At 71.6% G+C, this 56,853-nt stretch carries 51 protein-coding genes (2 of these 51 only partly in view); 22 read left to right on the top strand and 29 right to left on the bottom strand.

The window, feature by feature from the left end; genetic code table 11:
- Window positions 1–410: the 3' portion of an SDR family oxidoreductase gene (locus ACTMTF_RS35215; protein WP_441114558.1), read on the top strand. Its footprint begins 274 nt before the window's first position; 410 of the gene's 684 nt are visible here — the last part of the coding sequence; the start codon falls outside the window, past its left edge; it ends in the stop codon at window positions 408–410.
- On the opposite strand, the gene ACTMTF_RS35210 is transcribed toward ACTMTF_RS35215, so the two are convergent.
- Window positions 411–980: a dihydrofolate reductase family protein gene (locus tag ACTMTF_RS35210; RefSeq protein WP_441114557.1), complete on the bottom strand. Its 570-nt coding sequence runs from the start codon at window positions 978–980 to the stop codon at window positions 411–413.
- Between the two features lie 74 nt (window positions 981–1,054).
- Between ACTMTF_RS35210 and ACTMTF_RS35205 the strand changes: the two genes are divergently transcribed.
- The 3 genes from ACTMTF_RS35205 to ACTMTF_RS35195 are packed head-to-tail and all read left to right on the top strand — an operon-like array spanning window position 1,055 to window position 2,856.
- Entirely contained in the window at window positions 1,055–1,624 is a 570-nt protein-coding gene (locus tag ACTMTF_RS35205; RefSeq protein WP_441114556.1) for a TetR/AcrR family transcriptional regulator, read from the top strand.
- Between the two features lie 9 nt (window positions 1,625–1,633).
- On the top strand, window positions 1,634–2,413 hold the full coding sequence (locus tag ACTMTF_RS35200) for a phosphotransferase family protein (RefSeq protein ID WP_441114555.1): 780 nt from the start codon (window positions 1,634–1,636) through the stop codon (window positions 2,411–2,413).
- Complete coding sequence (locus ACTMTF_RS35195) at window positions 2,410–2,856, top strand: GNAT family N-acetyltransferase (RefSeq protein WP_441114554.1); 447 nt, start codon at window positions 2,410–2,412, stop codon at window positions 2,854–2,856. The genes ACTMTF_RS35200 and ACTMTF_RS35195 overlap by 4 nt, the downstream gene beginning before the upstream one ends.
- Here the strand turns inward: ACTMTF_RS35195 and ACTMTF_RS35190 are convergent.
- The 3 genes from ACTMTF_RS35190 to nagA are packed head-to-tail and all read right to left on the bottom strand — an operon-like array spanning window position 2,846 to window position 5,734.
- Window positions 2,846–3,670 (bottom strand): class II fructose-bisphosphate aldolase, encoded by an 825-nt coding sequence (locus tag ACTMTF_RS35190; RefSeq protein ID WP_441114553.1) that lies wholly within the window; start codon window positions 3,668–3,670, stop codon window positions 2,846–2,848. The two genes, ACTMTF_RS35195 and ACTMTF_RS35190, sit on opposite strands and share 11 nt — an antisense overlap.
- Before the next feature lie 10 nt (window positions 3,671–3,680).
- The gene (locus ACTMTF_RS35185) at window positions 3,681–4,601 is read right to left on the bottom strand and encodes a 1-phosphofructokinase family hexose kinase (protein ID WP_441114552.1); all 921 of its coding nucleotides are present in this window, start codon (window positions 4,599–4,601) and stop codon (window positions 3,681–3,683) included.
- The gene (nagA, locus tag ACTMTF_RS35180) at window positions 4,598–5,734 is read right to left on the bottom strand and encodes an N-acetylglucosamine-6-phosphate deacetylase (protein ID WP_441114551.1); all 1,137 of its coding nucleotides are present in this window, start codon (window positions 5,732–5,734) and stop codon (window positions 4,598–4,600) included. Before nagA ends, ACTMTF_RS35185 begins: the two co-directional genes overlap by 4 nt.
- Window positions 5,735–5,910: 176 nt before the next feature.
- Here nagA and ACTMTF_RS35175 point away from each other — a divergent pair, with 176 nt between their 5' ends.
- A complete protein-coding gene (locus tag ACTMTF_RS35175) occupies window positions 5,911–6,681 on the top strand; it encodes a DeoR/GlpR family DNA-binding transcription regulator (protein WP_397007974.1) in 771 nt (256 codons plus the stop codon).
- Window positions 6,682–6,790: 109 nt separating this feature from the next.
- Window positions 6,791–8,521: a glycerol-3-phosphate dehydrogenase/oxidase gene (locus ACTMTF_RS35170; protein ID WP_441114550.1), complete on the top strand. Its 1,731-nt coding sequence runs from the start codon at window positions 6,791–6,793 to the stop codon at window positions 8,519–8,521.
- Here the strand turns inward: ACTMTF_RS35170 and ACTMTF_RS35165 are convergent.
- Complete coding sequence (locus ACTMTF_RS35165; RefSeq protein WP_441114549.1) at window positions 8,516–10,459, bottom strand: beta-propeller domain-containing protein; 1,944 nt, start codon at window positions 10,457–10,459, stop codon at window positions 8,516–8,518. The genes ACTMTF_RS35170 and ACTMTF_RS35165 overlap by 6 nt on opposite strands.
- Before the next feature lie 32 nt (window positions 10,460–10,491).
- Complete coding sequence (locus ACTMTF_RS35160; RefSeq protein ID WP_441114548.1) at window positions 10,492–12,501, bottom strand: protein kinase domain-containing protein; 2,010 nt, start codon at window positions 12,499–12,501, stop codon at window positions 10,492–10,494.
- Between the two features lie 146 nt (window positions 12,502–12,647).
- On the opposite strand from ACTMTF_RS35160, the gene ACTMTF_RS35155 reads away from it, so the two are divergent.
- Together ACTMTF_RS35155 and ACTMTF_RS35150 are read left to right on the top strand one after the other, a co-directional pair.
- Window positions 12,648–13,124, top strand: coding sequence for a hypothetical protein (locus tag ACTMTF_RS35155; RefSeq protein WP_441114547.1), 477 nt, complete (start codon window positions 12,648–12,650; stop codon window positions 13,122–13,124).
- 129 nt (window positions 13,125–13,253) lie between these two features.
- A complete protein-coding gene (locus tag ACTMTF_RS35150) occupies window positions 13,254–13,997 on the top strand; it encodes an N-acetyltransferase (RefSeq protein ID WP_441114546.1) in 744 nt (247 codons plus the stop codon).
- Here the strand turns inward: ACTMTF_RS35150 and ACTMTF_RS35145 are convergent.
- The gene (locus ACTMTF_RS35145; protein ID WP_441114545.1) at window positions 13,978–15,063 is read right to left on the bottom strand and encodes a PLP-dependent cysteine synthase family protein; all 1,086 of its coding nucleotides are present in this window, start codon (window positions 15,061–15,063) and stop codon (window positions 13,978–13,980) included. The two genes, ACTMTF_RS35150 and ACTMTF_RS35145, sit on opposite strands and share 20 nt — an antisense overlap.
- Before the next feature lie 80 nt (window positions 15,064–15,143).
- Between ACTMTF_RS35145 and ACTMTF_RS35140 the strand changes: the two genes are divergently transcribed.
- The 3 genes from ACTMTF_RS35140 (at window position 15,144) to ACTMTF_RS35130 (ending at window position 18,806) form a co-directional block, all read left to right on the top strand.
- Window positions 15,144–16,637: a DUF885 family protein gene (locus ACTMTF_RS35140; protein ID WP_441114544.1), complete on the top strand. Its 1,494-nt coding sequence runs from the start codon at window positions 15,144–15,146 to the stop codon at window positions 16,635–16,637.
- A gap of 54 nt (window positions 16,638–16,691) precedes the next feature.
- Window positions 16,692–18,239: a glutamine-hydrolyzing GMP synthase gene (gene guaA, locus ACTMTF_RS35135; protein WP_441114543.1), complete on the top strand. Its 1,548-nt coding sequence runs from the start codon at window positions 16,692–16,694 to the stop codon at window positions 18,237–18,239.
- 66 nt (window positions 18,240–18,305) lie between these two features.
- On the top strand, window positions 18,306–18,806 hold the full coding sequence (locus tag ACTMTF_RS35130; RefSeq protein ID WP_441114542.1) for an alpha/beta fold hydrolase: 501 nt from the start codon (window positions 18,306–18,308) through the stop codon (window positions 18,804–18,806).
- Window positions 18,807–18,818: 12 nt separating this feature from the next.
- Here the strand turns inward: ACTMTF_RS35130 and ACTMTF_RS35125 are convergent, their stop codons facing one another.
- Window positions 18,819–19,823 (bottom strand): zinc-binding dehydrogenase, encoded by a 1,005-nt coding sequence (locus ACTMTF_RS35125; RefSeq protein ID WP_441114541.1) that lies wholly within the window; start codon window positions 19,821–19,823, stop codon window positions 18,819–18,821.
- Window positions 19,824–19,956: 133 nt separating this feature from the next.
- Between ACTMTF_RS35125 and ACTMTF_RS35120 the strand changes: the two genes are divergently transcribed.
- Entirely contained in the window at window positions 19,957–20,844 is an 888-nt protein-coding gene (locus tag ACTMTF_RS35120; protein WP_441114540.1) for a helix-turn-helix domain-containing protein, read from the top strand.
- Between the two features lie 102 nt (window positions 20,845–20,946).
- The gene (locus ACTMTF_RS35115) at window positions 20,947–21,921 is read left to right on the top strand and encodes a hypothetical protein (RefSeq protein ID WP_441114539.1); all 975 of its coding nucleotides are present in this window, start codon (window positions 20,947–20,949) and stop codon (window positions 21,919–21,921) included.
- Between the two features lie 57 nt (window positions 21,922–21,978).
- Here the strand turns inward: ACTMTF_RS35115 and ACTMTF_RS35110 are convergent, their stop codons facing one another.
- The 9 genes from ACTMTF_RS35110 to ACTMTF_RS35070 all read right to left on the bottom strand — a co-directional run bounded on the left by ACTMTF_RS35110 (window position 21,979) and on the right by ACTMTF_RS35070 (window position 32,177).
- Window positions 21,979–22,656 (bottom strand): polysaccharide deacetylase family protein, encoded by a 678-nt coding sequence (locus tag ACTMTF_RS35110; protein ID WP_441114538.1) that lies wholly within the window; start codon window positions 22,654–22,656, stop codon window positions 21,979–21,981.
- Window positions 22,650–23,378, bottom strand: coding sequence for a methyltransferase domain-containing protein (locus tag ACTMTF_RS35105; protein ID WP_441114537.1), 729 nt, complete (start codon window positions 23,376–23,378; stop codon window positions 22,650–22,652). The genes ACTMTF_RS35110 and ACTMTF_RS35105 overlap by 7 nt, the downstream gene beginning before the upstream one ends.
- A gap of 7 nt (window positions 23,379–23,385) precedes the next feature.
- A complete protein-coding gene (locus ACTMTF_RS35100; RefSeq protein WP_441114536.1) occupies window positions 23,386–24,615 on the bottom strand; it encodes a glycosyltransferase in 1,230 nt (409 codons plus the stop codon).
- A gap of 140 nt (window positions 24,616–24,755) precedes the next feature.
- Entirely contained in the window at window positions 24,756–26,918 is a 2,163-nt protein-coding gene (locus ACTMTF_RS35095; protein ID WP_441114535.1) for a hypothetical protein, read from the bottom strand.
- Window positions 26,919–27,588: 670 nt separating this feature from the next.
- The gene (locus ACTMTF_RS35090; RefSeq protein WP_441114534.1) at window positions 27,589–28,800 is read right to left on the bottom strand and encodes an acyl-CoA reductase; all 1,212 of its coding nucleotides are present in this window, start codon (window positions 28,798–28,800) and stop codon (window positions 27,589–27,591) included.
- Window positions 28,800–29,831 (bottom strand): LuxE/PaaK family acyltransferase, encoded by a 1,032-nt coding sequence (locus ACTMTF_RS35085; RefSeq protein WP_441114533.1) that lies wholly within the window; start codon window positions 29,829–29,831, stop codon window positions 28,800–28,802. The genes ACTMTF_RS35090 and ACTMTF_RS35085 overlap by 1 nt, the downstream gene beginning before the upstream one ends.
- Complete coding sequence (locus ACTMTF_RS35080) at window positions 29,828–31,192, bottom strand: AMP-binding protein (RefSeq protein WP_441114532.1); 1,365 nt, start codon at window positions 31,190–31,192, stop codon at window positions 29,828–29,830. Before ACTMTF_RS35080 ends, ACTMTF_RS35085 begins: the two co-directional genes overlap by 4 nt.
- Window positions 31,193–31,195: 3 nt before the next feature.
- Window positions 31,196–31,954 carry an SDR family NAD(P)-dependent oxidoreductase gene (locus ACTMTF_RS35075; protein WP_441114531.1) on the bottom strand — a complete coding sequence of 253 codons (759 nt, stop codon included), beginning with the start codon at window positions 31,952–31,954 and terminating at the stop codon, window positions 31,196–31,198.
- Entirely contained in the window at window positions 31,929–32,177 is a 249-nt protein-coding gene (locus tag ACTMTF_RS35070) for an acyl carrier protein (protein WP_397008016.1), read from the bottom strand. Before ACTMTF_RS35070 ends, ACTMTF_RS35075 begins: the two co-directional genes overlap by 26 nt.
- 164 nt (window positions 32,178–32,341) lie before the next feature.
- Here ACTMTF_RS35070 and ACTMTF_RS35065 point away from each other — a divergent pair, with 164 nt between their 5' ends.
- From ACTMTF_RS35065 to ACTMTF_RS35055, 3 genes are read left to right on the top strand one after another with little or no spacing between them, the layout of a single operon-like run.
- Window positions 32,342–33,175 carry a hypothetical protein gene (locus ACTMTF_RS35065; protein WP_397008018.1) on the top strand — a complete coding sequence of 278 codons (834 nt, stop codon included), beginning with the start codon at window positions 32,342–32,344 and terminating at the stop codon, window positions 33,173–33,175.
- Complete coding sequence (locus ACTMTF_RS35060) at window positions 33,172–34,839, top strand: hypothetical protein (protein ID WP_441114530.1); 1,668 nt, start codon at window positions 33,172–33,174, stop codon at window positions 34,837–34,839. The genes ACTMTF_RS35065 and ACTMTF_RS35060 overlap by 4 nt, the downstream gene beginning before the upstream one ends.
- Window positions 34,840–34,892: 53 nt before the next feature.
- Window positions 34,893–36,779 carry a glycosyltransferase family 2 protein gene (locus ACTMTF_RS35055; RefSeq protein WP_441114529.1) on the top strand — a complete coding sequence of 629 codons (1,887 nt, stop codon included), beginning with the start codon at window positions 34,893–34,895 and terminating at the stop codon, window positions 36,777–36,779.
- 1 nt (window position 36,780) lies between these two features.
- On the opposite strand, the gene ACTMTF_RS35050 is transcribed toward ACTMTF_RS35055, so the two are convergent.
- Window positions 36,781–37,905, bottom strand: a complete 1,125-nt coding sequence (locus ACTMTF_RS35050; protein ID WP_441114528.1) for a DegT/DnrJ/EryC1/StrS family aminotransferase — start codon at window positions 37,903–37,905, stop codon at window positions 36,781–36,783.
- A complete protein-coding gene (gene pseB, locus ACTMTF_RS35045) occupies window positions 37,905–38,888 on the bottom strand; it encodes a UDP-N-acetylglucosamine 4,6-dehydratase (inverting) (protein ID WP_441114527.1) in 984 nt (327 codons plus the stop codon). Before pseB ends, ACTMTF_RS35050 begins: the two co-directional genes overlap by 1 nt.
- A gap of 97 nt (window positions 38,889–38,985) precedes the next feature.
- Here pseB and ACTMTF_RS35040 point away from each other — a divergent pair, with 97 nt between their 5' ends.
- Window positions 38,986–39,714, top strand: coding sequence for a cytidylyltransferase domain-containing protein (locus ACTMTF_RS35040; RefSeq protein ID WP_441114526.1), 729 nt, complete (start codon window positions 38,986–38,988; stop codon window positions 39,712–39,714).
- Window positions 39,711–40,784, top strand: a complete 1,074-nt coding sequence (locus ACTMTF_RS35035) for a PseG/SpsG family protein (RefSeq protein ID WP_441114525.1) — start codon at window positions 39,711–39,713, stop codon at window positions 40,782–40,784. Before ACTMTF_RS35040 ends, ACTMTF_RS35035 begins: the two co-directional genes overlap by 4 nt.
- Here the strand turns inward: ACTMTF_RS35035 and pseI are convergent.
- Entirely contained in the window at window positions 40,765–41,808 is a 1,044-nt protein-coding gene (gene pseI / locus ACTMTF_RS35030) for a pseudaminic acid synthase (protein WP_441114524.1), read from the bottom strand. The two genes, ACTMTF_RS35035 and pseI, sit on opposite strands and share 20 nt — an antisense overlap.
- The gene (locus tag ACTMTF_RS35025; RefSeq protein ID WP_441114523.1) at window positions 41,805–42,305 is read right to left on the bottom strand and encodes a GNAT family N-acetyltransferase; all 501 of its coding nucleotides are present in this window, start codon (window positions 42,303–42,305) and stop codon (window positions 41,805–41,807) included. Before ACTMTF_RS35025 ends, pseI begins: the two co-directional genes overlap by 4 nt.
- Window positions 42,306–42,425: 120 nt before the next feature.
- On the opposite strand from ACTMTF_RS35025, the gene ACTMTF_RS35020 reads away from it, so the two are divergent.
- The 3 genes from ACTMTF_RS35020 to ACTMTF_RS35010 are packed head-to-tail and all read left to right on the top strand — an operon-like array spanning window position 42,426 to window position 45,785.
- Entirely contained in the window at window positions 42,426–43,868 is a 1,443-nt protein-coding gene (locus tag ACTMTF_RS35020; RefSeq protein ID WP_441114522.1) for a glycosyltransferase family 2 protein, read from the top strand.
- A 48-nt stretch (window positions 43,869–43,916) separates the two neighbouring features.
- Complete coding sequence (locus ACTMTF_RS35015) at window positions 43,917–44,717, top strand: CDP-alcohol phosphatidyltransferase family protein (protein WP_441114521.1); 801 nt, start codon at window positions 43,917–43,919, stop codon at window positions 44,715–44,717.
- A gap of 18 nt (window positions 44,718–44,735) precedes the next feature.
- Window positions 44,736–45,785, top strand: a complete 1,050-nt coding sequence (locus tag ACTMTF_RS35010; RefSeq protein ID WP_441114520.1) for a sulfotransferase family protein — start codon at window positions 44,736–44,738, stop codon at window positions 45,783–45,785.
- Between the two features lies 1 nt (window position 45,786).
- Here the strand turns inward: ACTMTF_RS35010 and ACTMTF_RS35005 are convergent, their stop codons facing one another.
- From ACTMTF_RS35005 to ACTMTF_RS34970, 8 genes are all read right to left on the bottom strand, one after another.
- Window positions 45,787–46,851 carry a glycosyltransferase gene (locus tag ACTMTF_RS35005; RefSeq protein WP_441114519.1) on the bottom strand — a complete coding sequence of 355 codons (1,065 nt, stop codon included), beginning with the start codon at window positions 46,849–46,851 and terminating at the stop codon, window positions 45,787–45,789.
- Entirely contained in the window at window positions 46,848–49,481 is a 2,634-nt protein-coding gene (locus tag ACTMTF_RS35000) for a bifunctional glycosyltransferase/CDP-glycerol:glycerophosphate glycerophosphotransferase (RefSeq protein WP_441114518.1), read from the bottom strand. Before ACTMTF_RS35000 ends, ACTMTF_RS35005 begins: the two co-directional genes overlap by 4 nt.
- 81 nt (window positions 49,482–49,562) lie before the next feature.
- Complete coding sequence (locus ACTMTF_RS34995; RefSeq protein ID WP_441114517.1) at window positions 49,563–50,276, bottom strand: SRPBCC family protein; 714 nt, start codon at window positions 50,274–50,276, stop codon at window positions 49,563–49,565.
- 80 nt (window positions 50,277–50,356) lie between these two features.
- Window positions 50,357–51,238, bottom strand: coding sequence for an FAD binding domain-containing protein (locus ACTMTF_RS34990; protein WP_441114516.1), 882 nt, complete (start codon window positions 51,236–51,238; stop codon window positions 50,357–50,359).
- Window positions 51,235–53,562: a xanthine dehydrogenase family protein molybdopterin-binding subunit gene (locus ACTMTF_RS34985; protein WP_441114515.1), complete on the bottom strand. Its 2,328-nt coding sequence runs from the start codon at window positions 53,560–53,562 to the stop codon at window positions 51,235–51,237. The genes ACTMTF_RS34990 and ACTMTF_RS34985 overlap by 4 nt, the downstream gene beginning before the upstream one ends.
- Window positions 53,559–54,041, bottom strand: coding sequence for a (2Fe-2S)-binding protein (locus ACTMTF_RS34980; RefSeq protein WP_397008052.1), 483 nt, complete (start codon window positions 54,039–54,041; stop codon window positions 53,559–53,561). The genes ACTMTF_RS34985 and ACTMTF_RS34980 overlap by 4 nt, the downstream gene beginning before the upstream one ends.
- Before the next feature lie 70 nt (window positions 54,042–54,111).
- The gene (locus tag ACTMTF_RS34975; RefSeq protein ID WP_441114514.1) at window positions 54,112–54,315 is read right to left on the bottom strand and encodes a hypothetical protein; all 204 of its coding nucleotides are present in this window, start codon (window positions 54,313–54,315) and stop codon (window positions 54,112–54,114) included.
- Window positions 54,305–55,993: a PspC domain-containing protein gene (locus tag ACTMTF_RS34970; RefSeq protein ID WP_441114513.1), complete on the bottom strand. Its 1,689-nt coding sequence runs from the start codon at window positions 55,991–55,993 to the stop codon at window positions 54,305–54,307. Before ACTMTF_RS34970 ends, ACTMTF_RS34975 begins: the two co-directional genes overlap by 11 nt.
- 113 nt (window positions 55,994–56,106) lie before the next feature.
- On the opposite strand from ACTMTF_RS34970, the gene ACTMTF_RS34965 reads away from it, so the two are divergent.
- Window positions 56,107–56,853, top strand: partial view of an ATP-binding protein gene (locus ACTMTF_RS34965; RefSeq protein ID WP_441114512.1) — the 5' portion only. Its footprint extends 462 nt past the window's final position; 747 of the gene's 1,209 nt are visible here — the first part of the coding sequence; its start codon is at window positions 56,107–56,109; the stop codon falls past the right edge of the window.

Raw genomic sequence — 56,853 nt, 5'->3', positions numbered from 1 at the left:
GGGCCGAGAGCGCGGATCTGGACGTGGTCCGGGAGGCGCTGGAGACCAACCTGCTGGGAGCCTGGCGGGTGACGCTGGCGCTGCTCCCGCTGCTGCGCGAGAGCGGCCACGGCCGGGTGGTGAACGTCTCCAGCGAGCTGGGATCCCTGGCGGGCATGGGCGGCGGGACCCCGGCCTACGCGGTCTCCAAGACGTCCCTGAACGCGCTGACCAGGATGCTGGCCGCCGAGCTGCGCCCGGATGGCGTCCTGGTCAACGCCGTCTGCCCCGGGTGGGTGGCCACGGACATGGGCGGGCCGGGTGGCCGGCCGGTGGCCGAGGGGGCGCGGAGCGTGCTGTGGGCGGTCGAGCTGCCGGACGGCGGTCCCACGGGCGGGTTCTTCCGTGATGGGAGGGCGCTGCCGTGGTGATCAGCCGCGGACGTACTCCAGGAGGACCGTGCCGTTGCTGAAGGTGCGGGTCCCGGTGATGGCGAAGGACGTGGGGCGGAAGTCGCCGTCGAAGACGGGAATGCCCGAGCCCGCCACCACCGGGTAGCTCTTGACGATCAGCTCGTCGATCTCCGGCAGGAGGGAGTTGGCCAGCTTGCCGCCGCCGCAGAGCCAGATGTCCATGCCGTCCTCCTTCTTCAGGCGCTGGACCAGGCCGATCGGGTCGCCGGGGACGAGCTCGACCGCCGGATCGGTGGCCTCGGGCATGGTGCTGGAGATCACGTACTGGCGCAGGTGGGCGTACGGGCTGGTGACTCCGATGTCGTGGGCGGGCTGGTAGGTGCCGCGGCCCATGAGGACGGTGTCGAAGCGCTTGTTGGGCACGTCCAGGCCGATCTGGGCCCGCATGTGGGTGGGGATGGTCTCGGGGTGCCGGTCGTTCAGGTAGGCGGCCAGGTCGTCGGCCACCGGGTAGAAGTCGAACTCGCCGCCGGGGCCGGCGATGTAACCGTCGATGGAGACGGCGACATAGTAGACAAGCTTTCGCAACCTGATCACTCCTCATAAAGTACTATAGCTGAAGTGGTTAGAACGTAGTACTACATCTGGAGTGGTGTCAAGTGGTGCGACAGAACGTGGCCAGGCGGGCGGCACTGATCGACGCCGCCATCGAGGTGCTGGCCGAGCAGGGGGCGCGCGGGCTGACGTTCAGGGCCGTGGACGCGGCGGCGAAGGTGCCCGTCGGCACCGCCACCAACTACTTCGCCAACCGTGACGAGCTTTTCACCCAGGTGGGAAGCAGAATCTACGAGCGGCTACAACCCGACGCGCGCACGTTCGCGCTGAGCATGGAGGGGCCGCGCGACCGGGACCGGTTGCTGGCGCTCATGCGGGAGATCGTCGACCGGGTCTCCGCCTTCCGCTCCGGCTATCTGGCCCTGCTGGAGCTGCGGCTGGAGGCGACCAGACGGCCGGAGCTGCGGGCCGTGCTCACCCAGCGGATCCGCGCGGACCTCGACGCGAACGTCAGCCACCACCTGGAGTCGGGCCTGCCCGGCGACACCACGACCGTCCTGCTGCTCTACGCGGCGCTCAACTGGCTGATCGTCGAGCGCCTCACCCTGCCCGACATCTTCACGGAGGAGGAGATCCACGGCCTGGTCGCGAGCGCCGTGGACCGCCTGCTCGCCTAACATGCGGAGGTGGCCGATCTGCAAGGGACGCACACGATCGAGGTGCTTGGTGACGTCGTCACCAAGCACTACAGAGCGGACAGGCCCCACGCGGCCGAGCGCGAGTGGCGCGCGCTGACGCTGCTGGCCCGCTACGCTCCGGGGCTCGCGCCGAAACCGATCTCCTTCCACGGCTGCGTGATCATGTCCCGGATCGAGGGCCGGCCGGTGCGCGGCCTGCCCGAGCCCGCGGCGTACACCCGCCAGATGGCCGCGGCCATCGCGGAGCTGCACGCCGCGGTGCCGCCCGAGGTGCTGGCCGGAGTGCCGCTGCGCAACTGGCACGGCCAGGCGCTCGCCGAGCAGGTGCGCGAGTGGTGCGAGCGCTGGCCGGGCAAGGACCCGCTGGCCGACCGGGCGGTCAGGGAGGGCTGCCGGTGGCTGGAGCGGTGGCGGCCGGACGACGGCGGGGCGCGGCCGGTGTTCGGCGGCGGCGACGGCAACCTGGCGAACTTCCTGTGGGACGGCGAGCGGGTGCGGATCGTGGACTTCGAGGACTCCGGCCGCAGCGACCGCGCCTTCGAGCTGGCGGAGCTGTCGCAGCACGTGTCGATGTGGGTGGACGGCGAGATCGACGTCCTGCGCCACTTCGACCTGCCGGCGGCCGAGCGCGCGCGGCTGCGCGAGTGCCGCAGGTTGCACGCCCTGACCTGGCTGTTCCTGCTGTCGGGTGAGGGGCCGCGCAACCCGCCGGGCACCTTTCGCAGACAGGTCGAACGGGTCCTCGCCGAGTTGGGAGCAGGAGGATGACCCGCGTGCGGCAGGCCGGAGCGGCTGACAGGGCCGCCGTCGAGAAGCTCGTGCATGACGCCTACGCGCCGTGGGTGCCGATCATCGGCATGCGGCCGTTGCCGATGGAGGCGGATTACGGCGCGCTCATCGAGGCGGGGTGCGTGCACGTGACCGAGCCCGAGCTCGACGGCCTGATCGTGCTCATCCCCGAAGACGGCGTGCTGCTCGTCGACAACGTGGCGGTCCGGCCCGAACGGCACGGCAGGGGCCTCGGGCGGATGCTGCTGGCCTACGCCGAGCAGCGGGCACGGCGGCTCGCCCTGCCCGCGCTCCGGCTCTACACCAACGTCAAGATGACCACCAACATCGCGCTGTACGAGTCGCTCGGCTACGTCGAGACCGGGCGGGTCGGCGTCGAGGGGCGCTCGGCCGTGGCCATGCGCAAGGAGCTCAGCCTGTGAGGACGCCGAGCAGGTGCGTCACCTCGCGGGTGACCGCGTCCCGGCCCGCGTTGACGTACTTGCGCGGGTCGACCACCTTCTCGTCGTGCGCCAGATAGTCGCGGATCGCGCCGGTGAACGCCTTGTTCAGGTGGGTCGCGACGTTGATCTTCTTCATGCCCTGGCTCACGGCCTGGCGCAGGGTCTCGTCGGGCACGCCCGAGGAGCCGTGCAGGACCAGGGGGACCGCCAGGGTGGCCCGCAGTTCGGCGATCAGCGCCAGGTCGAGCACCGCGTCCTTGGTCGTCATCGCGTGTGAGGTGCCCACGGCGACGGCCAGCGCGTCGACGCCGGTCCTGGCCACGTAGGAGGCCGCCTCGTCCGGCTTGGTGCGGGCGCCGGGGGCGTGCACGCCGTCCTTGCCGCCGACCTCGCCGAGCTCGGCCTCCACCCACACACCGCGCTCGTGGCACCAGGCGGTCACGTCGGCGGTGACGGCGACGTTCTCCTCGTCGGGGAGGGCGGACGCGTCGAACATGACCGAGCCCAGCCCCAGCTGCACGGCCTGCTCGACGAGCGCGCGGTCGGTGGCGTGGTCGAGGTGCACCGCGACGGGGACCTCGGCCCGCCGGGCGATCGCGAGCGAGGCGAGCGCGATGGGCTCCAGCTCGCCGTGGTAGCGGACGCAGTTCTCGCTGATCTGCAGCACCACCGGCAGGTCGAGCGCCTCCGCGCCCGCCACGATGGCGGTGGCGTGCTCAAGCTGGATCACGTTGAACGCGCCCACCCCGGCGGGTGAGTCGCGAATGATGTCGCCGACTGTGACGAGGGGCATGACGGTCTCCTTATGCGATCTCGATCAGGGGGTGTACGTCGCTGAAGACGTCACGGTCGAAGTCGCCGGCCACCGGCGACGCGACCGCCGCGGCGCCGAGCGCCGCCGCCGTCCTCAGCATGTCGTGCCACGATGACGGCTCGACCAGACCCAGCGCCAGCCCCGCCACCAGCGAGTCGCCGGCCCCCGTCGGGTTGCCTTCGACCTTGTACGGCATCCGCGCGCGCAGCGTGCCCTCGGCGGTGACCGCCAGCAGCCCGGCCGAGCCCATGGACACGACCACGGCTTCGGCGCCCTGGTCGCGCAGTGCCTGGGCGCCTTCCTCGACGGTGCCGTCCGGCACGGCGCGGGCCAGCTCCTCGGCGTTGGGCTTGACGATGGCGGGCCTGCCCTGCGGCGCGTGGCGCAGCGGCTCGCCGTCGGCGTCCACGATGGCGGGCACGCCCTTGGCCGAGGCCAGGGCCGCCAGCCTCGCGTAGGTGTCGGCGGGGACACCGCGTGGCAGGCTGCCGGAGAGGACCACCGCCTGCGCGTCTACCAACATCGCCTCATACGTTGTCACGAAATTTCGTAGCTCGTCGTCGGTCACCTGCGGCCCGGGTTCGTTGAACAGCGCGGTCCGCGTACCGTCAGAAGGGCTTTGCGTGTCCGAGACCACGAGCGTGGTGCGGGAGTCGGCGGCGATGGGCACCATCGCCGAGGGCAGCCCGGCGGCCCGCAGGTCGGCCTCCACCGCCAGGCCTGTCGGCCCGCCCGCCAGGCCGGTGACCAGCACCTCCTGGCCGAGCGCCGCCAGCACGCGGGCCACGTTGACGCCCTTGCCGCCGGCCCGCCGATGCACGGTGGCCACGCGGTTGACGCCGTCCCAGTCGACCCGGGGCACCTCGTAGGTGACGTCGAGCGCGGCGTTGAGGGTCACGGTCAGGATCATCGGGGCTCCGTGATCCAGGCGCCGCGCTGCATAACTCCGGCCACCTCCAGCTTGTCGGAGAGCACTACGAGGTCCGCCGACTTGCCGACGGCGATCGAGCCGACCTGGTCGGCCAGGCCCAGCACGCGGGCCGGGGTCAGGGAGGCCACCTGCGCCGCGTCGGGGAGCGACAGGCCCAGCTCCTGGACGGTGCGGCGGAAGGCGACGTCCATGGTGAGCGTGGAGCCCGCGATCGAGCCGCCCTCCACCAGGCGGGCGACGCCGTCGACGACGCCGACCCGCATCGGGCCGAGGAGATACTCGCCGTCGCTCAGGCCGGTGGCCGAGATCGAGTCGGTGATCAGCGCCGTTCGGCCGGGGCCCGCCACCTCGCAGGCCAGGGTGAGCATGGCCGGGTGCACGTGCACGCCGTCGTTGATCAGCTCGACCGTGACGCGCTCGTCCTGCAGCAGCGCGGCGATCGGGCCGGGGTCGCGATGGCCGAGCTGCGGCATCGCGTTGTAGAGGTGGGTGGCGACGGTCGCGCCCGCCTCGATGCCCGCCAGGGTCTGGTCGTAGTCGGCGTCGCTGTGGCCGAGCGCGGCGATCACGCCTTCGGCGGCGGCCATCCGGATCGTGTCGAGGGCGCCGGGCAGCTCGCCGGCGATCGTCAGCATCCGCACATGCCCGCGCCCGGCCTTGACCAGCCCGGCCACCTCCTGCGGCGACGGCTCGCGCAGCAGCGCGGGGTCGTGGGCGCCGCAGCGCGCCTTGGAGATGTACGGACCTTCGAAGTGGATGCCGGCCAGCAGGCCGTCGTCACAGAGCTCGGCCAGCGACGCGGCCGCCCTGGACAGCCGGTCGAGGGAGTCGGTGACCAGGCTGGCCACCAGGGTGGTGGTGCCGTGCCGCTGGTGCAGCGCCACGGCCTCGCGCGCGCCGTCCTGCTCGCCGGCCGGGAAGGAGCCGCCCGCCCCGCCGTGGTTGTGCATGTCGACGAAGCCGGGCACGACATGTCGCCCGCCGAGGCCGTGCCCGGCTCGGGGGGCGGATCCGTGGCCGACGTGCGTGATGCGGCCGTCTTCTATGGTCAGCCACCCCTCGTGAACTCCCTCGGGGGTCACGATGCGGGCGTCGGCGAGAGTGAGGCTCATGAGGAAAGTATCGGTGAGGCGATCTCGGCTTCGGTGTGGCTGTTCACCGCTACCTCCAGATTTGCTTGTTTCTGCACTTTTTATACCAGAAGCAAGCTTAAATGGGCATCAGTGGCTCCGGTCCGGCCCGTGTGCCACGCTTGCCACCTGACGATTCCGGCGAAGGGAAGATGATCGTGTCCCGTTATGACCGCTGGAACGCGATCCTCGAACTGCTCGCCCAGGAAGGCCGGCTCTCCGTCGAGGAGGCGGCCCAGGCGCTCGACGTCTCCACCGCCACCATCCGCCGCGACTTCGACCAGCTCGCCCAGCAGCAGATGCTGATGCGCACGCGGGGCGGCGCGGTGGCCCAGAGCGTCAGCTACGACCTGCCGCTGCGCTACAAGACGGCCAGGCGCGGGGGCGAGAAGCAGCGCATCGCCGAGGCCGCCGCCGAGCTGGTCAAGCCCGGCGCGGTGCTCGGCCTGAACGGCGGCACCACCACCTCCGAGCTGGCCCGCGTCCTGGCCACCCGGTCCACGCTGGAGTCCGGCTTCACCATCGTCACCAACGCCCTGAACATCGCCGCCGAGCTCACGGTCCGGCAGCACGTCAAGATCGTGGTCACCGGCGGGGTGGCCAGGCAGCAGTCCTACGAGCTCATCGGCCCGCTCTCCTCCGGCGTGCTGGAGCAGGTCACGCTCGACGTGGCCTTCCTCGGCGTGGACGGCCTGGACGTGGAGCTCGGCGCCTCGGCACACCACGAGGGCGAGGCGAGCGTGAATCATCTGCTCATCACCCGGGCCGCACGGGTCGTGGTGGTGGCGGACTCCTCGAAGATTGGGAAGAAGGCATTTTCCCGTATCTGCCCCATCGAGCAGATCGACACCCTCGTCACCGACGCACAGCTTCCGGACCTGGTCGCGGCCCGGCTCACCGACGCCGGAGTGACGGTGATCCGTGCCTGATCCGTGCGTGATCGGCGTCTGTACGAAGTCCGCGGCGTTACATGCGGCTCGATGAACGGGTAAGTATGGGGGCGCAAGGAGACAAGGCCCCGTATCTCAAAGGAGAGTCATGGCGGCGGGTAAACGCGTGGCCCGGCTGGGTCCCGTCGAGCGTAGTGCGGCACTGGAGACCATGGCCGCGCGCGAGCTGGACGTGGTCGTGGTCGGCGGCGGGGTGGTGGGCGCGGGGGTCGCGCTCGACGCCGCCACGCGCGGCCTGGACGTGGGTCTGGTCGAGGCGCGGGACTTCGCCTCCGGCACCTCCTCGCGCTCGTCCAAGCTGATCCACGGCGGGCTGCGCTATCTCGAACAGCTCAACTTCGAGCTCGTCAGGGAGGCGCTGCAGGAGCGGGCCCTGCTGCTGCAGCGGATCGCACCCCACCTGGTGCGGCCGGTGCCGTTCCTGTTCCCGATGACCCACATCGGGTGGGAGCGCCCCTACGTGGGGGCGGGGGTGGCCCTGTACGACACGCTGGGGATCGCCACGGGGGTGTCCAGGGGCGTGCCGGGGCACCGTCACCTGTCCAGGAGCCGGGCTCTGCGGCTGGCGCCCGCGCTGAAGCGCTCGTCCTTCACCGGCGCCGTGCAGTACTGGGACGCGCAGGTCGACGACGCCCGCTACGTGATGACCATGCTCAGGACCGCCGCCACCTACGGCGCCCACGTGGCGCCCCGGGCGCAGGTGGTGGGCTTCCTGCGTGAGGGGGAGCGCGTCACCGGGGTGCGGGTGCAGGACATGGAGTCCGGCCACGAGATGGAGGTGCGGGCGCAGCAGGTGGTCAACGCCACCGGAGTGTGGACCGACGACATCCAGGAGCTGGTGGGCGGGCGCGGGCAGATCCACGTGCGGGCGTCCAAGGGCATCCACCTGGTGGTGCCGCGCGACCGCATCCACTCCGTCACGGGACTCATCCTTCGTACGGAGAAGTCCGTGCTCTTCGTGATCCCGTGGGGCAGGCACTGGATCATCGGCACCACCGACACCGAGTGGACGCTGGACAAGGCGCACCCGGCCGCCTCCCGGGCGGACATCGACTATCTGCTCGACCACGTCAACGCCGTGCTGTCGGTGCCGCTGAGCAGGGATGACGTCGAAGGCGTCTACGCCGGGCTGCGGCCGCTGCTGTCGGGCGAGTCGGACGAGACGTCCAAGCTGTCGCGCGAGCACGTGGTGGCCCACCCGGTGCCGGGGCTCGTCATGATCGCCGGCGGGAAGTACACGACCTACCGGGTCATGGCCAAGGACGCCGTCGACGCCGTCGCGCACGGCCTGGACCAGCGCGTCCCGCGCTCCTGCACCGACCGGATCCCGCTGGCGGGCGCCGAGGGCTATCAGGCGCTGTGGAACTCCCGCCACCGGCTCGCCCACACCTCCGGCCTGCACGTGGCCCGGATCGAGCACCTCCTGCAGCGCTACGGCTCGCTCATCGACGAGGTGCTGGAGCTGGTCGAGCATGACCCGTCACTGGGCAGGCCGCTGCACGGGGCCGACGACTACCTGCGCGCCGAGATCGTCTACGCCGCCACCCACGAGGGCGCCAGGCATCTCAACGACGTGCTGACGCGCCGTACCCACGTCTCCATCGAGACCTTCCACCGGGGCGTGGCCGTCGCGCAGGAGGCCGCCGAGCTGCTCGCCGGCCCGCTCGGCTGGGATGCCGAGCAGGTCAAACGCGAGGTCGAGTACTTCACCAAGCGGGTCGAGGCCGAGCGCCTGTCGCAGGAGCAGGACACCGACCACGCGGCCGACGCCATCAGGCTCGGCGCCCCCGAGATCGAGCCGGTCGCCGAGGGGTCATGAGCCGAGCGGGATCCATGCCTGCCGGTCCAGCGTGGCGGCGTCGTTGACCTGCGCGCCCGCGTAGGAGAACGTCCAGATGGAGTCGCCGATCATCATCGAGCGCTGGATGCCGGGCGGGTATTCGCCGGCGCGCCCCGCCGGATGCTCGATCATGCCGACCCGGCTCACCTCCGAGTCGGTGATCTTCAACACCGCCGCGCCGCTGCGCTGCTCGCCGTCGCCGTAGGAGCTGAGCGGGATGACCGCGGTGCCGGTCTCGGGCCAGTAGAGGAAGGCGTGCGGGTCCCACTCGGCCTCCGAGCCGGAGTCCTTCTGGAACAACTGCGACAGCCTGCGCGGAGCGGCCGGGTCCCGCACGTCGAACAGCGAGACCTGCGTGCCGAGCGTCCGGCCCTGGTCGCTGGCCTCCTGGCCGATGCCGATCAGCCGGCCGTCGCCGCTGGGATGCAGGTAGGCGGAGTAGCCGGTGATCTTCAGTTCGCCGGTCACCGCGGGCTTGGCCGGGTCGCGCAGGTCCAGCGTGTAGAGCGGGTCCACCTGGCGGAAGGTGACGACGTAGCCGACCGGGCCGATGAACCGGACCGAGTAGATGCGCTCGCCCTCGCCCAGCCCGCCGACCCGGCCGACCTCGGCCAGCGTGTCCGCGGCGAGCACGTGCACGCCGCTGGCGCTGGACCTGCCGTCGGCCGAGGTGAGCGTGGTGGCCACGCGCAGCTGGCCGTCGTGCTCGGACAATGAGTACTGGTTCAGCAGGCGGCCCGGCACCTTGCCGGAGGCCACGTAGGCGGGGGCGCCCGGCTTGCTCACGTCGAACCGGTGCACCTCCGTCTCCTCCGGCGGCGGGCCCGAGACGGTGGGCGTGGGCGTGGGCTCGACCGGTACCGGCTCGGTGGCGGGGGGCACCTCGCCGGTGGGTTCGCTCTCCGCGATGGCAGGCTGGATCGGGAACCACCAGCGCGGATTGCTCGCCACGTACAGGCTCTGCCCGGTGCCGTAGACGATGTCGCCGTCGGCGGCCAGCCCGATCGGGGTGGTGCCCGCGGCGGTGAGGCCCTGCGACAGGTCGAGGGTGTGCAGGGTCAGCAGGGAGGTGCCGGTGTAGTCGGCCGGATGGCTGACCCGCTCGCAGGGGACCGGCTCCTTCCTGACCGTGCCCGAGGCGTCGGTGATCTCGATCTCCGGCAGCCAGGCCGCCAGCGGCGCGCGCCGTACGACCTGCTGGTTGATCCGGGTGCGCTCGGCCTCGGGCAGTTGGTCCCTGGTCTGGGGGAAGGTGATGTCCGGCTGGCTCCGGGTGACGAAACGCACGGTGGAGCCGACCATCCGGGCGTCCACGTGCGTGCCCTCGGGCTTGACCGAGCCGAGCACCCTGGGTTTGTCGGCGAGGTCGACGAGCACGTACCTGGTCTCGCCGGCTGGGGCGAAGCCCCTCTTCATGGTGGCGCCGCCGCCCTGGAACAGGACCAGCGCCCGCTCGCCCGAGACGAGCAGGTCGGCGGGCGCGTAGCCGGCCGCGTCCTCGGTGGACAGGTCGAGGGAGGCGGTGACCTTCCTGGTGGCGGTGTCGATGATCCGCAGGGTGCCGCCGCTGACGGTGTAGACGCGGTCGCCGTCGGTCTTGACCAGGTCCGGCTCGTCCACGCCCGCCTCGTGCGTGTTGGTCGTGGAGTGGTCGGGGGTCTGGGCGACCTTCTGCCTGGCGGCGCTCGTGTCCTCCATGTACATGACCTGGGGGCCGCCGAAGCCCCACGGGCCGACGTTCTCGGCCGCCTTGGCGCGCAGCCCGCCGAGCAGGTCGTCGCAGCCGTTGTAGGCCACCAGGCGGACGGCGCCGAGGCTCTGCCGTGGTCTGTCGTCCTGGGTGGCGGGAGCGGTGCAGGCGGCCAGTGCCGTCGCGAGGGCCGCGGCGGCCAGCACCGGGCGCGTCAGCGTCTTCATGCCCTCATTGACGGATTCCGGCGGCGACCGGTTCAGGAGCCGCCGGGGACGTCGATCGTGTAGATGGGGCTGTAGTCCACGTCCTCGCCGATGTCGATCAGTTTGCGGACGAGCTTGCCCTTGAAGTCGACCACCTGGACGTTGTCCCTGGTCGCGTTGTCCTGCTCCCAGCAGTAGAGATGGGTCTCGTCATACCAGCCGAGCACCTTGTCGCATTCGGAGGTGAAGGTGCGCAGTCGCTTGCCCGTCGCGGAGTCCCAGAGGCAGTGGTCGCCGTCGCCCCCGTCGGGGCAGTCGGTGACGAAGGTCCGGCCCGAGGGGGAGAAGATGTCCATGGTGCCGGACGCGAGCGTGCCGATGCCGGGCGCCTCGCGGGTGACCTTGCCGGCGGTGTCGTAGAAGCGCAGGCCCTTGTCCTGGTCGCCGTAGACGTTGACGACGCCCTTCTCCTCGTTGTCCCAGCCGAAGGCGGTCTCCTGGACCTGTTTGTCCCGGACCATGACGATCTCACGCTCGTGCGTGGCCACGTCCACGACGGCGAAGCCGACGTAGTACCACTCGTCGCCGGTCTTCTCCTCGACGTTGAGCAGGATCTTGGAGCCGTCCTTGGACCATGACCGGATCGTGCTCTGCAGGGGCGAGCGGACGGTCTTGACCGTGACCTCGCCGCCCGACCGGCGGTCGATGATCTCGATGAAGTCGAAGTCGTCGGAGGAGTAGTTCTTGCCCCGCGTGGCCAGGTAGCGGCCGTCGGGCGAGACCATCGACTCCTTGTTGTTCGGGTATTTGACGAAGGTGCCGTTCAGCGACTGCCGGGCGTAGTCGACCCACTCCTTGCCCTTTTCGTCGTAGACCTCGTAGGACGTCAGGGTGATGGGGTCGGATTCGTTCTCGTAGATGGTGATCGAGCCGCCGGGGACCTTCAGGGGGGTGCCTGTGGCGGGCACGGTGGGCGCCGGGGCGGTGGGGGTGGGGGCCGGGCTCGTCAGGGACGCACTGGCCGTGGTCCGGTTCAGCTGGTTGACCGTCACCACGCCGGCGAGCACCAGCAGCGCGCACCCCACGGCCGCGCCCATGACGAGCACCGTCCTGGGCTTGACCTTCGGCGCGGGAGCCGGCCGGGGCTGTCCGGCGGGCGCGGTGGGCGGCGGCGTGGGATAGGCCGCGGGTGCGGGCCACGCCCCGGCGGGGATCGCGGCGGCGGAGCCCTGCGCGAGGATGCCCGACTGGGGGACCGGCCGCTGCAGCAGCCGGATGATGACCTGCTCGGCGGTGGGCCGCCGCGCCGGGTCCTTGTCCAGGCAGGCCATGACCACATCGAGCAGCGGGCCGTCGAGCCCGCTCAGATCGGGCGGCTTGTTGAGCACCCGGTTGAGCACCGCGGGCATGGTGTCGCTGCCGAACGGGGCCTTGCCGGAGGCGGCGTAGACCATCGTGCCGCCCCACGAGAACAGGTCGGCCGCCGGGCCGACCTGATGGCCCATGATCTGCTCGGGCGGCATGTAGGACGGGGTGCCGACCGGCATGCTGCTGAGCGTGGAGGTGGCGTCGAGGGCGCGGGCGATGCCGAAGTCGATCACCCGGGGCCCGTCGGCGCCGATGATCACGTTGGCGGGTTTGAAGTCGCGGTGCACGATCCCCGCCTGGTGGATCGCGGCCAGGGCGGTGGCGGTGCCGATGGCCAGGCGGTGCAGGGTCGTGCCGCCGCGGGGGCCCTCCTGCTGGACGACCTGCTGCAGGGAAGGGCCGTCGATGAACTCGCTGACGATGAAGGGCCGGTCGAGCTCGACGCCGGTGCCCAGGACCGCCGCCGTGCAGAACGGCGCGACCTGCTGGGCGACCTCCACCTCGCGCAGGAAGCGCCCGATGCTCACCTGGTCGGCGGCCTGGTCGGAGCGCAGCCACTTGATCGCGACCCGCGCTCCCGAGGGGTCGGTGGCCAGGTAGACGACGCCCTGCCCGCCCTCGCCCAGCCGGCCGAGCAGGTCCATGCCGCCGAGGCTGCGTGGATCTCCCGGTCTCAGCGGTGCGATGTCAGGCATGCGTCAATACTGGCCCATCGACAAACCTACTGATCAGTAGTCATGGAGGTCGCAAAACGGTAACGAACGGCACGCTGGTGGTTAGCGGCCCCCGGGGAGGCGGTTAGGAGAATTTGCGGAAGTTTGTCTCTTTCGGGGGTTTTACCATGCTCAAGAGGACGCTGACCGTCGCCCTGGCCGGGGTCACCGCCATGGCGTTGCACCTGATCACCTCCCCGGCGGCGGGCGCCGCGGCGTACGGTTGCAGCGGCACGCAGGTCGGCAGCTGGAAGGTGCCGATGAAGGACGCGCTCGACGGCGGCACGTACTACATCAGCGACGTCAAGCTCTTCTACAACGCGCGGACCGGGTGGAACTGCGCCGCCCTCGTCAAGCGCTCCGACCACCAGAGGTACGGCGAGAAGACCCCGATGTACCTGGAGATGTACAACTCCCGGTGGGCGGAGGACAACTGGAAGAACAACTACGACAAGGACGTCGGCCGCTTCAAGTACCACGCCGGGCCGGTCAAGGTGTACGGCAGGAACATCTGCGTGAGCATCCACGCCAAGCACGGCGACCACACCGGGCCGGGCGACGACTACAACGGCAGGCTCTCCCTGAGCGGTGTTGCCTGCGACTGATCTACGGCGATCCCGGCCACCATCGTGCGAAATTTCGGCGTAAGGCCGGGATCGCCGAATTTAGCGAGGAGTTGGGCGCATAACGCCGTGGCATGCCGGGTGGCCCGGCGAAGTGTGAGGATAGTTCGCATGACTCTCCGGATCACGACCCTGGCGGAGCGCCCCGAGTTCGCCTCCACACTGTGGGACATGGAGAACTCCTGGCAGGAGTTCATGCTCAACGACCCGCTCGCCGACTTCTTCTACGACGTCGCCGCCCGCATGTACCCCGAATACGTGCTGGTGGCCGATGACGACGGCGAACCCGGCAGGCTCGTGGCGCGAGGGTGCACCATGCCCTTCACCTTCGACGGCGTCGAGCCGCCCGACGACGGCTGGGACGGCGTGATCCGCCGAGGCCGGCTGGCCAGGGACAGGGGCACCCGCCCCGACCGGATCTCGGCCCTGGAGATCACCGTCCGCCGCGACCTGCTCGGCCACGGCATCTCCTCGCGGATGGTCCTCGCCATGCGCGACAACGCGGCCAGGCTCGGCTTCGACGAACTCCTCGCGCCGGTCAGACCCAACCAGAAACACCTCGAACCGCAGACCCCGATGAGCGAGTACGCCTTCCGCACCCGTGCCGACGGCCTGCCCCACGACGCCTGGCTGCGCGTGCACGCCCGCGTGGGCGGGAAGATCGTCAAGGTGGCGCCGCGCTCCATGGTCGTGCCGGGCACGCTGGAGGAGTGGCGGAGCTGGACGGGACTGCCGTTCGACCGGTCCGGCGAGATCGAGGTGCCGGGGGCGCTCAGCCCCGTGCACTGCGAGGTCGAGCGCGACTACGCCGTCTACGTCGAGCCCAACGTCTGGGTCAGTCACCCGCTGGGCTGAGCCGCCGCAACCGCTCCTGGTGCGCCCGTACGTCCAGCCCTTTCGCGGCGGCCCATCCGTCGTCGTGGTAGGTCGCCAGATGCCGCTCGTGCGCGTCGCCCAGCACGGACACCACGGTGCCGCCCCCGGGCATCCGCTCGGCCAGCTCCAGCGCCGCCCAGAGCGCGGTGCCGGACGAGCCGCCCACGGGCAGCCCGGTCACCTCCCTGATGTGCCGGGCCGCCGCCACGCTCGCCGCGTCGGGCACCGGGACGACCAGATCGACGAGGTCGGCCCGGAACCCCGGCTCCATCCGGGGCCGGCCGATCCCCTCGACCCGGGACGGCATCCCGGTCGCGTAGTCGGGCACGTCGAGCGTCCAGCCGGGGAAGTACGCCGAGTTCTCGGGATCCGCCACGGCCACCCGGGGCCCGCCCGCGTGCCTGTCCGCGTGCCCGACCGTGGGGTCGGCCGCGGGGTCGGCCGCGGGCCCGACCGTGGGGTCGGCCGTAGGGTCGGCCGTGGTGTCGTCCGACGGCCTGTCCGCCGTGTGCTCCCGCCGCCACCGGCCGAGTGTCGCCGACGTGGCCCCGGTGCTCGCCCCCACCACCACCCAGTCCGGTCGCACCTGCGCGAACAGCTCGTCGGCGAGGTCGTGCTCGGCGGCCCGCCCGAACTGGTCGAGGAAGTGCCCCTCGACCTTCCGCGCCGCGTCGTAGATGGCCACCGGCGGCGTCACGAACCGGCACTCGCCGCCCAGCTCCTCCACCGGCCGCGCCCGCTCCTCGCTCCGCGCCCCCGGCATGACCACGATGTACGGCAGGCCGAGCCGCCTGGCGTACCAGGCCTGCGCCACGGCGGCGTTGCCCCCCGTGGCCTCCACCACGGTCGTCCCCTCGCCGAGCAGCCCGTCGAGCACCGCCTGCCGGAACAGCGCGCGGGCATGCCGGTGCCGCAGGCTGCCCGTGGGCTGCGCCGACTCGTCCTTCAGCAGCAGCCGGACCCCGGGCACGGCGACGGGAAACTCGATCAACGGCGTGGGCGGCCCGGCCTGCAGCAGGTCGAGCGCCCGGACATCCCAGCTCACCTCACCGACTCTTTCACGATCAGAGCGGCGGCGCCCGTACCCGATTCCAAGATCGCGCGGCTTGCGCTAGCGTCGCGGGCATGACGGAACTCCAGCCCCGACTGCGGGCCATCACCGACCTGGCCGTGGCGGAGGCGCGCGAGACGGGCGGCAGGCACGAGTACGACGGGATGATCCAGGACCTCTCGCCCGACGGGGTGCGGGCCGGGCTGGCACGGCTGGGTGAGGGCGCCGCGCCGGAGGACCCGTACGACGCCCGGCACATGCGCGTGTTCGAGGAGAGCCTGCGCGCCCAGTACGGCGAGCTGGAGCTGCACCGGCGCAACCCCCTGTACCATCTGTCCAACCTGGACCTGGCCTGCTACGACCGCGACTACGGCCCGGAGCCGGACCGCGCCGCGGCCAAGGCGGCCCACCTCGCGCGCTGGCCCGAGGCCGTACGACACGCGGTCACCGCGCTCGACCGGCTCAGCGCCCCGGTCGCGAGCTCCCTGCTCGGCGCCGTCAAGGGCCTGGCCGCGGGGATCACCGACGAGACCGCGCTGAAGGCCCACGGCGAGCTCGTCACGCACATCGAGCGGGCCGCCGCCGAGGGCGACCCGGACGCCTCGCTCGGCGCGCCGGCGCTGGCCCGGCTGATGGGCGCCGGCGAAGGGCTGGAGGTCGACCTCGGCAGGCTGGCCGAGCGCGCCGACGCCGAGCGCGGCAGGCTGCTGGAGCGGCTGGCCGACGGCTGCGCCAAACTCGGCGCACGGGACCGGGCGCCCCTCGACGTGGTCCGCGAGCTGGTCAAGCGGCACCCCGACGCCGACGGCGTGATCGAGGCGGCCCGCGTCGGCACCCGTAAGGCCATCGCGTTCACCGCCGAGAAGGACCTGGTGCCCTACCACGACGGCGAGTGCCTGGTCGGCCTCGCGCCGGAGTCACGCCGGTGGGCGATGGCGATGATGTCGTGGAACGCGCCGGGTGAGCCCGAGGGCCCGTCGTGGTACTACATCACCCCGCCCGACCCCTCCTGGCCCGAGCAGGACGCCGAGGAGTGGCTGGAGATCTTCAGCGACACCACCCTGCCCGCGATCAACGTGCACGAGGTGGCGCCCGGCCACTTCTCGCACGGCCTGGCCCTGCGCCGGGCCGGGTCGGACGTGCGGCGGCTGCTGCAGTCCATGTCGTTCGCCGAGGGCTGGGCGCACTACGCCGAGGAGCTCTGCGTGGAGGAGGGCTTCGAGGCGCAGGACCCGCGCTTCGAGATCGGCGTCTGGGTGGAGGCGCTGATCCGCGTCACCCGGCTCGCCTGCGCCATCGGCGTGCACACCGGGGCCATGACCGTCGAGGACGCCGCCAGGCGCTTCGAGACCGACACCCACCTGGTGGGCCCGGGGGCGCTGGCGGAAGCCAGGCGGGCCTCGTTCGACCCGACGTACGGCCGCTACACCTGGGGCAAGCTGGTCATCATGGACCTGCGCGAGCAGGCGCGGCGCGAGTGGGGCGCGGGTTTCACGCTCCAGCGCTTCCACAAGGCGATGCTCGATCTGGGCTCTCCGCCGCTGGGGCTCCTCGGCGCGATTGTCTGAGCGTGCGGCCGATAGACTGAGAGCACCGCATTCGCCTTTTGGGGGGTTCTCTCGGTGTCTGAGTTCGACACAGTGCTCGTCGTCGACTTCGGTGCGCAGTACGCACAGTTGATCGCCAGGCGGGTGCGCGAGTGCCACGTCTACTCCGAGATCGTTCCCTCGACGATGCCGGTCGAGGAGATGCTGGCCAAGAAGCCGAAGGCCATCATCCTGTCCGGCGGGCCGTCCTCGGTCTACGCCGACAACGCCCCGGACATCCCGCACGGCCTGTTCGAGACCGGGGTGCCCACGTTCGGCATCTGCTACGGCTTCCAGGCGATGGCCCAGGCGCTGGGCGGCGAGGTGGCCCGCACGGGCGTCGCCGAGTACGGCGGCACCGCCCTGGAGGTGCTGACCGAGGGCGTGATCTTCGCCGGGCTGCCCGCCACGCAGAAGGTCTGGATGTCCCACGGCGACAGCGTCGCCGCCGCTCCCGAGGGCTTCGCGGTGACGGCCTCGACCAGCGAGACCCCGGTCGCCGCCTTCGAGCACCCCGAGCGCGGCCTCTACGGCGTGCAGTTCCACCCCGAGGTGCTCCACTCCGAGCACGGCCAGCAGGTGCTCAGGCACTTCCTCGACGCGGCGGGCTGCCGCCCGACGTGGACCATGCTCAACATCGTCGAGGAGTCCATCGACGCGGTCCGCCGGCAGGTCGGCGAGGGGCGCGCGATCTGCGCGCTGTCCGGCGGCGTCGACTCCGCGGTGGCCGGAGCCATCGTCCAGCGCGCCATCGGCGACCGGCTGACCTGCGTCTTCGTCGACCACGGCCTGCTGCGCAAGGGCGAGGCCGAGCAGGTCGAGCGCGACTTCGTCGCCGCCACCGGCGTCAACCTGCGCGTCGTGGACGCCGCCGACCGGTTCCTGAAGGCCCTCGAAGGCGTCACCGACCCCGAGGAGAAGCGCAAGATCATCGGCCGCGAGTTCATCCGCGTCTTCGAGGACGAGCAGCGGGCCATCATGGCCGACGGCCCGGTCGACTTCCTCGTCCAGGGCACCCTCTACCCCGACGTGGTCGAGTCCGGCGGCGGCACCGGCACCGCCAACATCAAGTCGCACCACAACGTCGGCGGGCTCCCCGAGGACCTGCAGTTCAAGCTGGTGGAGCCGCTGCGGACGCTGTTCAAGGACGAGGTACGACGCGCGGGCGAGGAGCTCGGCCTGCCGTCGGCCATGGTCTGGCGGCAGCCGTTCCCCGGTCCCGGCCTCGGCATCCGGATCATCGGCGAGGTGACGCGCGAGCGGCTCGACCTGCTGCGCGAGGCCGACGCGATCGCCCGCGAGGAGCTGTCACGGGCCGGCCTGGACCGGGAGATCTGGCAGTGCCCGGTGGTGCTGCTGGCCGACGTTCGCTCGGTGGGCGTGCAGGGCGACGGCCGCACCTACGGCCACCCCGTCGTGCTGCGGCCCGTCACCTCCGAGGACGCGATGACGGCCGACTGGGCGCGGGTGCCCTACGACGTGCTGTCGCGCATCTCCACCCGCATCACCAACGAGGTCAGGGACGTCAACCGGGTGGTGGTCGATGTGACCAGCAAGCCTCCGGGCACCATCGAGTGGGAGTAGCCGTTCGGGGGTAGAACTTGGGCGATCGCCCTGGGGGGTCGCCCAAGTCTCCGGGGCTGCATGCACATGGTGCGACTGGATGACGGACGAGAGCTCGCCTACGCCGAGTTCGGGGATCCTCGGGGCTACCCCGCCTTCTACTTCCACGGCACCCCCGGCAGCCGCCTCGAAGGGGCGTTCGCCGACCAGGCGGCGAAGCGGCATGGATTCCGGCTCATCGCCCCCGACCGGCCAGGATACGGACGGTCCACGTACCAACGGCACCGCACCTTCCGTGACTGGCCCCACGACGTCAGTGCGCTCGCCGACGCGCTGGGCTTCGAGCGGTTCGGCGTGGTGGGCCACTCCGGCGCGGGCCCGCACCTGTTCGCCTGCGGCTCCCTCCTTCCCGGCCGCCTGACCTTCATCGGCGCTCTTGGCCCGTGGGGCCCGGTGGCCACCCCCGAGATCCGGGCCGGCATGCACACCCTCGACCGCTGCTACGCGGCACTGGCCCGCCGGGCGGGCTGGACCATGCGGGTGGCCTTCGCCCCCCTGGGCTGGTGCGCCTGCGCCACCCACGTGTGACAAGCGGCGGAATCAGCACTTCAGCAGCGTCTTGCCGACGGCCGTGCGGGCGGCTATCGCGGCATGCGCGTCGGCCGCCCGTTCCAGCGGGAACGTCTGCCCGACGTACGGACTGAGCCGCCCGGCCGCGGCGTCGGCGAGGGCCCGCTCGGTGAGCCGCTTCACCTCCGCCGCGTCGGACCGCTGATCCATGATCCCGATCAGGCGCACGCCCCGGCCGGCGGCCTCGTCCGGGGTGACCTCGGCGAAGTCGCCGCTGGCGGCACCGTAGGCGAAGAACCGGCCGCCGCTCGCCGTCACCTCCAGCGCACCCCTGCCGAGAGGGCCACCGGCGCCGTCGAACACCACGTCCACGCCCCGCCCACCGGTCACCTCACGCACCCGCTCGGGCCAGCCGTCCTCGGTGTAATCCACCGCCGCCTCGGCGCCGAGCTCCCGCACCAGGTCCAGTTTCCGCGCGCCGCGCGCGGCTCCGATCACCCGGGCGCCCGCCGCCAGGGCGAGCTGTGCGAGGACGACGCCCAGGCTGCCGCCCGCGGCGGTGATCAGCACCCACTCGCCCGGCCGGATCGCGGCGCCGCCGATGAGCTCCATGGCGGTCGGGCCGTCGTGCAGGAGCGCCACCGCCTGGCTCAGGTCGAGCCCATCGGGCACCTGGATCAGCGCCTCGGCCGAGGCGACGGCCCGAGAGGCGTAGCCGCCGGTCGGGGCCACGATGGAGTCGCTGCCACCGTTCGGCGCGCCGGTCCTGGCCACGACCCGGCGGCCGACCCAGCCGGGATCCACCCCCTCCCCGGCCGAGAGGACCTGCCCGGCCACCCCGTCACCCGGCACGTAAGGCGGCGTCACAGGGAAGAAGCCCTCGCCCCAGCCCGCCCGCAACTGTGCATCGAGGAACAGGACGTCCGCGACGGCCACCTCGATCACTACCTGTCCCGCGCCGGCCACCGGGTCGGGCGCCTCCCGCGCCACCAGCACCTGCGGTCCACCGAACTCGGTCGCCTCTACAACCCGCATGTCGTCCCCACTTGTCGCTCGATGTCTTCCGACAGAATGCAACCTCGACCGAACTTGAGGTCAACCGCTGTTCGACCCTGGGTATCCCTGGGAGGGAGTGGTTGGTTATCGGACCGGCCGCCACTATGGGGGCATGACCTCGAAGCGACACCTCGGCGAGTTCCTGCGCACCCGCCGCTCGCAGCTCCGGCCCGAAGACGTCGGGTTGATGAGTTACGGCGACCAGCGCCGGGTGTCGGGGCTGCGCCGTGAGGAGCTGGCCCTGCTGGCCGGGGTGAGCGCGTCGTACTACGCGCGGTTGGAGCAGGGCCAGTCGTTCAACGCCTCGGCCGAGGTGCTGGACGCGATCGCCGGGGCGTTGCGGCTCGACGACGCCGAGCGGGCGCACCTGCACGAGCTGGCCGCCTCTACGCGGCGCCGGCCCGGCGGGCGGCGACCCGCTCCGGAGCGGGTCACGGCGGCGGTGCGGCAGTTGGTCGCCGCACTGGGGGATGTGCCCGCGGTGGTGCTCGGCCGGCGTAGCGACGTGCTCGCCTGGAACGTCACCGGACACGCCCTGTTCGCCGGGCATGTGACCGTGGCCGGGCCCGATCGTCCGGCACAGCGTCCGAACATGGCGCGGCTGATGTTCCTGGACGCGCACACCCGGGCGCTGTACACCGACTGGCCGACCAAGGCCCGCGCCGTGGTGGCGACGCTGCGGATGGTGTCCGGGCAGCATCCGGACGACCCCCTGCTGGCGGCGCTGGTCGGCGAGTTGCTGGTGAAGAGTCCGGAGTTCGCGGCGATGTGGGCGGATCACCGGGTCAAGGCCGGAAGCGGGGCGGAGGTCTACGAGATGCGCCATCCGCTGGTGGGGGCCATGAAGGTCACCCAGCAGAGCCTGCGCTCCGAGGGAGATCAGCGGATCGTGGTCGCGACCACCGAGGTCGGATCGCCGTCGCATGCCGCGATGACGCTGCTGGTGCACAGCGTCGCCACCGGGTCGGCCGCCAGGCAGGACAGTCCGACCCGGCAGTAGAAAGTCACCTTTGTTAGCAGAAATCCCGGGCGCTCGGCACGAGTGCCGTATTCAGAGTGCCCAAGAAGACCTATGGAGAACGAGGACAGCATGCGCAGGAACATGACCACAGCCACAGTCGTCACCGCGGCCCTCATGGCGGCTCTGACCGGGGGAACGGCATCGGCCACCACCACGGGGAGCTTGCGGCCCGCGGCGACACAGCAAGAGGCGGTGCCGTCCCGGATCGCGGTGCACTTCGACCTGGCGAAGAGACAGACGCCGGAGAACATCGCCCTTTCACCCGACGGCACCGCGTACGTCACCTTCGCGGCCGCCCGGCAGGTCGCCATGGTCACCAAGAAGGGTACGACGCGGATCCTGGCCACCATGCCGGCCCCGATGGACGGCGGCGTGGACACCCCGGTGCTGAAGTTCGCGCTGACCACCGGCATCGTCCGCACTGATGACGGCACGCTGTACTTCCTGTACGCCAGCGGTGCGGCCGAGACCACCGGCCTGTACAGGCTGCGGGAGGGCGGCACGCCGACCCGCGTCGCCGCGCTGCCGGCCACCGGGCTGCCCAACGGCCTCGCCCTGGACGAGCGGTCGAAGACCTTCTACATCACCGACTCCGCGCTCGGCACCATCTCCACCGTCCGGCTCGGCGATCACCGGGCGAGCGTGTGGTCGTCCGCGCCGCAGCTCGCCTCGACCGGCTTCATCGGCGTCAACGGCGTGAAGGTACGTGACGGCGCGGTCTGGGCGAGCAACCTCGACAGAGGCACCCTGCTGCGGATCCCGCTACGGCACGGGCGCCCCGGGCCGATCAAGGTGATGGCCGAAGGGCTGGCCGGTATCGATGACTTCGCCTTCGCCGGGTCGGGTGACGACCGGGTCATCGCCGCGCTCCACGGCATCAGCTCCGTGGTCCGCGTCGGTCCCAAGGGGAAGGTCACCACGCTGCTGACCGCCTCCGACGGCCTGCAGAACCCCACCTCGGTCGCCGTACGGGGGCGTACCCTCCATGTGCTCAGCGCGGCCTACACCACCGCCACCGATCCCAACCTGCTGCTCGCCACCCTGCCACGCCACTGACGCGGCGTCGGGTCCGAGGCACAGGCGGTACGTGCCGCCGCCGGAGGGCTTACTCTGCTACGGGTAGCTGGTCCCGGCCTTCAGCCGCTTGCCGCCCAGCAGCGTCGGCACGGTGACCAGGTGATAGCCGCGCTTCTTCAGTTCCTTGACGATCCCCGGCATGGCCTTGACCGTCTGCGGGACCGTGTCGTGCATGAGCAGCACGCCGTCGCGCTTGGCCAGGCGCAGGACCGCGGCCTTGATCTTCTTGGCGTCCTTCAGGTCCCAGTCCAGCGTGGTGCCCGTCCACATCACCTGCGCGAGACCGAACTGCTCCGCCAGATAGAGCACGCGGTCGTTGGTGCGCCCGTACGGCGGCCTGAACATCGTCGGGGTATGCCCGGTGGCGTCCTTGATGACCTGCTGGGCGGCCTTGAGCTCCTGGATGATGTCGTCTTCGAGCCTGCTCGGCAGCCAGGGGTGCGAGTAGGTGTGGTTGCCGATCGCGTGCCCTTCGGCGAGGGTGCGTCTGGCGACCGAGGGCCGCTCGTCGACCCGCTTGCCCACGAGGAAGAACGTGGCTTTGACACGTTCCTTCTTGAGCACGTCGAGCAGGGCCGGGGTGGTCTTGCCTGGCCCGTCGTCGAAGGTGAGCGCGAGGCACTTGACCTTGGCGCAGTCGACCTTCGCCTGTACGGCGGCGGCGGGGGACCCGGCGAGCACTAACGAGGTAGCGAGTAAGCCCTGAATCAACACAGCGACACTTTATGACCAAACGGGCTTTCGTCTCGACGGGCCCGCAGGAAAAGGGTCACGCCTCTGCGGGATTGGACGGGCAGATATCGTTCGGCGATGACCACGGCGGAAAGGCCCGCGTTGATGACGGCCGGCATCCGCCGCAGGTCACTACCGGTGGAGCCGCGCCGATGCCTGGCGATGAGCGGGCGCAGCAGAACGTTCCAGCTCCAGACCCGCTCCACCTGAAGCCCCGCCTTCTCCACCACCTTGACCAGCGAGTCGCGGGAGTAACGGCGTACGTGCCCGACCGCGTCGTCGTGCGGCGACCACAGCTCCATGTCGCACGGCACCGCGATCAGCGTGTGCCCGCCGGGCCGCAGCACCCGCGCGATCTCCTCGGTGACCAGGTGGTCCTCCTCGACGTGCTCCAGCACGTCGAAGGCGGTCACCAGATCGACGCCGGCCGACTCGAACGGCAGGCTGCGCGCGTCGGCCGGCACCGCCCTCAGTCCCCGCTCACGCGCGATCTCCACCGCCACCGGCGAGCTGTCCGTGGCGGTGGCGTCCCAGCCCTGCTCCACCAGCACTTCGGTGTTGCCGCCGCCCGCCGCCCCCACGTCGAGCGCGCGTCCGGGCCGGCCCAGCGCGCGCAGCTCCCGGCGCAGGATGGCGCGCCGCTCCCGATACCACCAGTGGGTACGCTCAAGCGCGACCAGTTGCCGGATTTCCGTGGCGTCCAAGAGTGAATCAGCTCCGTGAGCGGGCGAAGACCCAGTGGTCGAGTGCGAGGAAACGGGTGAGGGTGAGCGCGCCGTAGGTGGCGACGACCGCGCTCACTTCGAGCAGCCGCCCGGCCGCCGGGACGAGCGCGTGCAGGCCCAGCACCGCCATGGTGGTGAGCGCGTAGTTGGCGAGGAACACCACCCCCGCCCTGGCATGCAGTCCGGTACGTTTGCCGCCCCGGCGATCGAAGGTCCACCGGCGGTTGGCCTCGGTGTTGACCACCCCGGTGAGGATCAGCGCGGCGAGGTTCGCCGTCACCGGTGACAGGAACCCCCTCAGCGGGAGGTAGAGCAGCGCGTACAGCAGCGTGGTGAACGCGCCGACGGCGGCGAACGAGACGAACTTCGCCAGCGTCGCCGCCCGGGGCGCGGCCACCACCGCGTCCGGATGCGTGGGCGCGGGCTCGGCCGGCCGGGGCACCTCGACCACCGCCCGGCCCCGCGACATCGACCAGGAGAGCCTGGCCAGCCCTCTGAGGTCGTCGAGGGCCGTTTTCACCACCCGGACCCGCGAGTCCAGGTCCTCGACCCAGTCCACCGGCACCTCGTGCACGCGCAGCCCGTTGTGCTCGGCCAGCAGGAGCAGCTCGGTGTCGAAGAACCAGGCGTCGTCCTCCACCCGGTCCAGCAGCGGCCTGACCACGTCCGTCCTGGCCGCCTTGAAACCGCACTGGGCGTCGCTGAACCCGACACCGAATCCGAACCGCAGCAGCGCGTTGTAGCCGCGCGAGACCACCTCCCGCTTCAGCGAGCGCCGGATGCGGGCGCCGTGCGACAGGCGCGTGCCCACGGCGATCTCGGAATGCCCGCTGGCCAGCGACGCCACCATCGGGAACAGCGCGCCGAGCCCGGTGGACAGGTCGACGTCCATGTAGGTGACGATGTCGGCCGGGCTGTCGCGCCAGGCCGCCTTCAACGCCGCCCCCCGCCCCGCCTTCGCCAGCCTCCTGGCGTGCACCTGGTCGAACTCGGCGGCCAGCGCCTCGGCGATCGCCCAGGTGCCGTCGGTGCTGCCGTTGTCCATGATCGTGACGCGCCACGGCAGCGGGAAGGACTCGTACAGGAAGGCGGTCAGCGTACGGACGCAGCCGGGCAGCGCCCGCTCCTCGTTGAGCACGGGAATGACGATGTCGACGGTCGCGAGTCTGGCCGGACCACCGACGGCGCCGAGGTCTGGGCGCACGCGCGTTTCCATGGGTTCCCCTGATCGCTTGTGGCCGGGACTACGGAAATGGTGCTCAGCCGGACCACGCGCGGACGGTTGATTTCCCCTCGACATTCTCGGAGCAGGCGAGGTTTTTACTCCGTGCTGGCGATGGGGGTTTCAGGGCAGGATCACAACTGGTAGATCGCGCACGCGCCACTACGGAACCGCAACCGGGCGAATTGCCCGAGAGGTGGGGCATTCCCTTCGACAAAAAGCCATTCAACATCGTATGTACGAACGAGTCGCGAGATATTGGTGGCAGACGGCGCGAGGAAGACGGAGTCGTTCGCCGCGAGCCGGCCCGGATCCGCGAACCCGAGGCTCAGATACGACTCGTCGGTCAGCGGCGCCCGCGACAGCGTGCTCTCCGCGTAGGCCCACCCCTCCACCAGCACCCGCCGCTCGCTGTAGGCCGACACCCAGTAGTGGCGGCTGTCGCAGTAGGGGGTGCGCAGCGGGCGGCAGTGGCCGTTGGTCGCCACCACGTCGTCCGGCGCGGAGTGATCCCGTAGCCACCTGGCCGCCTCCATGCCCCCCTCGGGCATCGTGGGCGCGAACTGTCCCGGCGGCCCGAGCTGTTCGACCATCTTGGTGGCCGTGTCCGGCATCACGTAACCCGTGGCCAGCGCCACCAGCACCAGCGCCACCGGCCGGCGCCACCACACGAGCGCCAGCCAGGCCACCCAGACCGCGCACCCGAGCGCCAGATAGGGCAGGGCGATGGCCGGCAGATCGTCCGGCTGAACGGGGACGGGCGGGCCCATGACCGCCTTGACGGTCACCGCCAGCACCGTGCCCAGGACCAGCGCGCACCCCGCCACCGGCCAGAGCCCCCGGCACGTCCGGACGAGCGCGAGCCCGCCGGCGACCGCCGCGATCGACAGGTACGGCCGGGCGCCCTCCAGGAAGTAGAGCTGCGAGGCGGCCGGATGCCCCAGCACCAGCATGGCGCCCACCCCCGCAGCCCCGATGCCGAGCAGCAACAGCACCGCCGGATCGAGCAGCATCCCCCACCGCCCTTCCCCGTGGAACGGCACGGCCCGGTGCGCGACCAGGCCGGCCAGCCCCGCCCACACGCAGATCAGGCAGGCCAGATGCAGGGTCCCCAGCCCGAGCAGGTCGCCGAGCGGCGCGCCGGCCATCTCCGAGTTCGTCAGGCCCGCAGCCGTCGCCCAGGCCCGGCGCATGGTGTCCAGCGGCGCGATCGTCATGCCCTGCGACCCGCCGCCGAACAGCACGAACTGCGCCGTGGCCAGGCAGGCCAGCGCGATGCCCCCCGCGATCAGCGCCGTACGGTCCAGCCGCCGGCGCACCACCCACGACATCGCCGCCACCAGCGCCAGCCCGCCCAGGACCAACGGCAGGAACGTGGCCTTGGCGCCCGTCAACGCGAGCAGCAGGATTGACACGGCCGCCCATCGCCCCCGCCCGGAACGCAGGAAGCCGATCAACAGCAGGACCACCGGGGCGAACAGCAACGCGCCGAAGTTCTGGGTCGGGCTCAGCCACGCGGTGAACAGCGACCGGGTGGTGAACAGGTCGAGGCCGCCCTGGTGCAGCTCTGGGGAGCAGACGAAGCAGGTGACCAGGATCGCGGCCACCCCCGCCCAGGGCCGTCCGGTCAACCGCCAGGCGACCGCCGCGACCAGCACGGCCACCCCGGCCAGCATGGGCAGGGCGGTCAGGCGGTAGAGCAGCGTCTGCGGCTCGATCCCGGTGACCCAGCTCGTAGCGGCCATCTCCGCGTACACGAACCAGTGGTATGACAGCCGCTCACCCAGCACCGTCGGGAAGGTCGGCGGCACATGGTGCTTGATCTCTCCCAAAAGCGCCAGATGGTACGACATATCCACGTATGGGCCTGCGTTGCCCGGCCACGCCAGACCGTGCACGCGGTAGAACTGCTGCGTGGTCCATGCGAGCAGATACCCGACGATGCCCGACATCGCCCACGCCCACCCGACCGGCACCCGCACCCCGCGCCCGCGCCAATGCCGCCGCAGCCGAGGCACGGCGACGAACGCCCCGATCGTGACCACCGGCCATACCACCACCGCCAGCGGCACCCCCGCCGCCCGCGCCACGATATAGACCAGCACCTCCACCGCGTACCCCAGCGCCAGCCCCGCCGCCATGTCCGCGGGCAGCGACCCACCCCCGGGCCCCAGCGCCCGCCAGAGCAACATGCCCGGCAGCATCACCCCGATCCCGACATGACCAGCAAACGCCCCCACCTCCTCCACCGGCACCCCGAACCGGCACAGCACCACCACCGCCGCAACCAGCACCAACCCCGCCGGCACCCACCCCGCGCCAGGCCTCCATCCCTTCCTCCGCCCCACAGAAGCAACAGCCCTACCGGACACCACAACCGTCATACATCCCCCCGAAAATCCACCCAGCCCACCAAAACAACCCGCCCCGAGCCCACCACCGCAGAACCACCCACCCGGCCTGCCAACCTCCGCCCCGCCTTTCAGCTCTGGCCCCTACGCCCCCAGCCCCCCAGCCACCCAAGCTCGCCAAGGCGGTGATGCAGACGGTGGTTGGCGATTCGGCGCGCCGGCATAGGGCATGGTGGGGTCACAGTGCTGGAGATGGGGTGGGCAGTAAGTCGGCGCGCCAGCGTGGGGCCGCCAAGACGGCGATGCCGCTCGGTGGGTCGGCAAGGCATCGGATGCAGCGTCGGCTCGAAGGACACCCGTGTTGGAGGCCATCCCGGCCAAGCCCGGCCGGCTGACCCCAGAAGCGCAGGCCGAAACACCGGGCACGATGAGGGCCGGCTGCGAACGTCCTGGCAAGCCGGTTGAAACGGTGCCGGGAGAACGTCGCGGCGGTCCGAGAGAGCGGCTGTCCGGGGGTGAGAGGCAGTGCGCCAATGACGTGGCAAGTGTGCCGGGGCGGTGCGCCGATGGGGTGGCGGGTGGAGGGGGTGGGGTGTGGCGGGTGGCATGGTGGGGGTCAGGCGGAGACGGTGACCAGACGGGTGAACTCGGCCGCAAGGTCCACGCCGTCCCAGACACGGTGGAAGCTCAGCGCGTCGCCGAAGGGCACCATGCGGTCGACGCCGCGCCCGGCGAGCGCCTGCGCCAGCTCCAGCAGCTCGGCCCGGGGGAAGCCGAAGTGCGTCAGCGTCTGGTCCCGGCGGCCCACCAGGGGCACCAGCTCGGTCAGGGAGTCGAGCCGGGCGTGGGCGAAGGTGCCGGTGCCGAGCCAGCGCCGGGGTGCCGCCACGGCCGTCGCGAGTGTGACGTTGGCCAGGGCGTTGCCGTGGAAGTCGATGGCGCCGGCCGAGCCGTCGGCCGCCAGGCCGTAGGTGGACACCCGTTTCTCCACCGCCATGGCGGCGTCGACCGCCCAGCCCCGTTCGGTCACCGTGCGCGACAGGTGGGTGGTGAAATCGGCGCGGGCCGCGTCGCAGTCGTCGCGCGACCCCACCCAGAAGACGGTGCGCGGAGAGGAGCACGCGGCCTGGTCGAACCAGTAGGAGTCGTTGACGAACCCCTCGGTGACCGTCTGCCGGGTGGCACGGGGCGCGCACAGCCAGGCCGTCGCCCGGACGGCGGCGAACGACGACCGGTCCGGGAAGGCGAGGTCGCGCGCGTAGGGCGGCAGCGGATGCTTGCGCACCTCGTCGACGGTGCGGTCACCGCCCCAGATGACCCGCAGGTCGCAGGCGGTCGAGAGGGTGGCCGTGATCGATTCGGAGCGGTCGTAGCAGACGATGCGCTGGGTCGCGGCGACGATGGGATCGGCGTCGTCGAGCGTCTCCTGCAGCGTCTCGACGATGGTGGCGGCGACGGTGCCGGCACGGGGTGACAGGCGCACCACGTTGCGGTTGCCCATCAGCGCCGACAGCGCCCAGGAGTAGACGAAGATGGTGTCGACGTTCGCCGGTGGGATGTGGAAGACCAGGCCGCGCGGCACCCGTACATGCTCGCCGCGAAGCCCTTCGATGGTGCGCAGCAGCTCGCTGCGGCGCAGGAAGAAGCCGAGCGATCCGAGCTCGGGGTGCCGGCGCGACAGGGTGGGGCGCAGCAGCCGCCTGCCGAAGGCGGTGAGGAAGTCACGGATCCGCTCGTCGCCGACCGAGAGGCGGCCGCCGGCCGTCACCTGGTCGAGCAGGTCGTCCACGGGCACGGGCGGACCGGCGGGGAACCTGACGTCGAGCATTACGCGGCCGCCAGCCCGTGGGTGTCGCTGCAGCCGCGTGCCTCGGCGCGGGGGAGCCGCCCGAGCACGGAGAAGCGCTTGCCGGGCCAGATCCCGTCGTCCACGCCGTGCACGACGCCGAGGTCCTCGGTCAGCAGGACGTGCCCCGGATAGGAGGTCGGCAGCGTGCTGACGACCTCGATGAGCCCCGGCACGCCTGGCGGCGCCTCCTGCCACGTGTCGGGGTCGCGGATCACCACGTCGGCGAAGTCGGGGCAGTAGAGGCCGCCGCCGTCGGGCCCTTCGAGGAAGACGGTGCCGATCTGCTCGACCATGCCGTAGAAGTTGTGGATGTGGCGCAGGCCGCACTCCTCGCTCAGCCGCCGGCGGTATTCGGCGGTGTCGACCGACTGCTCGGCGAGCTTCTTCCAGCCGCCGGAGTGGATCAGCACGCCCTGCGACAGGTCCAGGCCCAGCTCGCGCAGGTGGAGCCAGGCCATGAAGGTGAAGGCGAAGATGAGGTACGGCTTGCCGCCGTGACGTGCGAGGAAGCCCTTCACCGCCCCGTGGTTGAGCACGCCCCGCTCGTCGAGGGCGAAGGTGTGGTCCCGGCCGAGGTTCATCATGCCGAGCACGCCGGCGCCGCGAGCGCTCAGCGTCGGGTCGCGCACCACCGAGCGGCTGTCGACGATCAGCATGGGCAGCCGCCGCTCGCCCAGCACCGCGCGCAACGTCGCCGCCAGCATGCGCGGCTGCGTGGCCGCGGCCTGCCGGTCGAGGTAGATGCGGCTGGGCACCTGGCCGGTGGTGCCGCTGGAGGTGAGCACCTTGAACACCTGCTCCTCCGGCACGCTGCGCAGCTCGTGCGTCTTGAACAGGCGTACGGGCAGCCACGGCAGGTCGGCCACCCGAGAGTAGGGCGCGGCGGAGCCGATCGCGTCCAGGATCCGCCGGTAGGGCTCGCAGGCGCGGCGATGCCGCTCGGTGAGCGCGGCCAGCTCGGGCAGCAGGGCCGCCTCTCTCTCGGCTGCGGACAGCGTGAATACGGTCACGTCCTGGCCTCCAGAGCGAGGTAGTCGATCTTGCCGGTGGTGAGCAGGGGCAGCCGGTCGACGCCTCGGACGTCGAAGCCGCTCCAGTGCAGCCGCAGCTCGGTGCCCAGCCGCCTGGCGAGGGCGGCGCAGCCCTTGGTGTCGAGCCCCTCGGCCCACACGGTGACCCGGTCGTCGCCGCTGGTCGCCGCGACGGGCCCGCAGTCACGCAGGAGCCGCTCCACGTCGTCGAGGTTGACCCGGACGCCGAAGATCTTGGCGATGCGCTTGACCCTGCCGGTGAGGTAGAGGAACCCGTCGTCGTCCAGCCGGCCGAGATCACCGGTGCGCAGCACGCCGCCCAGCTCCTCGCCCCTGGTCAGGTCGGCGGCCGTCTCGGCGTAGCCCATCATCACGTTGGGCCCGTGGTAGACGACCTCGCCCTCCTGGACGGTGAGCCGTCCGCCGGGAACGGCCTGCCCCACCGAGCCGGGCCGATCGGCCAGCCGCTTCGGCGGCAGCACGGCGATGCGCGCCGTCGCCTCGGTCTGGCCGTACATCACGTAGAGGTCGGCCTTGGCGGCGAACTCGTCGATCAGGTCGGGCCGCAGGCGCCCGCCCGCCTGGGTGAGGGTGATGAGCGCGGGATGCTCGGCGGGGTCGAAGCGCAGCCGGCGCAGCATCTCGTACTGGTAGGGGACGGCGGCCAGCGAGGTGCACCGGTGATCGTCGAGTGAGCTCCAGAAGGACCGTTCGAGCAGTCCGGCGTCGGTCAGCACCACGCTCGCCCCCGCCACCAGATGGCTGTTGAGCACCGAGAGGCCGTAGCTGTAGTGGAGCGGCAGGCTGGTGGGCGCGACCTCGTCGGGCCCGATGGCCAGCGCCTCGGCGATGGCGTGCGCGTTGGACAGCACGGCGGTCCGGGACAGCCGCACCAGCTTGGGGTTGCCGGTGGATCCGGAGGTGGCGAGCAGGACGGCCAGCTCGGGATGCGGCTCGCCCACCTCATCGCCGGCGCCCGAGCGCGGGGTGCGGCGGACCGCCGTCGTGCCGTGCGGGATGTTGCGGCCGTGAGGGGCCTGGGCGAAGCCGAGCAGCGCGGCGGGCCTGAACCGGGTGACGAGCGCGGCCAGCGAGGCGGCGGACAGATCCGGGTCCAGCAGGGCCACCGGCCTGCGGGCCTGCCAGGCGCCGAGGTAACGCAGCACCGAGGGCAGGTCGTTGCGCATGCCGCAGAACAGCGGGCCAGGCGGCAGCTCCGCCAGGGCCTGGGCGGTGCGGCTCACCCGGGCGGCGAGCCGGCCACCGCCGAGATCGCCCGGCTCGCCGGCCACGATGAGGCGGGCGTGCGGGTGCGGCAGGTAATCCATCGGGGCGCCCATCGCTCACAGCACCAGCCCGCCGTCCACCCCGATGACCTGACCGGTGATGAAACAGGCGTCGCTGGAGAGCAGGAAGGCGGTGACGGCGGCCACGTCGTCGGCGGTGCCGAGCCGGCCGAGCGGGGTGGCGGCGACGGTGGCGGCACGGGCGTCGTCGTCGAGCGTGGACAGCATGCCGGTCTGGATGTAGCCGGGCGCCACGGCGTTGACCCGGATGCCGGCCGGGCCGAGCTCCTTGGCGGCGGCCTTGGCCAGGCCCAGGACCGCGGCCTTGGTGGCGGAGTAGACGGCCTGACCGGCGGCGCCCTCGCGGCCGGTGATCGAGGAGACCAGGACGGCGGACGGGCTGGTGCCTCTGCGCAGCAGCCGCACCATGGCCTGCAGGGTGTGTGTGGCGCCCATCGCGTTGACCTCGAAGAGGCCGCGGATCGTCTCGCCGCGCATCATGCCGAGCAGGCCGGCCGCGTGGATGCCGGCGTTGACCACCAGGCCGTCGAGGCGGCCGTGACGCTGGTGGATCTCGTGCGCCATCGCGGAGACCGCCGTGGGGTCGGAGACGTCGCCGTGGACGGCCTCGACGTGGCCGCCGGTGAGCGCGGCCATCTCGGCCGCGGCCTTGGCCGTCCGGTCGAGGTCGCGGCCGTGGGCGATGACGGTGCGCCCGGTCGTGGCGAGCCGCATGGCGACGGCCCGGCCGATGCCCGTGGTCGAGCCGGTGACCAGGACGACGCGGGGGTCACAGGGCCGCTGCGCCGATGCCATGCTTCTCCAGCAGCCGCGCTGCCTTGGTGAACGAGCTCATGTCGATCATCTCGTCGGTGTCGATCATGACGGAGAACTCGTCCTCCATCGCGGCGATCAGCGACATGTGGGCGAGGGAGTCCCACTGGGGGATGGCGCGGTATTCGAGGCCGTCGACCTCGGCGTCGGACGGAAGGTTAAGCGAGCTGCGGAAGACGGCACGCAGGCGGTCGAGATGGCTCATGTGCACTCACTCTCTGTCGTCAAGACGAGACGTAGTGTAGCCGTGATCCCGGGTCAACTGAAACCAAGCCCCCGTCGCGAGTAATGGAACCGTATAACGGCGCGTGGCGTCCCTGAGGGGCTGGGAACGTCGGATGGGGCGCGCCAACCGCTAAAGGGGAAACAATGGACGAATCCAATCACTGGTACGGTCACTCCCGCATACTCGCGCGATACTGCGGTTTGGCGGACGAAACACCTAAGCGCATCCATGGATTCCTTCAGCACGGCTGGAACTATCTGCATGGATTTCCGCCGAATGATCACTGGTGTAGTCCCGGATACCCCCGTTTTGTCTGGTCAGATGTGCTGCGGCGCAGGGGATGGTCGATGGGCCGCCGTGGCCACTATCTCATCGGCGCGCCCTGGATCTACCTGCTCGACTTGGAGCCGGATCTGGGAGCCAAGGCCAAACGCGAGGGCACGATCTGGTATCCCTTTCATGGCTGGGAGAAACACACCGTCAGCGGCGACCACGCGCGCCTCGCCGCCGAAATAAAGGATGTGGAGTCCGGCCGCGTGACAATCTGCCTATATTGGCTGGAATTCGCGAATCCCCACATTCGACAGGCCTACGAGTCGCGGGGGTTCCGCGTCATCTGCCACGGCGATCGGGGGTCGCGCTGGGACGGCGGCGGGCGTGACTTCCTGCGCAAGCAGCTCACCCAGCTCAGACGCCATCGCAGGGTGGCCTCCAACAGGCTCGGCAGCGCCCTCTTCTACGGCGCCTCGGTGGGCTGCGAGGTGGCCGTCTACGGGGATCCGATGCAGCTGGAGGACGAACGGCCCGAATACGGCGGTACGGCGCGTCGGCTGCGGCTCTGGCCCGAGCTGCACGGCGTCCGCGTCGACCCCGAGCTGGCCGGGGAGGCCGCGCGGCGGGAGCTGGGATTCGACTATCAGGCGACACCTGAGGAGCTACGGCGAATGTTCGGCTGGAAGCGGGTGCGATGCGCATGACCGAGGCATCAGAGAACGTCCGCTTGATCGGCGGCGAGATGCTGCTGTGGTCCGACCTGTCCAACCCGTCGGGCTTCACCGACTGGCAAGGCGTGGCCCTGGAGCTGATCACCAGACTGATCCCGGAGCCAGGCCCGGACCCAGGCCCGGAACCAGGGCCTAGGCCGGGGCGGGTGCTGATGGTCGGCCCGCATCCCCAGGCGCTCGTCGACGAGGTGGCCGCCCGCGCCCCGGCCGCCGCCCTGCTGCTGCGCTCCTACCCCGACGCCCGCGCGCTCGGCCAACGCCACCCCGGCCTGGCCGTGTACTGCGGCAGGCTGGAGGTGTTCACCGGCGACGAGCCGTACGACCTGGTGCTGGCCTTCGACGGGCTGCGGCGCACGCACTCGGCGGAGGCGCCGGCCGGGTCCTGGCAGGAGTCGCTGGCCGCGCTGGCCGCGCTCGTCGCACCGGGCGGGCGGCTGGTGCTCGGCGTCCGCAACGACCTGGGCGTGGACAGGTTCATCGAGGCACGGCCTCCCGACCGGGACAGCGGCGACGACCAGTGGGAGCCGCACGGATTCGACCCGACCTACCCCGACGGGCCGGCCGCCCTCGACGCCGGCCTGGAGTCGGCCGGGCTTGAGGTGGGGCGGTGCTATTCGGCCTACCCGGACAGCCGGGCGCCGCGCGCGCTGCTGTCCCGGGAGGCGCTCGGCCATGACCTGCCGGAGGCGCTGGCGTTGCCGCTGAGCGCGCGTGCCGAGGACCGCATGCTGGTCGCCGACCCGCTGCGGCTGACCCGGCTGGTGTTCAGGCACCGCCTGGGCGAACAGCTCGCGCCCCTCTGGCTCACCGTGGCCACCAGGCCGCCGGCCACGCCCGAGCCGACGAACCTGCCCCTCGGCCTGATGGAGGAAGGCCATGCCGTACACGAGGTGATCCCGGCGCAGGCCACGTACGAGAGATCGCGGCCGGTCGCCGTGCGGCGGTTGCCCGATGGGGAGGAGCGGGCGATTCCGCCCGGGCGGGTCGTGGAGGAGATCCTCGTCGAGGCGTGCGCCCGCGAGGACGTCCGGGCGGTGCGGGAGCTGCTCGCCGCGCTGGCCCGGTGGGTGGAGGAGGAAGGGGACGCCGCGGCCACGACCGACAGCCTGGTGTGGGACGGCGAGCGGTTCGCCGTCATCGGCGACGGCCCGGCCCCGCAGTCGTCGCCCGCCCCCGACGTGGTGCTCTGCCGCATCCTGTGGCGCTTCGCGGTCCGTCTGCTGGCCGCCGGGCATCACCACCCGTGGCCGTGGCCGCTGCAGGCCGACCAGCTCACGCTGACGCTCTGCGGGATGGCCGACCGCTCGTTCGATCAGGACGAGCTCGATCTGGCCCGCAAGCTGGACGCCGAGCTCGGCCGCCCCGCCGAGCCGGGCGGGACGGCTCCCGCCTACCGCGACCTGCTCCGGACCCGGGACCGCCTGGCCGACCAGCTCACCGCGGCCCTGGCCAGGATCGGCCGGTTGGAGACCAAGCTCACCTACCGTGAGCGGGAGCTGGTCAGGGCGCGCGCCAAGCTGCGCAGGACCCAGCGCAAGGCCTCGGCGTACCGCAGGACGCTCGGCTACCGCCTGTCACGACGGCTGTCCCGGCCGCGCCAGGTGGCCCGCAGGGTCATGCGCCTGCTGTCCGGCTGAAGCCGAACCGTCCGGTCGAAGTTGAAGTGTCCGGCTGAAGAACAGGAGCTCACGTGCCGGTCCTTTCCGTGATCGTGCCCTTTCACAACGTCGGCAAGTACCTCGGCCCCTGCCTGGACTCGCTGGCGGCGCAGCGGTTCCGGGACTTCGAGGTGATCTGCGTGGACGACGGCAGCCGCGACGACGGCGCCGCCGTGGTGGCGGCCAAGGCGGCGGCGGACGGGCGCATCCGCCTCATCCAGCAGGCCAACCTCGGCGTCGGGCGCGCACGCAACGCGGGTGTGCGGGAGGCGAGCGGCCGTTACCTGGCCTTCGTCGACGGCGACGACATGGTGCCGCGGGCGGCGTTCCAGCGCCTGGTGACCTCGCTCGAGTCGACCGGCTCCGACCTCGCCTGCGGGAACGTCATGCGCCTGCACCGCAACCTGCTCGTCCCGTCGTGGGCGCACAAGGAGGCGTTCGCCGAGCCGGCCACCCGCACCCACATCACCCGCCACCGGCTGCTGATCCGCGACCGCATGCTGTGGAACAAGGTCTACCGGCGCTCCTTCTGGGACGCGCTCGGGCTGAGCTTCCCCGACCGGATGTACGAGGACCAGCCGGTCGCCATCGCCGCCCATGTGGGCGCGGGCGCGGTGGACGTGCTGCACAAGGTCGTCTACCACTGGCGTCAGCGCGACGAGCCGGGCGCCTCGATCACCCAGCGCCGCCTGGAGCCGGACAACCTGCGCGACCGCCTGCTGTCGGTGCTGGAGACGGCCGCGCTGCTGGACGCGCGGGCGCGCAGGCTCAGGCCCGAATTCGACCGGGACACGCTGGAGATCGACATGGCGGTCGCGGTCGAGGCCCTCGCCGGGCTCGGCGCCGACGCCGACGACGCCCTCGTGGACCTGGTCGTACGGTATCTCGACAGTGTGCGGCCGGACGTGCTGCCGCGCGTGCCGTACGCTCTCCGCCTCCTGGTGCACCTGCTGCACCAGCGCCGCCTGGACGAGGTGGCGCAGGTCTTCGCGCAGGCGCGCGACGGTCTCCTGCACCCGCCGGTCGGCTCCGCGGGGCTGCTGCGCAAGCGTTGGTACGGCCGGCATCCGGCCTTGCCGGGGCACCTGTCGGAGGTGTCGGAGGAGCTGAGCCCGACGGCCAGGCTGGTGGAACTGGAGTGGCGCGGCGGCGTGCTGCGCGGTGCCGGCCGGGTGGGCGTCGGCCGGTTCGACGTGAGCGAGCTGGACCGGGTGCGGGTGAGCGTGTGGCTGGAGGAGCGCAGGACCGGCGACCGGATGCCGCTCTCGGTGGAGAGCGCGTCCCCGACCTGGGAGAACGTCGAGCTGCCCGATGGCGGGTGCGTGCCGGAGCACGCGTTCCCGTTCCGGTTCTCCTTCGATCCGGCCGCCCTGACGCCTGAGCGGATCGCCCGGCTCGGCCACTGGGACCTGCGCGTCGGGCTCAAGGGGCCAGGCCTGCGGCTGGAGGGCAAGGTGCGCGGCGACCGCCGGCTGCCGCCCGCGGCCCCGCCGCCGCGCCGCCGCGCAGGCGTGTGGCTGGTCCCGGCGCTCGCCTTCAGGGGCGCGTGGGGGCTGCGGCTGCGCCGGGCCGGCGCGCTGGTACGGCACTGCGAGGTGGACGGCGGCGACCTGGTCTTCTCCGGCGAGCTGGCGGATCCGGGCGACGGCGAGCCGGTGGTCAGGCTGGTGCGCAGGAGCGACGGTGAGGAGATGTACTTCCCCGCGACGCTGGCGGGGCGCGAGTTCCACGCCCGGGTGCCGCTGGCGGGCATCGACGAGTCCGTCGGCGAGGAGTCGTGGTGGGAGGTCGTCGTCGACCAGGGACGGGCGATCCGGACCCTCGTCCGCACCCAGGAGCGTCAGCCCGTGCGGGTCGAGGGCCGCAGTTTCCTCGTCGACAGGAGCGACGACGGCTGCCTGCTGCTGCTGGAGCGCTGAGTCAGGCCAGGACGGCGGTCAGCCGCTCGACGACCCGGTCCTGTTCGGCGTCGGTGAGGTCGGGGAAGAGCGGCAGCGAGAGCTGCTCGGCGTAGTAGGCCTCGGCCGCCGGGCACAGGCCGCGCCGGTAGCCGAGGTCCTCGAAGACCGGATGCCAGTAGGCCGGCAGGTAGTTGACCTGCACGCCGATGCCGGCCGCCCGCATGCGCTCGTAGACCTCGCGCCTGCGGCCGTCGCCGATCCGTACGGGATAGAGGTGCCAGCTGGGAGAGGTGTAGGGCCGCTGGGCGGGCAGGGTGAGGCCGGGCAGCCCGGCGAGCAGCGTGTTGTAGCGGGCGACCAGCTCGGCACGCCTGGCACGGAAGCGGTCCAGTCGCCTCAGCTGGCTGACGCCCAGGGCGCAGAGCACGTCGGGCAGCCGGTAGTTGAGGCCGAAGTCGTGCACTTCCTGGTGCCAGCCGCCGTGGTCGGGGTCACGCTGCTCGACCGGGTCCCTGACCAGGCCGTGGTTTCTGAACCGGGCCGCCCTGGCGAGCCTGACGGGGTCGGCCGCCGCGACCGCGCCGCCTTCGGCCGTGGTCACGGTCTTGGTCGGGAAGAACGAGAACGTGGTCAGGTCGGCGAGCGCGCCCACCGGCCGGTCCTTGTAGACCGAGCCGATGGAGTGGGCGGCGTCGCCGATCAGCACCGCGCCGCAGCGGTCGGTGAGCGCGCGCAGCTCGTCGTAGTCGGCGGGATGACCGGCGTAGTCCACGGCGGTGATCGCCCGGGTCCGGCCGGTGACCAGGGCGGCGGCGGAGTCCGGGTCGAGGTTGCCGGTGTCGGGCTGTACGTCGGCGAAGACCACCCGGGCGCCGCGCAGCGCGGCGGTGGCGGCCGTGGCGACGAACGTCAGCGGTGAGGTGATCACCTCGTCGCCCGGCCCGGCCCCGGCGGCCACATAGGCGACGTGCAGGGCAGCCGTGCCCGAGGTGACCGCCACGCACGGCACGCCGCCCGTCCATCGGGCCAGCTCCGACTCGAACAGGCCGACCGCGGGGCCGGTGGTCAGCCAGTCGCCGCGCAGCACCTCGGTCACCGCCCGGACGTCGTCGTCGGCGATGGACTGGCGGCCGTAGGGAAGCATCAGGCGCCGGCCGGGACCAGGGCGCGCAGGTCGTCGACCGACAGCCAGCGGTCGTTGGCGTCGGAGCGGTAGGCGAACCCCTCGGGCAGGGTCTCGCCGCCGGTCGGCGGCACGTAGCCCCAGTCCGCGATCGTGGGCTGCACGACGTAGCGGTCGGCCAGGCGCAGCGCCCTGCGGCCGTCGTCGGGGCTGATCATCTCCTCGTGCAGCTTCTCGCCCGGCCTGATGCCGATCTCGTCGATCGGGCAGCCCGGCGCCAGCGCGTCGGCCAGGTCGAGGATGCGCATGCTCGGGATGCGCGGCACGTAGAGCTCGCCGCCCTGCATCAGCTCGAAGGAGTCGACCACGAACCTGACGGCCTGGTCGAGGGTGATCCAGAAGCGGGTCATCCGCTTGTCGGTGATCGGCAGGGTGCCGCCCTGCGCGGCCAGGCGCTGGAAGAACGGCACCACCGAGCCGCGGCTGCCGAGCACGTTGCCGTAGCGCACCACGGAGAAACGGGTCTCGTGGCTGGCGGCGTAGTGGTTGGCCGACACGAACAGCTTGTCGGCGACCAGCTTCGTCGCGCCGTACAGGTTGATCGGGCTGGAGGCCTTGTCGGTGGACAGCGCCACGACCTTGCGCACGCCGCAGTCGATGGCGGCCTCCACCACGTTCTGCGAGCCGCCGACGTTGGTCCGGACATACTCGAACGGGTTGTACTCCGCCGTGTCGACCTGCTTGAGCGCGGCGGCGTGGACGACGTACTCGACGCCGTGCATGGCCCGGGTCAGGCGCTCCCTGTCGCGGATGTCGCCGATGAAGTAGCGCAGCCGCTCGTCCTCGCCGAGAAGCTGGCGGAGCTCGTACTGCTTGAGCTCGTCGCGCGAGAACACCACCATCCTGCGCACGCCGAGCGAGTCGAGCGCGTGGCGGATGAACGTCCTGCCGAAGGACCCCGTGCCTCCGGTGACCAACACTGACGATCCACTGAGAATGCTCAAGGGGTCCCCCGAACTGACGGCTACGGCCCAGAAGCCTGGCCGGTAGCATAACGCAGCCAATCAATGACGCACAGTCACACGGGGAAATGGGGCATCGGTGCGTATTGTCGGAATCATTCAGGCGCGCATGGGGTCCACACGGCTGCCGGGCAAGGTCCTGCGCGACCTCGGCGGCCGTACGGTGCTGGGGTGGGTGGTCCGTGCCGTACGCGAGTCGCAGGCGGTCGACGAGCTGGTGGTGGCCACCACGGCGCGGGCGGAGGACGACGCGGTGGCGGCCGAGTGCCGGGCCTTGGGCGTGCCCTGCCACCGGGGGCCGGTGGACGACGTCCTCACCAGGTTCGTGCAGGTGATGGCGGGGCGTCCGGGGGACGCGGTCATGCGCTTCACCGCCGACTGCCCGCTGCTCGACCCCGCGATCATCCGCGAGGCGGCCCAGGTCTACCGGGCGCTGCCGGGGCTCGACTACCTGAGCACCGGCCTCGCGGGGACACTGCCGCGCGGGCTCGACGTGGAGATCGTCGGCCTGCCCGCGCTGCGGCGCGCCGACCAGTGCGCCGACGGCTATCACCGCACCCACGTGACCTCCTACGTCTACTCCCACCCTGGCGACGCCCGCCTGCTCGGCCTGGCCTACCCGCCCGGCGCCGCCGACCTCCGGGTGACCCTGGACACCGAGGACGACTGGCGGCTCATCTCGCGCGTGGTGGGGGAGCTGGGCGATGGGTGCGTCCCGATGCGGGCCCTGGTGGCCTGGCTGCGGGCCAGACCGGAGGTATGCCGCCTCAACGCGCACATCATCCAGAAGCAACTGCAGGACGCGTGACCGGGAGCGAGCCCTCGCCGGCGGTCCCGTCGGTGCGGCGGGCCGGGATCCGGTGCGACGCCGGTGCCGCGATCGGCGTCGGCCACCTGGTGCGGTGTGTCGCGCTCGCCGAGGAACTGACCGCGCGCGGGGTCGAGGTGGTCTTCCTCGGTGCGGTGTCCGGCTCGCCGTGGGCCGCCGAGCAGCTACGGGCCCGAGGATTGCCGCTGGTCCCGGCCCCGCGCGAGCCCGTGCTCTTGGCCTCCCTGGTGGACGAGCTGCGCCTTGACGCCGTGGTGCTCGACTCCTACACGCTCGACCCAGGTACGGGGGCGGCCCTTCGAGCGGGCCGGGATTCGGGGGCGGGCCTCTCGGGGCATGGGCCGGTGGTGCTGGCGATCGTCGACGGGGATCCGCTCGGGCAGGAGGCCGACCTCTACCTCGATCAGAACCTCGGCGCCGAACACCGCCCCTTCCCCGCGCTGCCCGGGCCCCGAGCGTCGCGGCCGGGTGGGGCGAGGCGGCTGGCGGGGGCGTCGTACGTGCTGCTGCGTGACAGTGTGCGGCGCTGCCGCCGGTCGGCGTGGGCGCGGAGCGTGCCGCGAGTGCTCTGCTTCTTCGGCGGCACCGACAGCGCCGGAGTCGCGCCCGCCTGGGCGGCGGCGCTACGCCGGACGGGACTGCCGTACGAGGCCACGGTGATCAGTCCGGTGCCCTTCGGGGCGGAGGAGCGGGTGCGGGTGATCCCGCCGACTGACAGGTTGCCCGAGCTGATGGCCGAGGTGGACCTGGTGCTCACCGCCGCCGGATCCGCGAGCTGGGAGCTGCTCCACCTGGGCGTCCCCACCGCGCTGACCTGGGTGGCCGACAACCAGTCGGCCGGGTACGAGGCGCTGGTGCGCGGCGGCCTGGCGGCCGGCCTCGGCCCGGAGCCCGGCCCGGAGGCCGTCGCCACGCTGGCCCGCCTGCTCGCCACGCCGGCGCTACGGGAGGAGTACGGCAGGCGCGGCAGGAGCCTGATCGACGGCCGGGGCCGCGAACGCGTCGCCGACGCCCTCCTGGACCCCAGCGTCAGAGGAGGTCCCAGGTGAGCGGGGTGCCGAGGGGGGTGTCGCGGGTGAAGGCGCGGCCCATCACGTCGGCCGCGGCGTCCGGGGGCAGGCCGCCGGCGGGCCGGATGGAGCGCACGTTGAGCTCGGTCACCGGCTCACCGGCTCGCACGTCCCGCACCACATACAGGGACCGGCGGAACCGCAGCCCCTCGCGCTCGCTGGGGCGGGGGCCGATGACGGGGGAGCCCAGCGACTGCCAGGCGCGCTCGCTCTCCACGACCAGCGCGGCGAGCTCGTGCGGCTCCAGGGAGAACGCCGCGTCCACCCCGCCCGCGTCCCGTGACAGCGTGACGTGCTTCTCGATCAGGCAGGCGCCGAAGGCGACGGCCGCGAGGGCGGCGCCGAGGCCGGGGGTGTGGTCGGACAGGCCGGTGACCGCGCCGGTGATCGCGGCGAGCAGCGGGAGGGAGCGCAGGTTGCTCTCGGCGGGAGAGGCGGGGTAGGAGGCGGTGCACGACAGGACGGCGAGCTGGTCGCAACCGGCGGACCTGGCGGCGGCCACGGCCGCGTGGATCTCCGCGATGGAGGCCATCCCGGTGGAGATGATCAGCGGCTTGCCGGTGGCCGCGGCCAGCCTGATCAGGGGGAGGTCGACGATCTCCGAGGAGGCGATCTTGTAGGCGGGGGCGTCGAGCTTCTCCAGCAGTTCGACGGCCGTGGGGTCGAAGGGCGAGGAGAAGGGGATGAGCCCGTGCTGCCGGGCCCGGGCGAAGATGGGCTGGTGCCAGTCCCAGGGGGTGTGGGCGCGCTCGAAGAGCTGGTAAAGGCGCTCGCCGCCCCACAGGTCGTGCCATGCGCCGATGCGGAAGGCGGGGCCGTCGGAATCGACGGTGATGGTGTCGGGGCGGTAGGTCTGCAGCTTCAGCGCGTGCGCGCCGCTGGCGGCCACCGCGTCGACGATCGACAGCGCGCGCTCCAGGCTGCCGTTGTGGTTGCCGGACATCTCGGCGATGACGAACGGCGGCTCGCCGGGCCCGACGGCCCGGCCCGCGATCTCGATCATGGGTCCTTCTCCCTGGTCAGCTCGACGGCGACGACCTCACGGCACAGCCCGGCCAGCTCCAGCTCATAACCGGCGACCTCGGCGAACCCGAACCGGCGGTGCAGCCGCCGGACCGGCTCGTTGCAGGCGAGCACCTCGCCGCGCAGCGTGGTCAGGCCGAGCGGCCCGAAGGCGTGCTCGATGGCCGCGCGCTCCAGCCCGATCCAGGCGGCCAGCAGCTCGCCCGACCGCTCCAGCCCGGCCAGGTCGAGGTAGAAGGCCCAGTCGGCGCTCCTGCCTCCGGGGGTCAGGCCGGAGAAGGACACCACGCCGGCGGCGACCCCCCGGTGCTCGTAGATCAGCACCCGCCTGGCCGGGTCGTTCCTGACCGTGGCCCACCAGCGGGCGTGCTCGGCCTTGGTGATCGTGTGGGTGGTGAAGCTGGACGCCCGCACCCGCGGGTGGTTGCGCCAGCGGCGCATCGCGGGGAGTTCGTGCTCTTCGACGTCTCTGAGCACCGCCCCTCCTTACGTGCTGCGTTCGATCCATTGCACAACGTAGCGTAAAGAATCGCTTCCCCGGGGGAACGCCGAGGCATCCTGCCCTCATCTGACCCAGTGACCGAAGGAGCGTGCGGCATGATCCCCCTGCTCAGCATCGTCGTCCCCATCTACAACGTGGAGCCGTACCTGGCCGAATGCCTGAAGTCGCTGGCCGCCCAGACGCTTGAGGACTTCGAGGTCATCATGGTCGACGACGGCTCGGCCGACGGCAGCAGGCGGCTGGCCGAGGACTTCGCCGCCCGCGACTCCCGCTTCGCCCTGCTGGACCAGCCGCACCAGGGCCCGGGGCCGGCCCGCAACCTGGGCCTGCGGCACGCCCGCGCCCCCTTCCTGGCCTTCGCCGACGGTGACGACGTCGTGCCGCCGTCGGCGTACGAGCTGCTCGTCTCCTCGCTGCGGGAGACCGGCTCGGACCTGGCGTGCGGCGGGGTGCTGCGGATCGAGGACGGCGAGCCGGGGCCGTCGTCGTTGCACGAGAAGGTGTTCAGGCGGCAGGTGTTGTGCACGCACATCATGGACAGGCGCTCGCTGGTCAGGGACCGCACGGTGTGGAACAAGGTCTACCGGGCGGACTTCTGGCGCCGGCGCGGGCTGACGTTCGCCGCCGGGATTTACGAGGATGTGCCGGTGGCGATGCGCGCCCATGTCCTGGCGACGAGCGTGGACGTGCTCGACGACGTCGTCTACCACTGGCGCAGGCGCGACAGCGGCGAGGTGTCGATCACCCAGCGGCGCACCGAGCTGTCCAACCTGGCCGAGCGCCTGGCCGCCATCCGGTCCGTGCGCGCCTTCCTCGACGACACGGCGCCGGAGCTGACGGACGCCTTCGACAGCCTGGTGCTGGAGAAGGACATCCTGTTCCTCTTCCAGGCGCTGGAGGGCGGCCTGGACGCCGGGCCGGTGCTCGACCTGGCCAGGCAGTGGCTGGCCGAGCTGAGCCCTTCCGCCCTCGACGCCGCGCCGTCGCTGCGGCGGCTGGAACTCCACCTGGTACGGCGCGGCCTGATCAAGGAGCTGCGCCGGGTGCGCAACTTCCGGCGGGCCGCGACCGAGGGCACCCGCATCGTGCCGCGCGGCTGGCGCGAGACGAAGTGGTACGGCGACTACCCGTACTTCCGCAACCGCAGGCTCGCGATCCCGCGCGAGGTGTACGACGCGCAGGCGGAGATCAAGCTGCTGGCCACCGTCGAGACGTGCGAGTGGACCGGCAGGGAGTTCGTGCTGCGCGGGCAGGTGGCGCTCCACCGGGTCAAACGGGGGCCGGACCGGCTGAACCTGTGGCTCACCGATGGCAGGCGCAAGGTGCCGCTGGAGCTGAAACGGGCCGGCAGCCACGGCTTCGTGGCCACGGTCGATCCACGGCGGCTCGAAGGCGGCGGCCCGACCTGGCGGCTGCACGCGCGCACCGAGACGCGGGGGCTCGTGCTCAAGGCGGTGTTCCGGGATGCCGAGAAGAAGCGGACTTGGCGGCTTTCGGTGGCGGGATGGTCAAGAAGAGGCATGGACATCCCCCAGTAGTTCCAGAGAGTAATAGTTCAAACACGACTCGTGGCCATGCTGTAGTCCATGAGGACCTATTCGCTCGATGACGTCCACGAGACACGCAAGCGGAGAGACTCCTGGTGGACCGTGTACTTCGTGGACCCGGTCGCCTGCCGGGTCGCGCTCGTGGTCGCCAACCGCACGCGGATCACGCCGAACGAGCTCACGGTTTTCTCGCTGGCCCTCGGCCTGGTCTCGGCCGTGTTCCTGGCGACGGACCGGCTGGCCGCCGGGGCGGTGATGTTCTACCTGAGCTTCATGATCGACTGTGTTGACGGCAAGGTGGCCAGGCTCAAGGGCACGGGGACGCCCTTCGGCCTCTGGCTGGACTACGTCGGCGACCGGGTCAGGGTGGTGCTGTGCGCGGCGGGGCTCGCCTACGGGCAGTACACGCTGACGGGGGACGCCGGCTACATCGTGCTCGGCGCGGCGCTGGCCGTGCTGGACCTGTTCAGGTACGTGAACGCGCCGCAGATGAAGCGGGTTCGCGAGGCGATCAGGGAAGGGCGGGCCGAGGCGGAGCTCGAGGGCCTGGTGCCGGCGCCGAGGCTGGGCCGGCCGGTCCGGCGGATGCCGTCCTTCCTGCGGCGGCTCAACAGGTTCCTGGCCCGTCGCCGGGTTCGCTCGCATCTCATCAGCGGCATCGAGTTTCACGCCGCGGTGTTCGTGATCGCGCCGCTCATCGGGGCGGCGGCGCTGATCCCGATCTCGGTGGTGGCCAGCGTCCTGCTGCTCACCAACGAGATCTTCCTTGTCTACCGGATGTGGCTCTTCACGCGCAGGCACGAGGTGCCCCAGAGGAGCCGAGAGCACGTTCTCGTCTAAGTTTTCGGGGGGTTCGACATGTCCGATCGGCCAGTATTCGTCATAGGCTGCCCGCGCTCCGGCACCACGATGCTGCAGCTCATGCTGCACTCGCACCCGCGGCTCGCGGTGCCGCCGGAGACCCGGTTCCTGATGCCCGCCTACTACCGGCGCCGCTCGTTCGGCGACCTGCGCGACGCCTCGCGCCGCCGCTCGCTGGCCGAGTGGATCGCGACCGACCGCAGCACCAAGTTCCGCGAGCTGAAGATCGACAAGAACGACTTCATCGAGCAGGCCGTGGCAGGCCCCGGCTCGCTCGGCTCGGTGATCGGGACCGCGTTCCGGATGTACGCCGAGCGGTTCGGCAAGCCGCGCTGGGGCGACAAGCGGCCCAGCTACGTCAAGCACACCGACCTGCTCCTCAGGCTCTTCCCCGACGCCCAGTTCATCCACCTGATCAGGGACGGCCGCGACTGCGTGGCCTCGCTGAAGGAGATGCCCTGGTACACGCACGACTCCTTCCACGCCGTCTCCACCTGGGCCGAGGCCATCGACGCGGGTGACCGGCTGAGGCGGGTGATGCCCGAGGACAGCTACTTCGAGCTGCGCTACGAGCACCTCACCGACGATCCCTCGACCGAGCTGAAGAAGCTCTGCGAGTTCCTCGGCGAGGACTTCGCGCCGTCCATGGTCTCGCCGCGCGAGGCGGCCAGCATCGCCGTGCCCGTGCACAAGGTGTGGCACAGCAACACGCACGGCGAGGTCACCCGCAGCCGGGTGGGCAGCTGGGCCAAGCGCCTGGACGCCTGGGAGATCGCGCTCTGCGAGCACGTGCTGGGCGAGCGGCTGGAGGCCCATGGCTACGAGCTCACCGGGGCGGCGCCGGCGGCCAAGGAGCACCTGGCGGCCTGCCAGAAGACGATGGGCAAGCGCCGGGCCAGCCGGATGCGCAAGGCCATGCGCGACCGGTTCAACCGGCTGCGCGAGCCGAGCCCGGTGGCGGCCATGCTCACCTCCGGCCAGCGGGCGATCGCCGGGGTTCCGCAGCAGCGCCACGAGTCGCCGGAGCTGGCCGAGCGAGCCGGGTGACTCAGCGCTCGATGTGCTGAAACAGCGACTCCCAGCGATCCAGGACGGGGTCGAGCCGGAAGGCCGCCGTCCTGGCCCGAGCGGCGGCGCCCACCTGCCGCCGCTCCCGCTCCGACCCCATGAGCCGGGCCAGCTCGGCGCCGAACGCGTCCACGTCCCCCGGCGGGACCAGCACCGGGCCCGCCGACCTGACGCCGCCCGACACGTCGAACGCCACCGCCGGCACCCCGTACGCGGCCGACTCCAGCAGCACGACGGGCAGGCCCTCGTGCTCGCTGGTCACCGCCAGGATCGAGGCGTCCAGATACTCCTCGGGCATCAGCGCGGCGGGCACCCGGCCCCTGAAGACGACCCGGTCCACGATGCCCTCGCGGGCGGCGTGGGCCCGCAGTCGTTCGAGCTCGCCGCCGTCGCCGACGAGGTGCAGCTGCCACGGCCGCGGCGCGCCGGACCTGGCGAAGGCGCTGATCAGCCGGTCGAACCGCTTGACCCCTTCCAGCCGGCCCACGCCCAGCACGCGGGGCGTCGTCAGGGGTGACGTGCTCTCCGGCCAGACGGCCAGCGGGTTCGGCAGCGCCCAGGTGTTGGGCAGCAGCGCGTGCTCGGAGAACAGCCGCGCGTCGTCGTCGCTGAGGAAGACGGCCTGGTCGAGGTTCGGGTAATGCCTTCTGATCGAGCCGAGGTGCCAGCAGCCGCGGGCGTGTTCGTACGAGCCGTGGTATTGGCCGATCGGCCGCAGTGAGCCGGGCAGCAGGCCCGACAGGCGGGTCACCACCGAGGGCGAGGTCAGCACCGCGTACCCCGGCCGCATCGGGCCGAGCAGCTCCGTCAGCCGGCGGTCGGCCAGCCTGCGGGCCAGCCGTCCCTGCGGGCGCACCGGGCTCCGGCTGATCAGGTGCCGCCGGTAGCGGGGCTCGTCGACGTAGCGGAACGGCGCGGCGGACCGGTGCAGGCCGATGACGTGCACCTCGTGCCCGCGCCCGGCCAGCCCCTGGGCCAGCGTGTGCGTCACCTGCTGGACGCCGCCGAGCGTGTCGGCGTCCAGGCACGTAAAAACGACGTTCACCGCTCGCTCCCGGTGAAGAAGTCCGTCACGATCCGGTGCGCCGCGTCGCCGCGCTCCTCGGCGCACCACAGCTCGCGGAAGGCCGCGTACCGGTCGGCGTAGGAGTCGTGCACGGCGGGCAGGTCGCGCAGCTTGCCGATCAGCTCCTCGGTCGTGGTCACGCACGGGCCGGGGGCGATGGACGGGAGGTCGTGGTAGACGCCCCGCTCCGACAGCCGGTACTCGTCCCAGTCGTCGATGAGGAACAGCATGGGCTTGCCGGTCAGCGCGTAGTCGCACATCACCGACGAGTAGTCCGTCAGCAGCGCGTCGGAGGTCAGCATCAGGTCGTTGATCTCGGGATAGGACCCGGCCGGGCGGACGAAGTGCCGCAGATGCTCCGGCGGCCGGTACCGTTCGACCGGATGGGTGCGCAGGACCAGCACCCACTCGTCCGCCAGCTCCCTGGCCATCAGCGCCAGGTCCGCCCGGACCGACCGGCCGCTGCCCTTGGCCCGGTCGCGGTAGGTGGGCGCGTACAGCAGGACCTTGCGGTCCGGCGGGATCTCCAGGCGGCGCCTGACGTCGTCGGTGACCTCGCCGCGCATCAGCGCGTCGCAGCGCGGCGTGCCGCACCGGTAGACCTTGCCGGTATAGCCGTTGGACGGCACGAAGCGGCGCGCGAACTCCGCGCTCGGCGCCACCAGCGCGTCCCACCGGGCCACCGCCGCCCGCCACCGCTCGCGTGGCCGGTCGAAGTCGGCGCGCAGGTCGGGGGCGTCGAACCCGATGGACTTGATCCCCTGCCCGTGCCAGGTCTGCAGGTAGCGGGTACGGCGCGGCTTGGGGTAGTCGAGCGGGAAGCCGTGACTGTCCACCCAGTAGCCCGCGCGGGCCATGGCCCAGATGTAGGCCCAGCTCCCACGGCGCACCAGGCGGGCGTCCGAGGGGAAGTTGTGGCGTCCCTTGGCCACCGACCAGACCACCTCGATGGGCAGGTCGCGGCGGCGCAGCTCCTCGTAGACGGCGCGCGGGCTGCCGGTGTAGCCCTTGCCGACGTCGGCCTCGAACAGCGCCAGGTCCCTGCGCGGCGGCAGCACCTTGATCAGCGCTTTGTAGACGCGCAGCTTCATCGCCGGGGTGCTGAGCCTCTTCAGCGCCTTGCGCCCGAGCCTGCGCGCGAAGGACCGCCTGGCCCGCTTCGCCCGCACGCACAGGTAGGCCGCGTACCCCTCGGCCCGCACCGTGCCGCCCGGCAGCTCGATGGGCTTCATGGCCGAGTCGACCAGCAGCCGGTCGGTGGTGGTGCGGCCGTCGGAGAGCCGGGTGAAGCCGATGCGAGGGTCGCACTTCCCCTTCGGCTCGAACGTGATCTCGCTGACGTAGCCGCCCTCGCCCGACGCCTGCGGCTCGATCGGGATCCGCTTCCCGCCGGCCCGCAGGAACGCCTTCCAGTCCACGGGCAGCGCGCCGAACGGGTCGTAGGTGTGCACGATCATCCTGACCCGGTCGCCGGCCTGGGCGATCTCCGCCACCTCGTGCCGCAGCCTGGCGGCCGAGAACGGCAGCTCGGCCAGGCGCAGGTCGGTGATGTCCATGCCGGGGGAGACCGTGGTGCCCCAGTAGGTGCGGCCGTCGATCCGGACGGCGGCGCGCGGCGCCGCCCTCGGCCCGGTCAGCGAGCCGGCGGCGATGCGGAGGTCGTCGATCCGGTCGTCCAGGATGAGGTGGCAGCAGACCCGGACCATCGGCTCGATCCGGTCGAACACCTCGGGGGAGAACTCCTCCAGGTACGGCCTGACGATCGCGGCGAACTCCTTCACCCAGACCCGGTCCCTGGTCGGCAGCGGGTTGAGGTAGACGCGCAGGTCCTGGTGCAGGAAGCGGAACCGCCGCGCGGGCAGCAGGTGGGCCAGGCCGTGGGCGCGCAGGACGTCGTCGCTGCGCCGGGCCGCGGCGACCCGGTGGCGCACGTTGTCCATCTCCTTGATGCTGAGCGAGATGGAGGTGCCGCCGCGCGCCCGGTGCCAGTGGTAGACGACCCAGGGCACGACCGCGAACCGGCGGGCGAGCGCGTACAGCTCGGTGGCGAAGGGGTGGTCCTCGTAGTGGATGTCCTCGGGGAAGCGCAGCCCGCTGTCCCTGAGGAAGCGCACGTCGTAGAGCTTGTTGGTGCTGAAGGAGTCCAGGAACAGCTCCGGCTCCTCGCCGATGCCCGCCACCACCCGCCGCCTGGCGAACAGCGTCGGATAGTACGGGTGCAGCCGCCCGCTCGACTCGTACAGCCGGGAGATCTGCCCGGACACGAAGTCGGCGCCGGTCCGCTCGATCTCGGTGAGCAGGCTCTTGCAGGCGTGCCTGGGCAGCTCGTCGTCGCTGTCGAGATACATCAGGTACGGCGCGGCGGCGGCGGCCAGGCCGTCGTTCCTGGGCGCGCCGCAGCCGCCGCTGTTGGCAGGTCTGCGCACGTAGCGCACGCGGGGGTCGCTCTCCATGAGTTCGGCGACGACGCGGGGCGTCTCGTCGGTGCTCGCGTCGTCGACGACGACCACCTCAAGGTCGCGCAGCGACTGGCACAGCACCGAACGCACGGCCCTGGGCAGACGGGGCGCGTCGTTGTAGGTGATCACGACGACGGTGCAGTCCGGCATGCCATCCCCCCGAGAGTCATGGGGGTGGCATTCCCTTAGTTCAGGACGTGTGTCCGGACTTGATCGGCTTTTTGCCGAAAATCAGCGTGTGAGTCGACGGATCAGCCAGCCGACGAACACCAGCGCCGCCAACCCGCCGAGCACCGGAGCCACCCGCTTGAGCAGCGGCCGGCCGGCGATCTCCAGCAGGTCGAGAGCCTCCTCGTCGGGCGTCAGCGAGGTGCGGGTCGTGCCCGACGGACGTACATCAGGCTCGGGCACGGCGACCAGATGACGATCCCCTTCGACCGCCGCCCCTTCGACCGCCGCTCCCTCAGCCGGCGCCTCCTTCGGCGTCTCCGGGGTGGGTTCGACGAGTAACTCGGCGAGGTTGACCGCGAACCGGTCGATCAGCTTCGACCCGACCTCGGCCATCACCCCGCGCCCGAACTGCGCGGGCCGGCCCGTCACGTTGAACGTGGTCTCCACGGCCACCGCCGTCGAGCCCTCACCCGGGGTGAGCCGTGCCTTGACGGTGGCGGCCGCCGTGCCGGAACCCCGCGACTCCTTGCCGGACGCCCGCAGGGTGAGCGTGTGAGAGTCCTTGTCCACGTCCTCGAACCTGGCCGAGCCCCGATAGGTGACGGTGATCGGCCCGACCTTGACCTTCATCCTGCCGGTGAACTCTTCGCCCTCGAAGACGTCCAGCGTCGCCCCCGGCAGGCACGGCGCGACCCGCTCGACGTCGAGCAGCACCGCCCAAGCCTGCTCGACCGGAACCGGGACAGTGAACTCGTGCTCGAACCGCATCGCCATCGATCCGCTCCTTCCCGCTGGTTGCGAGCGTACGTGTCGTGGGGGCGCCCCGAAAGAGGCGCGCCCCCACGCGAACCGGATCAGACGGACCCGGCGGCCTTCCGCACGGCCCGATGCGTGAGCACCCGGGCCAGGTGCCGGCGATAGTCGGGCTGGGCGTGCAGGTCGCCCGGCGGCGAGGTGTCCGCGGCCGCCTCCGCGCACGCCTGCCGAACCTGGCCCGACTCCCCGCCGGCCGGCTCCCCGTCGGCCAGCTCCAGGCCCTGCAGCGCGGTCTCGGCCGCGTGCGCCCGCAGCGGTGTCGGAGCCATGTTCGTCAGCGCGATCCTGGCCTCCTGGATCGCGCCGTTGGAGCGCCTGACCGCCGCGGCCACGCCCACGATCGCCCAGGCCTGCGCCGTACGCTGGAACTTCTCGTAGTGGAAGCCCCACCCGGCCCCGAGCTTCGGGATCTTCACCCCGACCAGGATCTCGCCCTGCCGCAGCGACGACTCCAGGTAGTCGACGAAGAACTCCGCCGCCGGGATCTCCCGCTCGCCCTCGGCCGACCTCGCGACGAGGACGCCGTCCAGCGCCACCACCACCGCGGGCACGTCACCCGCCGGATCGGCGTGTGCCAGCGAGCCGCCGAACGTGCCGCGATGCCGTACCGCGGGATCGGCCACCGTGGCGGTGGCGAGCGCCAGCAGTGGGCAGTCGGCGTTGACCACGCCGGACCGCAGCACCTCGTCGTGCGTGGCCATCGCGCCGATGAAGACGTGGTCGCCGCGATCGTGCACGCCCGCCAGCTCCGGCAGGCGCCCCACGTCGACCAGCTTGGACGGATAGGCGAGCCGCATCCGCAGCAGCGGCAGCAGCGACTGCCCGCCCGCCAGCGCCTTGGCCTCCTCGTCGGCGGCGAGCTCCTGGCACGCCTCGGCGAGCGAGCCGGGACGGGTGTAGTCGAACTGGGCCGGGATCATGGCCGCGCTCCTTCCACTGCCCGCCAGATCCGCTCGGGCGTGCACGGCATCGTGACGTCCCGCACGCCGTACGGGCGCAGGGCGTCGACGATGGCGTTGACGACGGCCGGCGTGGAGGCGATGGTGCCCGCCTCGCCGACGCCCTTGGCGCCCAGCGGGTTGCTCGTGGCAGGCGTCTCGGTCCTGTCGGTGGTGAAATCGGGCAGGTCCGCCGCCGACGGCACCAGGTAGTCGGCGAGCGTGCTGGTCAGCAGGTTGCCCTCGGTGTCGTACACGGCCTCCTCGAACAGCGCCTGCGCGATGCCCTGGGCGATGCCGCCGTGCACCTGGCCCTCGACGATCATCGGGTTGACCACCTTGCCGATGTCGTCGACCGCCACGTACGAGCGGATCGACACCCTGCCCGTCTCGGTGTCGACCTCGACGGCGCACAGGTGGGTGCCGTGCGGGAAGGAGTAGTTGTCCGGGTCGAAGGTGGCGTCGGAGTCCAGCGTGGGCTCCACCCCGTCGGGCAGGTCGTGCGCGGTGAACGCGGCGAACGCCAGCTCCTGGATCGTCTGCCGCGAGTCGGTGCCCCGCACCGTGAACGCGCCGTCGGCGAACTCCAGGTCGTCGGGCGAGCACTCCAGCGCGTGCGCGGCCAGCCTGCGGGCCTTCTCCCTGACCTTCTCGCACGCCTGCAGCACCGCGACGCCGCCGACGACCAGCGAGCGCGAGCCGTAGGTGTCCATGCCCTTGTGCGAGATCGCGGTGTCGCCGTGGACCACCGTGATGTCCTCGAACGGCACGCCGAGCGCGTCGGCCGCGATCTGGCTCCACGCGGTCACATGCCCCTGGCCGTGGGGCGAGGTGCCGGTGATGACCTCGACCTTGCCGGTGGGCAGCATGCGCACCGAGCCGTGCTCCCAGCCGCCCGCCGCGTATCGTGCCGTGCCCAGCAGCTTGGACGGGGCCAGCCCGCACATCTCGGTGAACGTGCTGACGCCGATCCCGAGCTGGACCGGATCGCCCCGGTCCCGCCGGTCGGACTGTTCGGCCCGCAGCTTGTCGTACCCGAACAGCGACAGCGCCCGGTCGGTCGCCGCCTCGTAGTTGCCCGAGTCGTAGGTCAGGCCGGAGATGGTGGTGTAGGGGAACTCCTCGTGCTTGATCCAGTTACGCCGCCGCACCTCCAGCGGGTCCATCTTCAGCTCGGCCGCCAGCTCGTCCATGATCCGCTCGATGCCGAAGGTGGCCTCCGGCCGGCCCGCGCCCCGGTAGGCGTCGGTCGGCATCTTCGTGGTGAACACCCCGGTGCAGCCGAACTCGTACGCGTCCATCTTGTAGATCGCGTTGAACATCGTCGCGCCGAGCAGCGGAATCCCCGGTGTGAGCAGCACCAGGTAGGCGCCCATGTCGGCCAGCAGGTCCACCTGTAGGCCGCGGATGCGCCCGTCGGCCTCGGCCGCGAGCCGGATGTGCTGGATCTGACCGCGGCCCTGGTGCACGGTGAGGTTGCCCTCGGAGCGCGACTCGTTCCACTTGACCGGCTTGCCGAGCTTGCGGGTGAGCAGCAGGCACAGCACCTCCTCGGCGGTGACCTGCAGCTTGGTGCCGAACCCGCCGCCGACGTCCGGCGCGATCACCCGGATCTTGTGCTCCGGGATGCCGGTGGTCAGCGCCAGCATCACCCGCAGGACGTGCGGGATCTGCGTGGACGACCACAGCGTGAAGGAGTCGCCGTCGGTGGTGGCCACCACCGCCCTGGGCTCCATCGCCGCCCCGATCAGGCGCTGCTGCACGAACGTCCGGTCGATGACGACGGGTGCGTCCCTGAAGGCGGCGTCGACGTCACCCATGGCGATCTTCATCGAGTACGCCTTGTTGCCCTGCTCGTGCACCTTCGGGCTGTCCTCGGCCAGCGCCTCGGCCAGGTCGACCACCGCGGGCAGCGGCTCGTAGTCGACCTCGATCGCCTCCAGCGCGTCGGCCGCCAGATAGCGGTCCGTGGCGACCACGCAGGCCACCGCCTCGCCCACGTAACGGACCTCCGACACCGCCATCGGCGGGTGGTCCGGGATGAACACGTCCTCCGTCACCGGCCAGGCGCACGGCAGGCTGCCCTGCTCCCCGGCGAGATCCTGGCCGCCGAACACGGCGACCACCCCCGGCAGACCGCGCGCCCCCGACACGTCCACCCTGGTGATCCTCGCGTGCGCCATCGGGCTGCGCAGGAACGCCACATGCAGCATCCCCGGCTGCCTCAGGTTGTCGGTCCACTGGGTGCGCCCGGTCAGTAACCGGGCGTCCTCCTTGCGCTTCCTGGGCCGGCCGACCTCGCTCATGAGCTCTTCACCGCCTGCCCCATCTCCTGGGCGCCCCGACGCACCGCGCGGACGATGTTGCAGTAGCCGGTGCACCTGCAGAGATTGCCCTCCAGGCCCTGCCTGATGGCCTCCTCGGACGGGTCAGGGGTGTCCCTGAGCAGGTCGATCGCGGCCATGACCATGCCGGGCGTGCAGTAGCCGCACTGCAGCGCGTGTTCCTCGTGGAAGGCCCGCTGCATCGGATGCATGGCGCCGTTCGCGCCCAGACCCTCGATGGTGACGACGTCGCAGCCGTCGGCCTGTACGGCCAGCACCGAGCAGCTCTTGACGCTCACGCCGTCGAGCATCACGGTGCAGGCGCCGCAGTTGCTGGTGTCGCAGCCGACAGGAGTGCCGGTCTTGCCCAGCCGTTCTCGCAGTAGGTGAACGAGGAGGAGTCGCGGCTCGACATCCTCCCCGTAGGTGATCCCGTCGACGGTGACGGTGACTCGGGGCATACGTCCTCCCTCAGGAGCAGGGGAAAGGCGGACAACGCCAACGTACGCCGGGGTCGGTTCCGGTCAAGGGCTACTTGCTGCGGATCACCTTCGCGAGGATCGCCACCAGGCCCGCGAAACCCAGTCCGACCACCGTCACCGGCCACATGATCAGCGCATCCGTGATCGAACCGGTCAAAATCAGGATGCCGAGCACGATGAAGAGAATGCCGCTCAGCAACGCCATCCAGTCGGTCCGGTGCAACCGGCGCGGCCTGTCGAGATCACGCGCCACGGCGCACCTCCAGGTCGCCGACGCCGCCCCTGAGGTTCAGCACGATCGTGGAGGCGTCCTCCTCCGGCTTCACCTCGGGGGCGAGCACCTTGTCGAACCGGACATCCACGCCACCCCGCAGCGACTGGTCCACCTGGATGTCCCCGAGCTTGTTGCTGGCGTGCACCTCCACCCTGGCCGTCGGCGGCACGATCACCGTCAACTGGCCCACCGAGACCGAGGCGTTGAACGTCACCCGCGAACCCGGGTCGAGCCGGAGCTCCGACAGGTCGAGCCGGCCGTCGCCCACGCCCGCGTCGTACAGCCTGCCCGACTCCGCCGCCCTGGTCGGATGCCAGACCGACGCGCCGACCTTCGACGGCAGCCCGCCGAACATCAGGCCCACCCCGATCAGCATCGCGACCACGGTGCCCGCGGCCACCAGGCCGGCGCCCCGGCCCCACCAGGCCGCGATGAGCAGCCCGCCGCCGATGGTGACGAGCATCGCGCCGGCGACGAGCGTGGGATGCACTCCCGAAGGTGATGCGGCCTGGACCGCCACGACGATTCCTCCAACGATGAGGGCCAGCAGGATGGTGATGACGCCGATGAAGGACTTGGGGCGCTTCTCACGCGGCGGCCTGACAGGCCGGCCGTACAGTGCGGGGTCGTACGGTGAGTAGCCGCCCCGCCGCATCGGGTCGAGCGGCTGGTACGGGCCGCGCGGCGCGAACGGCTCGCCGTAGGCGGCGTGCGCCGCGGTCCCGGGCATCGGACGCTGCTGCTCGTACGGTCCCGGCCGGCGTCGCGGCACGCCGCTCGGTGCGTGGTACGGGTACGGGTCCGGGTGGCGCGGTTCGTCGGCGCGTGTCCTGTACGGAGGGTTCTCCGTTTCGCCGGATGGCCGGTCTTCTGCCCCGGTCGAGAGCGTCCCATAGGTATGGATCTCGTCGTTGTCGACCGGCAGGGGCCGCGCGGCGGCCGTGGGGAACTCCGCCGTCGTGGCGGTGGACGCGTCCTGCTCCGGAACCGCCCGCCGGACGGTCTCCTCGGGCTTCGCGGTCGGCTCGGGCGCCGCTGGGGCCTCTGGCACTTGTCGTGCTTCTGGTGCTTCTGGTGCTTGTGCGCCGGCGTGCGCGTGCGCCGTTGTGGTGGGCTCGGGGAACGGCCGCGCGGTGGGGGGCGACGCCTGCGGGACCGAGGGCGCGCCCGGCCCGGCGGGCTCGTCCAGGCCACCCTGCCGGCGCCTGCGGTTGAGGCGCTCGGGCATGGACCGGGCCAGCCCGAGCAGGTCCACGCCATGGGCGTGCGCGGCCAACAGCGAGACGGCCAGCACCAGGCCGACCACCAGCGTGCCGGTGCCCAGCCAGACCGTGGAGACGTTGAGGCCCAGGCCGACAGCCAGCACCGCCGTCAGCAACGCGAACACCGTGTCGGCGTCGAAGTCCCGCCGGGTCCACTGCTCGATGAGGCCGGGCCCGCCGTTCGGCTCCTTCATCAGCAGCAGCGCGGCGATGTACAGGAACAGCCCGATACCCGAGCCGAACAGCAGCACGGCGAAGCCGACGCGGAACACCACGGGGTCGATGCCGGTGTGCCGGCCCAGCCCGGCGCAGACTCCCATGAGGAATCGCCCCTCGCTGCTGCGGCGCAGCGCGCTGGGGGGAGCGACCGGTTCCCGGGGTGGTGCATGCGTCATGTCACCATCGTGGACCCGGCGACGGGTGCTCTGCATCCGGGAGACCCCTGACCCGACCCGGGGGTTGTTCCCTGATGCCCACGACCGCGCGACATGTGACGATGGCAAATGTTATGGCTGACCAGAAGACTCTCGCCGAGCCCGGCGCCGCCGCGCCCTTCCGCCGCATGATGCGACCCATGGAGGGCCGCCTCGTCGGCGGCGTCGCCCAGGGGCTCGCCACGCAGCTCAAGCTCGACCCCGTGGTGATCAGGCTGGTGTTCGTGCTGCTCAGCGTGGTCGACGGGGTGGGCATGGTGGCCTACGCCGTGCTCTGGATGATCACGCCACGGGAGCCGTACGCAGGGCGGCCGCCCGCCCGTGACTGGAGCCAGCTGTCGGCGTTCACCGCGATCGGTGTGGCGCTGTTCGCGTTCGGCTTCCTGACCGGCGCCTCCCGTGGAGGCCTCGGAATGCTCCCGTTCGCGGTGGGCGGCATCGGCGGGCTGATCCTGTGGCAGCAGGCCGATCCCGAACGCCGCAAGAACTGGGTGAGCGGCGCGACCAAGAGCATCCGGGCCAACCGCGTCCGCACCCTGCTCGGCGTGCTGCTCGTCATCGCGGGCGGCGTGGGCTTCCTGGTCATGGAGGGCCGGATCCAGGAGGCCGGCCAGGGCCTGCTGCTCACGGCGGTGGTGGTCGGCGGGCTCGCGGTCGTCGCCGCGCCGTGGCTCGCCGGCCTGTGGAAGGAGCTGCAGCTCGAACGGCGCGAGCGCATCAGGCAGGAGGAACGGGCCGAGGTCGCCGCGATGGTGCACGACTCGGTGCTGCACACGCTCACCCTGATCCAGCGCGTCGCGCACGACCAGCGGGAGGTCACC

Source organism: Nonomuraea sp. ZG12 (genome assembly GCF_052068115.1).
In the GTDB taxonomy this organism is placed as follows: domain Bacteria; phylum Actinomycetota; class Actinomycetes; order Streptosporangiales; family Streptosporangiaceae; genus Nonomuraea.
The sequence above is the reverse complement of the archived record's forward strand: the minus strand, read 5'-3'. Positions and strand labels throughout refer to the sequence as shown.

Coding starts and splice junctions, on each gene's coding strand:
- ACTMTF_RS34995 (WP_441114517.1), bottom strand. CDS start 50,276: ATGGCGATGCGGTTCGAGCACGAGTTCACTGTCCCGGTTCCGGTCGAG.
- ACTMTF_RS35150 (WP_441114546.1), top strand. CDS start 13,254: ATGACTCTCCGGATCACGACCCTGGCGGAGCGCCCCGAGTTCGCCTCC.
- ACTMTF_RS35125 (WP_441114541.1), bottom strand. CDS start 19,823: ATGCGGGTTGTAGAGGCGACCGAGTTCGGTGGACCGCAGGTGCTGGTG.
- ACTMTF_RS35090 (WP_441114534.1), bottom strand. CDS start 28,800: ATGCTCGACGTCAGGTTCCCCGCCGGTCCGCCCGTGCCCGTGGACGAC.
- ACTMTF_RS35190 (WP_441114553.1), bottom strand. CDS start 3,670: ATGCCCCTCGTCACAGTCGGCGACATCATTCGCGACTCACCCGCCGGG.
- ACTMTF_RS35020 (WP_441114522.1), top strand. CDS start 42,426: ATGATCCCCCTGCTCAGCATCGTCGTCCCCATCTACAACGTGGAGCCG.
- ACTMTF_RS35060 (WP_441114530.1), top strand. CDS start 33,172: ATGACCGAGGCATCAGAGAACGTCCGCTTGATCGGCGGCGAGATGCTG.
- ACTMTF_RS35000 (WP_441114518.1), bottom strand. CDS start 49,481: ATGCCGGACTGCACCGTCGTCGTGATCACCTACAACGACGCGCCCCGT.
- ACTMTF_RS34970 (WP_441114513.1), bottom strand. CDS start 55,993: ATGACGCATGCACCACCCCGGGAACCGGTCGCTCCCCCCAGCGCGCTG.
- ACTMTF_RS35065 (WP_397008018.1), top strand. CDS start 32,342: ATGGACGAATCCAATCACTGGTACGGTCACTCCCGCATACTCGCGCGA.
- ACTMTF_RS35165 (WP_441114549.1), bottom strand. CDS start 10,459: ATGAAGACGCTGACGCGCCCGGTGCTGGCCGCCGCGGCCCTCGCGACG.
- ACTMTF_RS35140 (WP_441114544.1), top strand. CDS start 15,144: ATGACGGAACTCCAGCCCCGACTGCGGGCCATCACCGACCTGGCCGTG.
- ACTMTF_RS35155 (WP_441114547.1), top strand. CDS start 12,648: ATGCTCAAGAGGACGCTGACCGTCGCCCTGGCCGGGGTCACCGCCATG.
- ACTMTF_RS35185 (WP_441114552.1), bottom strand. CDS start 4,601: ATGATCCTGACCGTGACCCTCAACGCCGCGCTCGACGTCACCTACGAG.
- ACTMTF_RS35050 (WP_441114528.1), bottom strand. CDS start 37,905: ATGCTTCCCTACGGCCGCCAGTCCATCGCCGACGACGACGTCCGGGCG.
- ACTMTF_RS35130 (WP_441114542.1), top strand. CDS start 18,306: ATGGTGCGACTGGATGACGGACGAGAGCTCGCCTACGCCGAGTTCGGG.
- ACTMTF_RS35170 (WP_441114550.1), top strand. CDS start 6,791: ATGGCGGCGGGTAAACGCGTGGCCCGGCTGGGTCCCGTCGAGCGTAGT.
- ACTMTF_RS35160 (WP_441114548.1), bottom strand. CDS start 12,501: ATGCCTGACATCGCACCGCTGAGACCGGGAGATCCACGCAGCCTCGGC.
- ACTMTF_RS35100 (WP_441114536.1), bottom strand. CDS start 24,615: ATGGAAACGCGCGTGCGCCCAGACCTCGGCGCCGTCGGTGGTCCGGCC.
- pseI (WP_441114524.1), bottom strand. CDS start 41,808: ATGATCGAGATCGCGGGCCGGGCCGTCGGGCCCGGCGAGCCGCCGTTC.
- ACTMTF_RS34990 (WP_441114516.1), bottom strand. CDS start 51,238: ATGATCCCGGCCCAGTTCGACTACACCCGTCCCGGCTCGCTCGCCGAG.
- ACTMTF_RS34985 (WP_441114515.1), bottom strand. CDS start 53,562: ATGAGCGAGGTCGGCCGGCCCAGGAAGCGCAAGGAGGACGCCCGGTTA.
- ACTMTF_RS35010 (WP_441114520.1), top strand. CDS start 44,736: ATGTCCGATCGGCCAGTATTCGTCATAGGCTGCCCGCGCTCCGGCACC.
- ACTMTF_RS35120 (WP_441114540.1), top strand. CDS start 19,957: ATGACCTCGAAGCGACACCTCGGCGAGTTCCTGCGCACCCGCCGCTCG.
- ACTMTF_RS35015 (WP_441114521.1), top strand. CDS start 43,917: ATGAGGACCTATTCGCTCGATGACGTCCACGAGACACGCAAGCGGAGA.
- ACTMTF_RS35075 (WP_441114531.1), bottom strand. CDS start 31,954: ATGGCATCGGCGCAGCGGCCCTGTGACCCCCGCGTCGTCCTGGTCACC.
- ACTMTF_RS35195 (WP_441114554.1), top strand. CDS start 2,410: ATGACCCGCGTGCGGCAGGCCGGAGCGGCTGACAGGGCCGCCGTCGAG.
- nagA (WP_441114551.1), bottom strand. CDS start 5,734: ATGAGCCTCACTCTCGCCGACGCCCGCATCGTGACCCCCGAGGGAGTT.
- ACTMTF_RS35070 (WP_397008016.1), bottom strand. CDS start 32,177: ATGAGCCATCTCGACCGCCTGCGTGCCGTCTTCCGCAGCTCGCTTAAC.
- ACTMTF_RS35115 (WP_441114539.1), top strand. CDS start 20,947: ATGACCACAGCCACAGTCGTCACCGCGGCCCTCATGGCGGCTCTGACC.
- ACTMTF_RS34980 (WP_397008052.1), bottom strand. CDS start 54,041: ATGCCCCGAGTCACCGTCACCGTCGACGGGATCACCTACGGGGAGGAT.
- ACTMTF_RS35080 (WP_441114532.1), bottom strand. CDS start 31,192: ATGGGCGCCCCGATGGATTACCTGCCGCACCCGCACGCCCGCCTCATC.